This is a genomic window from Patescibacteria group bacterium (assembly GCA_041662965.1).
Lineage (GTDB): Bacteria > Patescibacteriota > Patescibacteriia > Patescibacteriales > GWC2-42-12 > JACPHD01.
In genome coordinates this window covers 1-57,671 of the sequence record JBAZRI010000004.1, presented here as the reverse complement: position 1 = coordinate 57,671, position 57,671 = coordinate 1, and the positions used below count along the sequence as shown (strand labels likewise).

Annotated in this window: 55 protein-coding genes; 46 read left to right on the top strand and 9 right to left on the bottom strand. The window is 40.8% G+C overall.

Annotated features, from left to right (window positions below; genetic code table 11):
* The first annotated feature begins 340 nt into the window (after positions 1-340).
* The 6 genes from WC639_03175 to WC639_03150 all read left to right on the top strand — a co-directional run bounded on the left by WC639_03175 (position 341) and on the right by WC639_03150 (position 2,674).
* Positions 341-760, top strand: a complete 420-nt coding sequence (locus WC639_03175) for a hypothetical protein (GenBank protein MFA6306780.1) — start codon at positions 341-343, stop codon at positions 758-760.
* A 9-nt stretch (positions 761-769) separates the two neighbouring features.
* Positions 770-958 carry a helix-turn-helix transcriptional regulator gene (locus WC639_03170; GenBank protein ID MFA6306779.1) on the top strand — a complete coding sequence of 63 codons (189 nt, stop codon included), beginning with the start codon at positions 770-772 and terminating at the stop codon, positions 956-958.
* 62 nt (positions 959-1,020) lie between these two features.
* Positions 1,021-1,191, top strand: a complete 171-nt coding sequence (locus WC639_03165) for a hypothetical protein (GenBank protein MFA6306778.1) — start codon at positions 1,021-1,023, stop codon at positions 1,189-1,191.
* Between the two features lie 21 nt (positions 1,192-1,212).
* A complete protein-coding gene (locus tag WC639_03160; protein MFA6306777.1) occupies positions 1,213-1,578 on the top strand; it encodes a hypothetical protein in 366 nt (121 codons plus the stop codon).
* A 19-nt stretch (positions 1,579-1,597) separates the two neighbouring features.
* Positions 1,598-2,257: a hypothetical protein gene (locus WC639_03155; GenBank protein MFA6306776.1), complete on the top strand. Its 660-nt coding sequence runs from the start codon at positions 1,598-1,600 to the stop codon at positions 2,255-2,257.
* An 18-nt stretch (positions 2,258-2,275) separates the two neighbouring features.
* Positions 2,276-2,674 carry a cupin domain-containing protein gene (locus tag WC639_03150; GenBank protein MFA6306775.1) on the top strand — a complete coding sequence of 133 codons (399 nt, stop codon included), beginning with the start codon at positions 2,276-2,278 and terminating at the stop codon, positions 2,672-2,674.
* Positions 2,675-2,754: 80 nt separating this feature from the next.
* On the opposite strand, the gene WC639_03145 is transcribed toward WC639_03150, so the two are convergent.
* From WC639_03145 to WC639_03130, 4 genes are all read right to left on the bottom strand, one after another.
* Complete coding sequence (locus tag WC639_03145; GenBank protein MFA6306774.1) at positions 2,755-3,825, bottom strand: C39 family peptidase; 1,071 nt, start codon at positions 3,823-3,825, stop codon at positions 2,755-2,757.
* A gap of 49 nt (positions 3,826-3,874) precedes the next feature.
* Positions 3,875-4,582, bottom strand: coding sequence for a hypothetical protein (locus tag WC639_03140; GenBank protein ID MFA6306773.1), 708 nt, complete (start codon positions 4,580-4,582; stop codon positions 3,875-3,877).
* 4 nt (positions 4,583-4,586) lie between these two features.
* Positions 4,587-6,935, bottom strand: a complete 2,349-nt coding sequence (locus tag WC639_03135; GenBank protein ID MFA6306772.1) for a M64 family metallopeptidase — start codon at positions 6,933-6,935, stop codon at positions 4,587-4,589.
* A gap of 107 nt (positions 6,936-7,042) precedes the next feature.
* Positions 7,043-8,389, bottom strand: a complete 1,347-nt coding sequence (locus WC639_03130) for a MopE-related protein (protein ID MFA6306771.1) — start codon at positions 8,387-8,389, stop codon at positions 7,043-7,045.
* Positions 8,390-8,494: 105 nt separating this feature from the next.
* On the opposite strand from WC639_03130, the gene WC639_03125 reads away from it, so the two are divergent.
* The 5 genes from WC639_03125 (at position 8,495) to WC639_03105 (ending at position 15,995) form a co-directional block, all read left to right on the top strand.
* Positions 8,495-10,429 (top strand): hypothetical protein, encoded by a 1,935-nt coding sequence (locus WC639_03125; protein ID MFA6306770.1) that lies wholly within the window; start codon positions 8,495-8,497, stop codon positions 10,427-10,429.
* Positions 10,430-10,847: 418 nt separating this feature from the next.
* A complete protein-coding gene (locus WC639_03120; GenBank protein MFA6306769.1) occupies positions 10,848-11,843 on the top strand; it encodes a hypothetical protein in 996 nt (331 codons plus the stop codon).
* A gap of 21 nt (positions 11,844-11,864) precedes the next feature.
* Entirely contained in the window at positions 11,865-14,495 is a 2,631-nt protein-coding gene (locus WC639_03115; GenBank protein ID MFA6306768.1) for a CARDB domain-containing protein, read from the top strand.
* A gap of 184 nt (positions 14,496-14,679) precedes the next feature.
* The gene (locus tag WC639_03110; GenBank protein ID MFA6306767.1) at positions 14,680-15,261 is read left to right on the top strand and encodes a hypothetical protein; all 582 of its coding nucleotides are present in this window, start codon (positions 14,680-14,682) and stop codon (positions 15,259-15,261) included.
* A 71-nt stretch (positions 15,262-15,332) separates the two neighbouring features.
* Positions 15,333-15,995 (top strand): hypothetical protein, encoded by a 663-nt coding sequence (locus tag WC639_03105; GenBank protein ID MFA6306766.1) that lies wholly within the window; start codon positions 15,333-15,335, stop codon positions 15,993-15,995.
* Between the two features lie 152 nt (positions 15,996-16,147).
* Here the strand turns inward: WC639_03105 and WC639_03100 are convergent, their stop codons facing one another.
* Positions 16,148-16,507, bottom strand: a complete 360-nt coding sequence (locus tag WC639_03100; GenBank protein MFA6306765.1) for a hypothetical protein — start codon at positions 16,505-16,507, stop codon at positions 16,148-16,150.
* 390 nt (positions 16,508-16,897) lie between these two features.
* Between WC639_03100 and WC639_03095 the strand changes: the two genes are divergently transcribed.
* Together WC639_03095 and WC639_03090 are read left to right on the top strand one after the other, a co-directional pair.
* Complete coding sequence (locus tag WC639_03095) at positions 16,898-17,638, top strand: SGNH/GDSL hydrolase family protein (protein ID MFA6306764.1); 741 nt, start codon at positions 16,898-16,900, stop codon at positions 17,636-17,638.
* A gap of 81 nt (positions 17,639-17,719) precedes the next feature.
* Positions 17,720-18,490 (top strand): PHP domain-containing protein, encoded by a 771-nt coding sequence (locus WC639_03090; GenBank protein MFA6306763.1) that lies wholly within the window; start codon positions 17,720-17,722, stop codon positions 18,488-18,490.
* Between the two features lie 66 nt (positions 18,491-18,556).
* On the opposite strand, the gene pyrH is transcribed toward WC639_03090, so the two are convergent.
* A complete protein-coding gene (pyrH, locus tag WC639_03085) occupies positions 18,557-19,273 on the bottom strand; it encodes a UMP kinase (protein MFA6306762.1) in 717 nt (238 codons plus the stop codon).
* A 110-nt stretch (positions 19,274-19,383) separates the two neighbouring features.
* Here pyrH and WC639_03080 point away from each other — a divergent pair, with 110 nt between their 5' ends.
* The 12 genes from WC639_03080 to WC639_03025 all read left to right on the top strand — a co-directional run bounded on the left by WC639_03080 (position 19,384) and on the right by WC639_03025 (position 32,618).
* Positions 19,384-20,148 carry an NAD(+)/NADH kinase gene (locus WC639_03080; GenBank protein MFA6306761.1) on the top strand — a complete coding sequence of 255 codons (765 nt, stop codon included), beginning with the start codon at positions 19,384-19,386 and terminating at the stop codon, positions 20,146-20,148.
* Positions 20,149-20,323: 175 nt separating this feature from the next.
* On the top strand, positions 20,324-20,998 hold the full coding sequence (locus WC639_03075; GenBank protein ID MFA6306760.1) for a hypothetical protein: 675 nt from the start codon (positions 20,324-20,326) through the stop codon (positions 20,996-20,998).
* 119 nt (positions 20,999-21,117) lie between these two features.
* The gene (gene typA / locus WC639_03070) at positions 21,118-22,911 is read left to right on the top strand and encodes a translational GTPase TypA (GenBank protein MFA6306759.1); all 1,794 of its coding nucleotides are present in this window, start codon (positions 21,118-21,120) and stop codon (positions 22,909-22,911) included.
* Between the two features lie 105 nt (positions 22,912-23,016).
* Positions 23,017-24,282, top strand: a complete 1,266-nt coding sequence (locus WC639_03065) for a divalent metal cation transporter (GenBank protein ID MFA6306758.1) — start codon at positions 23,017-23,019, stop codon at positions 24,280-24,282.
* Between the two features lie 3 nt (positions 24,283-24,285).
* Positions 24,286-25,341, top strand: a complete 1,056-nt coding sequence (locus tag WC639_03060; GenBank protein ID MFA6306757.1) for a hypothetical protein — start codon at positions 24,286-24,288, stop codon at positions 25,339-25,341.
* Positions 25,342-25,389: 48 nt separating this feature from the next.
* On the top strand, positions 25,390-25,617 hold the full coding sequence (locus tag WC639_03055; GenBank protein MFA6306756.1) for a hypothetical protein: 228 nt from the start codon (positions 25,390-25,392) through the stop codon (positions 25,615-25,617).
* Between the two features lie 123 nt (positions 25,618-25,740).
* Positions 25,741-27,393, top strand: coding sequence for a hypothetical protein (locus tag WC639_03050; protein ID MFA6306755.1), 1,653 nt, complete (start codon positions 25,741-25,743; stop codon positions 27,391-27,393).
* A gap of 9 nt (positions 27,394-27,402) precedes the next feature.
* Positions 27,403-28,206 carry a ribosomal RNA small subunit methyltransferase I gene (locus WC639_03045; protein ID MFA6306754.1) on the top strand — a complete coding sequence of 268 codons (804 nt, stop codon included), beginning with the start codon at positions 27,403-27,405 and terminating at the stop codon, positions 28,204-28,206.
* Between the two features lie 39 nt (positions 28,207-28,245).
* The gene (locus WC639_03040) at positions 28,246-29,664 is read left to right on the top strand and encodes a class I tRNA ligase family protein (GenBank protein ID MFA6306753.1); all 1,419 of its coding nucleotides are present in this window, start codon (positions 28,246-28,248) and stop codon (positions 29,662-29,664) included.
* Positions 29,665-29,678: 14 nt separating this feature from the next.
* On the top strand, positions 29,679-30,179 hold the full coding sequence (locus tag WC639_03035; protein MFA6306752.1) for a CvpA family protein: 501 nt from the start codon (positions 29,679-29,681) through the stop codon (positions 30,177-30,179).
* Between the two features lie 21 nt (positions 30,180-30,200).
* Positions 30,201-31,229, top strand: a complete 1,029-nt coding sequence (locus WC639_03030; GenBank protein MFA6306751.1) for a serine hydrolase — start codon at positions 30,201-30,203, stop codon at positions 31,227-31,229.
* A gap of 45 nt (positions 31,230-31,274) precedes the next feature.
* On the top strand, positions 31,275-32,618 hold the full coding sequence (locus WC639_03025; protein ID MFA6306750.1) for a PEP-utilizing enzyme: 1,344 nt from the start codon (positions 31,275-31,277) through the stop codon (positions 32,616-32,618).
* Here WC639_03025 and WC639_03020 read toward each other — a convergent pair.
* A complete protein-coding gene (locus WC639_03020) occupies positions 32,545-32,985 on the bottom strand; it encodes a hypothetical protein (GenBank protein MFA6306749.1) in 441 nt (146 codons plus the stop codon). The genes WC639_03025 and WC639_03020 overlap by 74 nt on opposite strands.
* A 138-nt stretch (positions 32,986-33,123) precedes the next feature.
* Between WC639_03020 and WC639_03015 the strand changes: the two genes are divergently transcribed.
* The 19 genes from WC639_03015 to WC639_02925 all read left to right on the top strand — a co-directional run bounded on the left by WC639_03015 (position 33,124) and on the right by WC639_02925 (position 51,157).
* Positions 33,124-34,557 (top strand): PEP-utilizing enzyme, encoded by a 1,434-nt coding sequence (locus tag WC639_03015; protein ID MFA6306748.1) that lies wholly within the window; start codon positions 33,124-33,126, stop codon positions 34,555-34,557.
* A gap of 8 nt (positions 34,558-34,565) precedes the next feature.
* Complete coding sequence (locus WC639_03010; protein ID MFA6306747.1) at positions 34,566-35,543, top strand: PEP/pyruvate-binding domain-containing protein; 978 nt, start codon at positions 34,566-34,568, stop codon at positions 35,541-35,543.
* A gap of 10 nt (positions 35,544-35,553) precedes the next feature.
* Entirely contained in the window at positions 35,554-36,228 is a 675-nt protein-coding gene (locus WC639_03005; GenBank protein MFA6306746.1) for an MTAP family purine nucleoside phosphorylase, read from the top strand.
* A gap of 111 nt (positions 36,229-36,339) precedes the next feature.
* A complete protein-coding gene (locus WC639_03000; GenBank protein ID MFA6306745.1) occupies positions 36,340-36,972 on the top strand; it encodes an L-threonylcarbamoyladenylate synthase in 633 nt (210 codons plus the stop codon).
* Positions 36,973-37,014: 42 nt separating this feature from the next.
* The gene (locus WC639_02995; protein MFA6306744.1) at positions 37,015-37,854 is read left to right on the top strand and encodes a TatD family hydrolase; all 840 of its coding nucleotides are present in this window, start codon (positions 37,015-37,017) and stop codon (positions 37,852-37,854) included.
* A 296-nt stretch (positions 37,855-38,150) separates the two neighbouring features.
* Positions 38,151-38,450: an AtpZ/AtpI family protein gene (locus tag WC639_02990; protein ID MFA6306743.1), complete on the top strand. Its 300-nt coding sequence runs from the start codon at positions 38,151-38,153 to the stop codon at positions 38,448-38,450.
* Positions 38,451-38,510: 60 nt separating this feature from the next.
* Positions 38,511-39,422: a F0F1 ATP synthase subunit A gene (gene atpB, locus WC639_02985; protein MFA6306742.1), complete on the top strand. Its 912-nt coding sequence runs from the start codon at positions 38,511-38,513 to the stop codon at positions 39,420-39,422.
* Positions 39,423-39,627: 205 nt separating this feature from the next.
* Positions 39,628-39,840, top strand: coding sequence for an ATP synthase F0 subunit C (locus WC639_02980; GenBank protein ID MFA6306741.1), 213 nt, complete (start codon positions 39,628-39,630; stop codon positions 39,838-39,840).
* Positions 39,841-39,919: 79 nt separating this feature from the next.
* Positions 39,920-40,408, top strand: coding sequence for a F0F1 ATP synthase subunit B (gene atpF, locus WC639_02975; GenBank protein ID MFA6306740.1), 489 nt, complete (start codon positions 39,920-39,922; stop codon positions 40,406-40,408).
* A 2-nt stretch (positions 40,409-40,410) separates the two neighbouring features.
* Positions 40,411-40,812, top strand: coding sequence for an ATP synthase F1 subunit delta (atpH, locus tag WC639_02970; GenBank protein MFA6306739.1), 402 nt, complete (start codon positions 40,411-40,413; stop codon positions 40,810-40,812).
* A gap of 96 nt (positions 40,813-40,908) precedes the next feature.
* On the top strand, positions 40,909-42,465 hold the full coding sequence (gene atpA, locus WC639_02965) for a F0F1 ATP synthase subunit alpha (GenBank protein ID MFA6306738.1): 1,557 nt from the start codon (positions 40,909-40,911) through the stop codon (positions 42,463-42,465).
* 1 nt (position 42,466) lies between these two features.
* On the top strand, positions 42,467-43,438 hold the full coding sequence (gene atpG / locus WC639_02960; protein MFA6306737.1) for an ATP synthase F1 subunit gamma: 972 nt from the start codon (positions 42,467-42,469) through the stop codon (positions 43,436-43,438).
* Between the two features lie 27 nt (positions 43,439-43,465).
* Positions 43,466-44,848, top strand: a complete 1,383-nt coding sequence (gene atpD / locus WC639_02955; protein ID MFA6306736.1) for a F0F1 ATP synthase subunit beta — start codon at positions 43,466-43,468, stop codon at positions 44,846-44,848.
* Between the two features lie 97 nt (positions 44,849-44,945).
* The gene (locus WC639_02950; GenBank protein ID MFA6306735.1) at positions 44,946-45,383 is read left to right on the top strand and encodes a F0F1 ATP synthase subunit epsilon; all 438 of its coding nucleotides are present in this window, start codon (positions 44,946-44,948) and stop codon (positions 45,381-45,383) included.
* A 17-nt stretch (positions 45,384-45,400) separates the two neighbouring features.
* Positions 45,401-46,255: a hypothetical protein gene (locus WC639_02945; protein ID MFA6306734.1), complete on the top strand. Its 855-nt coding sequence runs from the start codon at positions 45,401-45,403 to the stop codon at positions 46,253-46,255.
* A 153-nt stretch (positions 46,256-46,408) separates the two neighbouring features.
* Positions 46,409-47,197 carry a hypothetical protein gene (locus WC639_02940; protein MFA6306733.1) on the top strand — a complete coding sequence of 263 codons (789 nt, stop codon included), beginning with the start codon at positions 46,409-46,411 and terminating at the stop codon, positions 47,195-47,197.
* A gap of 386 nt (positions 47,198-47,583) precedes the next feature.
* Complete coding sequence (locus WC639_02935; protein ID MFA6306732.1) at positions 47,584-47,874, top strand: co-chaperone GroES; 291 nt, start codon at positions 47,584-47,586, stop codon at positions 47,872-47,874.
* Positions 47,875-48,034: 160 nt separating this feature from the next.
* Positions 48,035-49,687, top strand: coding sequence for a chaperonin GroEL (gene groL / locus WC639_02930; protein MFA6306731.1), 1,653 nt, complete (start codon positions 48,035-48,037; stop codon positions 49,685-49,687).
* Positions 49,688-50,098: 411 nt separating this feature from the next.
* Positions 50,099-51,157 (top strand): AI-2E family transporter, encoded by a 1,059-nt coding sequence (locus WC639_02925; protein MFA6306730.1) that lies wholly within the window; start codon positions 50,099-50,101, stop codon positions 51,155-51,157.
* A gap of 73 nt (positions 51,158-51,230) precedes the next feature.
* Here the strand turns inward: WC639_02925 and WC639_02920 are convergent, their stop codons facing one another.
* Both WC639_02920 and WC639_02915 read right to left on the bottom strand, forming a co-directional pair.
* A complete protein-coding gene (locus WC639_02920; GenBank protein MFA6306729.1) occupies positions 51,231-52,433 on the bottom strand; it encodes an ABC transporter permease in 1,203 nt (400 codons plus the stop codon).
* Between the two features lie 37 nt (positions 52,434-52,470).
* The gene (locus tag WC639_02915) at positions 52,471-53,871 is read right to left on the bottom strand and encodes an ABC transporter ATP-binding protein (protein MFA6306728.1); all 1,401 of its coding nucleotides are present in this window, start codon (positions 53,869-53,871) and stop codon (positions 52,471-52,473) included.
* A gap of 849 nt (positions 53,872-54,720) precedes the next feature.
* On the opposite strand from WC639_02915, the gene WC639_02910 reads away from it, so the two are divergent.
* Positions 54,721-55,812: a hypothetical protein gene (locus WC639_02910; GenBank protein ID MFA6306727.1), complete on the top strand. Its 1,092-nt coding sequence runs from the start codon at positions 54,721-54,723 to the stop codon at positions 55,810-55,812.
* Between the two features lie 16 nt (positions 55,813-55,828).
* The coding region (locus tag WC639_02905; GenBank protein ID MFA6306726.1) for a hypothetical protein at positions 55,829-57,671 on the top strand (1,843 nt) is incomplete at its 3' end.

The window sequence follows — 57,671 nt, the reverse complement described above, 5'->3', positions numbered from 1 at the left end:
GCCAAATCGCCCCGCCGGAGCGGGGCGGAGCGGGCTTTTGCCCGCGGAAAAACTTGAAATCGCCTAAAGCCGGGCTTTGCCCGCGGGTAAATTTTGCTTTTAAAAGCGGGGGCTGGGGGCGCTTTTAAAAGCTTGATATAAAATAGTTTAAAACCTTTTTTTGAATTCAATTCGAACTTCGGCGTAAAATCGGAGCCTTACATAACAAAAAAATAACGCTAATTTTAGCGTTATTTTTTAGTATTTTGATTGTGTGTAAATTCCCTTGACAATTATGTTAGAATAAGATAACATTAAGTTAGGTATATTTAACATAATATTATAAATAAATAACAATTATATGGAAAATAAAAAAAACGACAAAAAAAGATTTATATTAATAACTGTTCTTTTGGGTCTTTTGATCGTTACTATTTCTGCTTGGGGCATGCTTGGTTATTTAAACACTGGCAAAAAGTCAGGCGTTGGCGTATTAGTTATTCCTCTGATTTTGGTTGTGTTTGGCTTTAAATTAATTAAAAATAAATATCAAAGTCTTAAATATGGCGAGCCGTTAAAAGACGAAAGGTCAAGAAAGCTGGAAACAAAAGCCGGGGCTTATGCTTTTTATATTGGCATTTACTGGTTGCTTGGCTTAAGTATGGCTATTGATTATTTTAACTTAAGCATTCCGGCTAGTTCGGTGCCAAGCATAGGCATCGCCGGTATGGCAATAATTTTTGGATTATCTTATTGGTATTTAAATAAAAGAGGCGAATAACAAAAAAGTATGAAAAATAGAATTAAAGAATTTAGAGCTAAATATAATTTTACTCAGGAGGATTTAGCTAAAAAAGTCGGCGTTAGAAGGGAGACTATTGTTTTTCTTGAAGGAGGAAAGTATAATCCTTCTTTAAACCTGGCTCATGACGTGGCTAAAGTGTTAAAGACAACGATTGATGAATTGTTTATGTTTTAAACTGGATGTTAGAATTTTTTATTAATTTTTGATATAATTAATACATAACAAAAAATCAAACTATGAAAAAATATTACAGAAGAATAATCTATTTTGTTTTGGTAATATTATTCGGCGTGTTTATGTTTGTCTACGGTGAATATGACGATAGCCCCGGTGGGCAATTAATGGGGCTGATAGCGGTTATCATCGGAATTATAGGATTAATAAAGAATAAAAAAACTTTTGATTAAATCGTTTAATGATTAAATAATATGGAAATTACAATTTTTTTGGCAAAATTTTGGGGCAGTCTTTTTATGATTCTTGGCGCGATGTCTGTAGGCGCAAAGTTGTTGGGCAGAATTATAGAGTATACCGAAGATAAAACCATTACTATTTCTACCGGTTATATTACCTTTTTACTGGGGCTGGCTACCGTTGTCGCGCATAATATTTGGGTTGCCGACTGGCGAATTACCATTACTATTTTAGGCTGGACTACGTTATTTAAAGGTATTGAAAAAATTGGGTTTCCCGATCGTGTTAATAAAAAGGCCCAAATGTTCAAAGGCGGACAGATGTTTTGGGGCGGCATAATATTCCTTATTGGCGCTTGGTTCTTTTGGATGAGTTTTTAATAATTAATAAGTTATTAATATGCTGAAAATTTTTAATCGCCAGAGCGAAGAGAAAACCAATACTTTAGCCGTAATAAATTTTGCCCGCTTTTTATTCGCCGGTTTGATAATTTTTGAAATTTTGAATTTTCTCAAAATTTTACAATTTAACACCCAGTTTACCTGGCTGGGATTAGTGATTACGGCTATTTTTTGTTTTGCCCTTTTAGAAATAACGGCCTCCAGGTATAGGCAAAAAAAAGGCCATTACCTCCATTGGTCTGTTTGGATAATAGTAACTATTGCCTTAGGCCTAGACGCGGCCGGGGATTTTTTTCATTTATACGGCAACATAATTTGGTGGGATCAAGCCGTCCATTATTCAGTCAGCGCTATTATTAATTTCACTCTCTTCGCTATCATCAATGCTTTTTGGATTGATAAATTTGAATTTTGCCTGCTGTTTAAGCAAGGCCGGTTAAAACTCGCCTTATTTCTTTCTACAACTTCAACCATCGGCCTAGGAGCGCTTTACGAGGTAGAGGAATATTTAGAAGATATTTTTTTCCATACCAATCGGCTGGGGCCCGGAGCGGATACGGCCAACGATTTAACTATGAATATTTTAGGCGCGCTGACAACCGTGGTCATAGTCTATATTTATTGTTTAATCACCCATAAGAGAAAAATTATCAACTAAATAACTAAATTAAAATTTATGAAAGGATTTAACGCCAACATTGAAAAAGACACTTTGGCCAATAATAATTTTCGCCAGGTGCTTTATACAGGAAAGCACAGCCAGCTGGTTTTAATGTCTTTAAAACCCAAAGAAGAAATCGGCATGGAAGTGCATAAGGATAACGACCAATTTTTTCGCTTTGAGGCAGGGCAGGGCAAATGCGTTATTGACGGCAATGAATATGAAGTCAAAGACGGCTCGGCTATAGTCGTGCCGGCCGGCGCCAACCATAATGTTATTAACGTTTCCGCGAGCGAGGATTTAAAGCTCTACACGATTTATTCTCCGGCGCACCATAAAGACGGCATCGTGCGCGCCACTAAAGCGGAAGCCGAAGCCAACGAAGCTGAATTTGACGGCGCGGTCACGGAATAGTTTTTAAGTTCCCGCGCAAGGTTTAAATAAAAATCACCCCGCTCAAAGGGTGATTTTTTATTTTATGCTATTTTTATAATTTATTTGCTTACCACAATCATATCTTTGCCTATCTGTTTGATGATTTCATGGTAGCCGGTGGGATAATCGCGGATGGCTTCATAAAAAACAGTGGCGTCGTAGCGGTAAAGTTCGCCCAGCCTGGTTCCCGGATCGTTAGTGATGAATTCTTTTATGGCCGGATCATAGCCGCGGACAACCACCATATGCCGGGGCGGTCCGGGCGCTTTATAATTTGGGTTATGCATGATTTGGCCGTTCATGGGCGTAATTACCAGGTTGCCCTTAGCCAATTCTTCAATAATATCATTGACGGTTATGTCTCTGACCAAAACCACCTTGCCATAATTAAAATAGTCTTTAAAAATCCAGTCAACCGCGTCCTGGGCGGAGATATCGCGGTATTCTCCGTATTTTTTCAGAAGCCAGTCCGAAATACCGGTAATTTCTTTTAAAGCCTCGTCTTTAGTTAAGCTTTGCCCGCGCGCCCATTTTACGGCCATTAGAGCCGAGGCCTCTTCACAGCCGTCTTGCTGGCGCTGATCCGCCCAATCGCCGAAAGGCGCCTGCGCGGTAAAAGGCACGTTAGCAAGCAGCACTTTTTTATGGATATCAAAAAAGGCTAGCGGTTCGCCGATTATGCCGATCGGAATATTGGCTAAATCCAAATTGCTCACGCCCCGGCCCAATTCGCGCATAATTTTAAAAGCATCGTCCGGCCGGCCCAAATAATATTTTTTATTATTTTCCGGGTAGATATAATAAGCTTCACCATTCTGTTCCACGTCCAAAAGAATCATACCAGATAATCTCTCCGGAAAAATATCCGTGTTAGCGATAAAATCATGTTTGGCACCAAGCGCCAGCGATTTCATAATTTTAAAAGCATCGGCCGGCCGGCCCAGGTAATAGGCTTTGCCGTTTATCGGATAAACATACCAGGCTTCGCCGTTAGCTTCCACTTGCAAAAGAATATAACCGGTGGCTTCTCCGGCATAATGCGCGCCTTCGACCGCTAAAGACAAGAAAAGCATAGTCAATAAGGCTAAGGTAAAAATAATTTTGCGCGGATATTTTAAATTTGTAAGCATATAATTAGCGGAATCGGTTAGGAAATATGCCGGCAATAATAATGCCGGATTATAAGTTTTCAGTTTTTCTTTTTGTCGCAAGATATATTACTAAGCCGGCAATAATTAAAAATATTACCAAACCGCCGCCGACAAGAAGGATATAAGGCTTTAAGGGAGGTTTTTGCTCCGAGGCCGCCGCGTTTACCGCCGGCTCGGTTTTCGGGCAATCCGGGTCTAAGTCAGCCAAACCTTTATTGCACCAGCCGTCTTTTCCGCCGGCCGGGCAATCAGATGCGCAGACAAGGTAATTTTCTTTTTCACCGCACTTCGCGTCTCCGCAGCCGGGGATTAGATAGCTTACATCTTTTTGATCCAATAAATTTTTATTGGCATCGTAAAGACTAAGCAGTTGAACGTCTGGATAATAGGGCAAAGCAATCGTTTTACTGAATTCATCCGCCATATTGTCGTTTATCGGTTCAGTAATTTCTCCAGGATAAGGCGGTCTTGGCGAAACGCGCGGATCAAGTGATAATTTTCTCATGTCCAGCACTTGCCCTGACGACGAAATCATTTCCAGCCAGTATTGATAAGGCCCTATTTCCAGCTCTTTTTCCGGCTCCGAAACATAGCCCTGGCCGTTCATAACTTCGCCGATTTTCACCTGACCGCGGTTAAATTGGATTTCCACTAAAAAAATTTGCTGTGTTTGTGCGAATGCCGCTGCGGCATAGAACAAGGCGCCGATAAGCAATAAAAATTTAAAGATTTTCATATTTTTATCTGTATGAATTAAATAATTTATTAATCTGATTTATATTTATAACGCCAAAATCCGTTACTGTATGATTTCTCATTATACCGTTGCTGATTGATCGATAATAGGTATTACGGTAATCGCAGCCCGTGTAGCAGCCGGTACCGGACAATAGGGCGCCTTGCGCTGTTTGCGGCGTTCTCCATTTAGTGCAAACCGAACTGGTATCGCAATTAACGCTTAAGTTTACGATAGTGGCTCCTCGATCCGGAACGACGCTATCAACATATTCATCGTCTAATTGTCCAAGGCTATGTCCGAATTCATGAACAACCACGCCTTTGAAGTTTGAGTCATTGGCTGCAACAATCGCGTAGCCGCCTTTATAGGCGTACGATCGGAAATTGCCGTCAACCATGACTATAGTTCTATCGCCCGGGCAAAGGCTGGCGATTGGTGAAATATTAGAAGCGTTGCAGTCCGGCTGGTGAGTGCTCCAGCCGGCGCAGCCTAAATTCATTGGAGAATCCACTCGATGAATATTGATTTTGGAGTTTTGCGCGTTAAACGGTACAATCCCGAATAAATAGCCGTAGGCGGCTTGGACTTTAGCGATAAAATTCGGTATTTCCGAGCTCGTATATTTATCAGCGATAAAAACAATATCCAGTTTATCGGCGCTATTGCCGTTATTAACAATAGTCGTGCAGGTTGGCGTGTCGCTAATATTAAAATTTATAATATTATTATGCGGCAAGGCGTTAACGGTCGCGTTGAGATGATAATTGCCATTAGGGAAAACCAGCTGTAAGTCCGCGCCCCAGATATCATCGTTAGCCGCTCCGTCATTATGAGTACCGTCATTATATAATAATATATACTTAACAGGCGCATTAGCTGAATTATAAATATTCATGCTGGCGCTAGTAATTGGAGCGCCTTTAATCTTGATACTCAACTTACTGCCCCAGACAAAGGTTTGTCCGTTACCGGCCGGAGATAAAACCGTAAGAGTCACCGGGCAATCAGTTGTGTTGTAGTTGCAATTTTCATCAATCGTGTTTCCGCAAATTTCAGTGGCCGCCGGATTGATATTCGGATTGGCGTCATCGCAATCTATCCCCGCGCTTAAGCAGTTAAGGCCGCTGGTTTTTCCATAGCCGTCTTTATCGTCATCAAGGCACAGAGGCTCAACAATTTCTATAGTAACTGATTCACTGGCCGTGGCTCCGGCCGCGTCGGTGGCAACCACGGTTATCAGATGCGTGCCCAAGGAAAGGTCGTTTTTAATAATTCCGCCGCCGATCTCGCGGCCGCTACTCTTACCGCTACGGTCTTTATCGACGCTGCCGTCGATTTTTCCGTCTTTATTCGAGCTCCAAGAAAAAGCATAAGGCGAGGCGCCGCCGTTGACTCCGGCGTTAAAAAATATATTTATGCCCTGTTCGTAAGCTCCGGGAGTTGGCTGATATATTTTTAATACCAGGCCGGAGATTATTTTAATATTTATAGATTTAACAAAGGTTTTCGCGGCGTCGTCGGTTACGGTTAAAGTAATTTTATGATCGCCGAGCGATAAAGTGGAAATTGAAAAATGATCAGAGGCGCTAATCACGCCATCACGATCCGATGCCCAAGCATAATTAGCCGGCGAGATAGCTCCGGCCAGGCTGGAATTAAAATAAATCAAATTACCAAGAGGAAATTCTTCTCCGTTATAAGGAGTATTAATAGCCGCGAATAACGTATTGGCATTATAAACTGTTAGATTCAACGTTTGCTGTTTGGTCGCGCCTAAACTATCGGTAACGGTTAAATTAATAGTATGCGTTCCGGCCGATAAATTACTAGTCGCAAAATTGTTGGTAAGACCGGAATATAAAATTCCATCTTTATTTGATTGCCAAGCATATTTATAAGGGTAGCTTCCGCCGATAGCCGAAGCGGAGAAATTAATATTATCTTTAATAAGAAATTCAGAGGAAATCGGCTGCAGCACGGAAATTATGATATTCGTGCTACAGAGCTGATCGCCGCCCGCGCAGTCTTCGTCAATGCCGTTGCCGCAAATTTCGGCGGCGTTCGGATGGATAGCGGCGTTATTGTTGTTACAGTCAACACCGGATTGGGCACAGCCGGTTGAGCCGATTGCGCCATAACCGTCGTTATCGGCGTCAGCGCAGTTTATTGAATTATGGCAAGTCCCGTTAAGGCATATTTTCCCGGTAGTTGCGCAGTCAATGGTATTACACCATTCATTATCCGAATCCGCGTCGCAATTGCCGCAAGCCTGTATCCGGTTGGGAATTCTTGGATTGCATCTGTCAGCATCAACCCCTATATTACAATAAGAAGCGCTGAATAGTGGCAAAGAAAAAAATGCCAGAAAAAAAAACAATAGAGAAAAAGCCAGTGGTCAATAAATATAAAAATGATTTTTTAGATAAGAAATTAGGCATAATATATTTAAATTATAAGTTATTCAATCTGGCAATTTTCATCGCAGCCATCGCCGCTAGCGGCATTGCCGTCATCGCAAGCTTCCGCTATGCCATCATCGTTTTCAGGAATATTTTGAATAATGCTGTCACCGCAGTAAGTATAGGCACAACCAGCTCCGGGATGTATGCCGGCGTTACTATCATTACAGTCATCGCCGTACATTCCATTGCTGATAAAATTGGTGTTAAGGCACATGCTGGTATTATTATAAATTCTCATTGATCCGTCGCAATAACCATCTCGGTCGTCATCACAGCCTTCATCAATAATATTGCCGTTGCAATTATTGTCAAAAGTATCGCAAGACTCGTTAGCTCCCGGGTAGATAAAATTTTTTGCGTCATCGCAATCAATTGGACCGCAGCCGCCGCCTTCAAGGTTGTAGCTGTCATTATCGGCGTCAGTGCAAGTTACGGCGTTCATTGAAATATTTTCCAAACAACTTCCATCTGCCGGTGCGATCAGCCCGGATTCAGTATTAGCGCAAATGTTGTAGGAAGCGCCAGCCGCGTTCGTGGTATAAATATAGGCATGGCTTCCATCGGGCAAATTTAATTCGTTGTTAAGCGGATCAGGATCAGCAAATTTTTTTTCTTTTTCATCCCAGCAGGTTATCGGGTCATAACCTTCCGCGCCGCAAGCTCCTAATTTATTTATCGGATCAAGCGGCATGTTAAAACTAATTTCGCCGGAAAGGGTTTTCCAGCTCGGCCAAACCGAAATTGTTTTATTAGCCATATAGCTGCCCGCGCTTAAAGCCGGATAATATCCTTTGGCCTGTTTATAATTTTCCAGAGCGGTTTTTATATCTTTTAGATCGGCCAGGCGCTTAGTATCGCGGATCGCTTTTGCTTTAGCGGAAAGACAATAATCGTTTTTTGGGCAATCGGAATTGGTTAAACAATTAGTCGCATTATTTGCTTCACAGAAATTAGCCGCGGCTAAGTTGGTATTAAATTTCCAATGGATTAATATCTGGCCGAAAATATCCACCGTGTCGCCGGCCGCGTCTTGGTTATATGAGATGATATAAATATTGGTGTAAAAATTATCATTAGCTATATTGGCCGCGTTAACGTAAACCGTGCGGCCGTCGCGGACAGCCTCATAGCCGTCTATGACTATAGATTGCGGAGAGCTGGTGAATTTCTGCTCTTTGTACCCGCGTAGCGGTGAATAGTGGTTAGGATTAGGGATAACGCGGATCGCGATAGCGTCCGACGAAGGCGAAGCGACAGCTTGGCCGGCAATTATCGCAAGCATAAAAATTAAAGCGATAAAATATCGCCAGCGGCGTTCGAGAAATGATAAAATAAATGTCATATATTATTATATATTATAACATATTAAACTGTTTTTGTAAGCTTATTGAATAATTGATGATTCTATGGTAAATTTTAAATATAAATATTATTAATAACTAAAAAAATGGAAGAAATAAAACAAACGGCTTCGGCCGACGCTGAAGTTTCGGCGGACAAAAAAATTGCGGCCGGCACAGAAGAAAAAATTGACAAGCCAAAAAGAAAATGTCTTTTAACCAATGCCTTATTCCCGGTAGCCGCTATGCTTATTTTCGCCTTTGTCTATTATTTGAATTTTAATACGATTGCTCGGATTAAGGACTTAACTGATTATAAATTTTTGGAAATTTTTAATAATTATGGCGTTTATGGCGGATTAATACTTGGTTTTTTGTCATTAATTTTTGGTTATATTTTCCTGGGGCTGAAAAAGTTAGTTCACTTAAGCAAGTTTTCCCCGGTCAATCCGATTATACTCGCCCTGATTTACGCGCCGTGGTATTTTTTAGCCGAGGCTTTAGCTAAAGAGCCTAGATATACCGACATCGCCCGCCTGGTTTTGGATTTTTTAGTTGAGCCGATTCGCAATGCCTCATTATTTATGCTCTCGACCGCGGTTGTCTGGCTGGCTGTTATAATTATTGTAATAGTTGTAAAGAAATTTAAGCCTGGAAAAAATACTGTTGAGCTGGCCGGGTTGCTTTTGGCATTGTCGTTTTTAACTACCGGCTGTTTAAGCCAGCTAGAGGATGTTATTTGCATGATTATGCCTGACAGCGACCATTGCTACCAGGCGTCGGCTATGCAGAGCGGGAATCCGGATGATTGCGAACGGATTAAAGGCGAGAAATTCAAAGATGCCGGTTCTAACCCACCCAGAGATAAATGCTATCTTAATATCGCCGAGAATACCGGCGACCTTGAAGTTTGCAAGCGGATCAAGGGCGGCCTAATGAGCTATACGCAAGAAGAATGCTTTTTGGGCATAGCTATTAAATATGAAAATCCGGCCGGCTGTAAAATGCTAACCGGCGCCGCTAAGAGCGACTGCCGCGCGCAATTAGGCGATAAAATTGATTCGGCTGACGTTATCGCCGTGGACAATCAGATTGATGAACTTAAAAAATATTTAAAAGACGGTTCGGACGCTGATTTGGAAAAACAGCTTAAAGGGCTTGAAGACAAAAGAAAAGATATGATTGACGTCTTAACTAAAACCAATAAGGCCGAATATGAAAAACAATCTGATCCGATTAATAAGGATATTCTCGGCGATTATGCGGTCGGGGATCTTGATCGCGAATCAAAGGATAAATTAATCAATCTTAATGAAAATCTAAAAGCTAAGGGCTTTAAGATGACCCAGGAGCAACTTGACGCTTTTAAGGATTATTACAAATTTATCAGCGATCCGAATAACGATATTGAGCAAATGGATGACGCTAAATTGCTTAAAGACCGCTGGAATGAGAAGATGGGTAATGTGGTGGACAAGTTTAAAATCTGGAAATCAGGCCCGAGTGAGGGAGAAGCTAAATTGGATGAACAACTGCGTTTTTATGAGCGCATGCTGGAGCGCCAGCAATCAATCAACGAAGGTTTATCGGAATTCGGCGAGGACGTCAAGCGCAATATGGATATGGTTAATAATGCCATTCAGGGACAGGTTGGAGACGCGGTTAAAGATAAAGTTATTGAAACGATTTTCGGCGAAATAACCGGTAAGACGGTCGGCATAACCACGACGGTCATCGGCGAGGCCTTAGACGTAGTCAAGGGAGAAGCTAAATCCAAGGAATTTCGCGGTTTAGTGCGCGCTTATAATCTCGGCATGCAGGAAGAATTAGGCAAATTCGGCGGAGACACGGACAAGGCGCACGCGGAAGTGGTTAAAAAAATGCAGCAAAACGCCTATGAGTACGAAGACTCAAACACTTTTGCCAAATACGGCAATGTTCTAGAAAATAAAGATTGCGACGGAACCAATCCGCACTGCGTCAATAAAGAAGTATTTTGGAAGGCTATGAAAAAGTCGTATAAGTATCAGCATGGCAATTAGTTAGATCGCGTATTTAAAAGATAATTTTTAATGTTTTAATCAGAAAAACTAAAAGAGGGGGAGCAATGGAAAAAGTGATTTGTTTGGCTTGCAAGGAAGAAGTAAAAGTAAAGTTGGAAAAATATGGCAACGGACATATAGCGATTTGTCCGCTTTGCGGAAAACTTGCCTATAATGGCAAATAAAAAAGGCAGCAGGCAGGCAGAAGCCAACGCGCTTCTGCCTGCCTACTAAAATTTTTTTAGAACAAAAAATCAGTTAAATAGCTGATTTTTTATTTATGATAATAAAAAGAGACGTTGCCGAGTTTAAATGAATAGAACAAAAGTTGGACAAAAACCAGGGTAAATATCGCCTTGCTTTTTTTAACATTTTATGTTAGTTTTAAATAAATAATAAGCTTAATTTTTTTAAAAATATGAAAAAAATTATTTTCTCGCTATTATCAATCGCCTTGCTTTTCGGCTTGGCCGGCTGCGCTAAGAAAAACACCATAACCGTAGCTGACGGCAAGGGCGGTTTTATCCAGGTGGAAGATAAATCAAGCCAAAAAGAAGAAAAAGCTAAGAAAGGCGATATTAGTACTAATATTTGCGAGGAATTTACGGCCGATTTTATTTACTCCATAATTAAAAAGCCGATTGTCAGGGTCGAGCCGTCAAAGCTGGCGACCGTTTATGCCTGCGATTATTTTACTGATTATAAGGACGATTTTTATAAAGACGCCAAATATGATTATGTCGGCGCCGGCGGGCCGAGTATTTCTATTGTCTTGGATAATTTAAGCGTTGCCAAGCAAAAAGAAGGCCGGGAATTTTTAGGCCTAACTCTTGAAACAAGCCAGAGAATAAATATGGAAAATATTGTCAGTTATCGCAAGGACAAAAGCATCTGGTCGATTGATTTAATAATTAATCCTAACCGTTTTGTCTGGGCGAATTATTCGCATAAAGCGATTACTGATGACGAATTGATAACTTTGGCCGCGGCTATGGCCGATAAAATAAATGGCCGCTTAAAAATAAACATTGAGAAAAATCCGATTGATTTAGCAGAGATTAAAAAAGCGGAAATGGGCGAGAGCCAAGAAGCCGTTGCCATTTCATTTCTGGACAAGCTAAGCGGTAAAAAAATTGACGAAGCTTTGCAGATGATGGACGCGAACGAGAATACCAAGCAAGGCTGGGGTGTAAATTTCAATACCATAGAATCTTTGAAAATTAATAAAACGGAAGAAGCGTTTAAAGAAGAATGGACGCCGACCCGCCAGACTTTTAAAGTAGAATTAGAGGTTAAGGTAAAGCCGGAAGGCGAGCGACTGGGCTGGGAAAATGGAAAAAATTTCCGCTGGATAACATTGGAAAAAAATGCCGGCGGCGTTTGGCTGATTCATGAAATAGCCAATAATCCATAAAATAAAATTAACATAAATTTTATGAAAAAATTTTTAATCTTCTCTTTGGCCGTGATGGCGATACTATTGTGCCCAATATTAATCGCTTCGGCCACGGCTGCCGACATCGCGAGCGTTGATTTATCGGTTAGCGCCGCGGATTTAAAAATTACGCCGGCGAGCTACAAAGGCGGAGATAAAATTACGCTTAAAGCCACGGTAGCTAATAGCGGTACGGCTAAGGCGAGTAATGTTAAAATAAAATTTTATTTTAACGGTGCCGAAGTTTACAGCAAAAACATCATTTCTATTTCTAAAAAAGGCAAAAGCGTTGTAAATTATCAATATACTTTGCCGCTCAATCTTTCCGGAGCGGTTATATTTAAGGCAACGGCTGACCCGGATAAGACGATTATTGAAAGCAACGAGAATAATAACACGGCGGAAATGAACGCTAATGTCAGCCGGGCAAAAATTGATTTAACCATAGATTCAGTAAAAACCAGCGTTTCTAAGCCTAAGGCCGGGCAGAAGGTTTCCATACAAGTAAAAGTAAAAAATACCGGCGATACTAAAGCGGTTAACGCCAGGCTTAACGTTTATTTAGGCGATAATACCGGCACGCCGAATTTTACCATTAATATTCCCAGTATCAATAAAAATTCAGTTTCAGCAAAATCTTTTTCCTGGACCGTACCGAATAATATTCCGGGAGCCGACTATCCAATCAGGGCGGCAGCTGATCCGGATAGCACGGTTATTGAAACCAATGAGCTTAACAATGAAAAAATATATCTTTTAAATTTAACCGCGCCGGATTTAATATTAAGTCAGCAAGACATAAATTATAAACCAAGATTCACTTACACGGGTTTAAATACCATGATGAATTTGCGCGTGCGCAATAATAATGTAGCGGTGATACCGAATGTAAAAGTCGGGCTGTTTTACTACTTGCCCAGTAATCCGGATAACTTAATAAAAATTGGCGAGGAAAACGTTGGTCCGATTGCTAAAAATTGGTTTAAAGATTTTTCTTTATTTGGAAAAATTCCCACCACGGTGCCGGTAGGTTCAATCGTCGGTTTAGTCGCCAAACTTGATTATACAAATGTCATACCGGAAACCAATGAAGCTAATAATATATTAAACTATTTAATTTCAATTAGAGAAAAACCGGCGCAACTGTCCTGCCCTTGTTTATTTATTAATGTCAGCGATGAAGACGGCCAGCCTATAAACGGAGCCACGGTAAAATTAAATAACAGCGAGACGAAAACCATAACTAATGGCAGCGTGGTTTTTGAAAATCGTCCGGGCTCGGCCAGCTACGCGCTTAATATAACTTATCCGGGTTACCGCCCGATTAGCCAAACCTTAAATTATAATAAAAACAGTGAAGACACGACTTATTTTAATTATCAGCTGGACAAAAAAGCTTTATTGTCCGGAACTGTAAAAAATACGGCCGGCGCGGTTTTACCTTGGACTAAGGTTAGAATTGAAGGCGCAGGACTAGAAGCTGTAACTGACGCGCAAGGCAAATATGGCTTTTTATTGAACGGCGGAACATACACCTTAAGATTTGCGCGCGAAGGTTATAATAGAATTATAGAATCAAATTATGCTATAGCGCCTTTATCAACTCAGGCTTTGGATAAAACCATGGCTCCGGGCATAACCGCTTATTTTTCCGGACGAGTGACCGACGATGAAGGCAACGGTTTGGCCAGCACGGATATTTATGTAAACGGCACTATGCTCGGCACCACGGCCGCCGACGGACATTTTAATTTAAATATCAATGCCGGCAATAATAAAAAATTTACTTTTAAAAAACCGACTTTTATTAATACTGAATTTACGGAAACTATTTTGGCCGGCAATGAATATAATTATGACTTGGTGATGTATAAACCGTCCACCGCCAATCACGTGGAGCGCGGAGCGAACATTGTTTCTTGGCACCAGCACGAAGGCACGCCGGCCAATTCATTTTTCATCCCGGAATATAATGTTGATATCTGGTGGGGGATGGGCAATGTAAAAATGGGTATGGATTTTAATAAATCAGACAGCCAGACGAAAATCAGCAAACTGGTGATAAACACAAGAGGCGATGCCTGGGAATGCAATAAAGTTGAAGGCGATGGCGCGATTGAAACTTCGGCGATTGATATTCCGATCACCATCGCGGCCGGCAGCTGTTCCACTAAAAAAACACAGATAGACGTTTATAAAGTCGCCATAGAATCCGGCGGTCAGGAAATTTGGAGCGATGAGGGCTTCTGGAGCTCGGCTCAAGATCCTTTAAATTCCAAGTCAAAAGTATTTACCTTTAATAATGTTCCGGTAAGTTGGGACAGTAATTTTAAAGTAAAAATGTGGGTCAGAGTGCAGAAAAAAGGCGTGATCGGAACAGATGGCGACGGTTCAGGCGCGTTGTCCGGCTATCATATGGATAAGAAGCTTATCACTTGGTATCCGCAAAAACCGCCCACCACAAAAATCAGTACCAGCTGGAGGCAGATTGGCGGCTATTTTCTCGGCATTTTAGACAATCCGGTTAATGCCATTACCGGCTTTACCGATATGTTCACGGTTGATAAATTCGAGCAATACACCATGGAAGACGTTTTGCCGCAAAATTTTCCCGGCTATATTACGTATTAGCTGTCTAGGTAAAATGGATTGTGTTAGTTATGACAGTAAAGGCTGGGTTATATTTAGTAAATTTTCTACTGCGGAACTCGCCCCGCTACTGCGGGGCTCAAACAGTCCTCGCACGAAAATTTTCTAAATATAACCCAGCCTAGATAATTATTAGCTGGCACAATTTATAAATAACTATAAAATTATGAAAAAAATTGTTATTTTATTATTATTTTTCGCTTTAGTGCTTTCCGGCTGCGGGCAAAAGAAAGTTGTGTCTAAATTGGAAGAAATGGACAAACAAGGAGCAGTTAAACAAAAAGAAGCTAAAACAGAGGAGACAAAAGCTGGCGGCCTTGCCGATGTCTGCAATTATTTTCCCAAAGAATTGATAGAAAGCGCGATCGGCAAACCGATCGTTAAAGTTGAAGTGCCGATTACCGGCAGCGAGAATTGTTTTTATTACACTTTTTATAGCGATGATTATGACCATACGCCATACGGCGACAAGCCGGGAGGAACTCCGGTCGTAGCGGTTTATGATACCGAAGACTTTGCCAAAGATAAAGCCTATAACGAGACGCACGGCAGTAAATATGGCACCGACCCGTCAATCGGCATGGATAATTACGTCGTGCGTAATAATACTAACGAGGTCTGGCAAGTGGTTTTAATTTTAGGTGGCGACAAATATATCCGGATGCATTATGTCCATGATGCCGTTACAGGCGATGAGCTGGTAAAAATCGGCGCTAAGTTCGCCGAGAAGATTCAGGCCGGCAAATAAGCCTAGTTTTTAAAGATTATAATTAATTAAGGATTAGCTAATTTAACAAATTAGCCTCCAAATAAAAATCTATGAAAAAAGTTTTAGTTATTCTGACTATGGCCATGTTGGTTTTGCCTTTCGCGGCTATGCCGACTAAAGCCGAGGACACGGCCGAGGCGGTTACTATTTCCGCGCAGGAAGAAAAAATTTCCACGCCGGCGGAGATCAAAAATTTCACTAAAATCAGAAAAATGGGCGAAGCGCTTTATGGCTATCGCATGATTAAAACGATGATAGCCAAGCTGGAAGAAAAAATCCCCAACCTGGCGGAAATCAAAAATTTCACTAAAATCAGAAAAATGGGCAATTCTCTTTATGGCTATAAAAAAATGAATGATGTTATTTCCTCTACTGAAATTTCCGCCGAGGCGATCGCTTGCGTTCAGGCAGCTTTAATAAAAAAAGATAACGCGGTTATCAGCGCTCTAGACGCCTATACCGCGGCCATAAAAACGGCCATGGAAACCAGAAAAAACGCCTATGTGGCGGCTTTAGCCATAAGCGACAAACAAGAGAGAACCAAGGCCATGGTTAATGCTTTTACGGCTTATAGAAAGGCTAAAAATGAAGCTAAAGATAAATATAAAGAAAGCGTAAAAACTGTTTTTGATGCTTATAAGACTGATTTAAAAAGCTGCAAAGTGGAAATGGGACAAGACTTGAATACCTCGGAAGCCGACAGTGATTTATAAAAGATACTAAAAAAACAGGGCTGTAAAAGCCCTGTTTTTTTGTTGTTCAGATTAGCAAGCTTAATTTTTAGGGGTGGAAAATAAAAAAAGGGAAGTGCTAGGTTGAAATTAGCGCTTCCCGGGTGAACGGCGATTAGTTAGGTTGATTTATGTTATGGCCCATAAGGGTGTGCGGATTGAGTGGCGCGCACCTTATGAAGTGATATGCCGAGCTTAAGAAGATCTTTAGGGTCGTGTTTCTCAAGCAACAGCCCCACGCGGTTGTCCTTTGATACTTCAAAATGTTTCCGGCAGCTGATTTCCAACCGGGCAACTTTGTCTTCGAGCAACTTTTTGCCGGAATTGTCTACAAGGACGATTTCGTCTCCGACCTGGAAGGTGCCGGACGAGACATTACCGATAATAACGGCGCAATTGGCGCCATCGCATCGGCAACGATTCCGGGAAATGTTATGTACCGCCTTAACATCAAGCCGTGCGCCCTGCCCATTTTTTAGAGCAAATTTTACCATGCAATAACCTCCCTTTTTTGTTTATTTGTTTGTTTGATGGTACGATAGCCCATTATTTTTATTAAAACTTTACTTTAAAGCTAACAAATTGTCAAGGCAGTATTTGCGCCATTGCCACGGTTAGTTAGGTTGTTTTTTTATTCAACAAACCTTTATCTCCCCAGCTTGATTTTTGGGGATGGAAAATGGTAAAATATAACAGTATAATTAGTAAAAAAATAAAAAAACGGAGCAATAAGTAAAGACGTTATATTTGGGTATGATTGGGGTAATTCAGAAGAATGGAAAATAATTATTGAAGATTGGAAGAAGTAATAAGAGAATGAGATTGCTTCGTCGGCTGAGTACGGCCTCCTCGCAATGACAGAGAGAGGATTGGAAAAAATAATTATGAAAAAATTATTTATTATAATATTTTTACTTTTAGCCATTAGCTTATATTTATATTTGGCCAATGCTTACGCTTATTATATGTTCAGGCGCGTCGGTTTAAAAGCTCCGACGGTTCAAAACTCTTATGTCTTCAACGGCGCGGCCGCGGGGGATAATTTAACTTACGCCGCGATTGGCGACAGCTTAACCTCGGGCATGGGTTTAAATAAATATGAAGAAGCTTTTCCTTATTTATTAGCCGAGGATTTATCGGAGAAGGGCAGAGTAACTTTGCAAAATTTTTCTTATCCCGGCTACCGCACGGACGATTTAATAAAAAATTTATTGGAACCGGCCATAGCGGCCAGGCCGCAGATTATTACTTTATTGATCGGCACTAATGACGTCCATGGTTTTTACGGCCGGGAAAAATTTACTGCCAATTATAAATATATTTTAGGGCGTTTAACCAAAGAAACTACAGCTGAAATTTACACTATTAGCCTGCCGTATATCGGCGCTAACGCTTTTTTACCGCCCTATAACAGTTATTTTGACCGGCAAACGTCAGACTTCAATAACATTATTAAAGAGTTGGCCGAGGCTTACGGGGCTAAATATATAGATATTGCCGAGCCGACTAAGGCGGCGTTTTCTGAAAAAAACATTTATTATGCCGCGGATGCTTTTCATCCATCGGCCGCTGGCCAGGCGCTTTGGGAAAAAATAATTTTTGACAATATCGGTTCAGGGCGCTAGCCAAACCATAAAATTTGTTTTAAGTGTTAATTTTAGATATAATAAGATAGCAAGTAGTTTAATTATTATTTTAATTACAGCATGCAGTTAAAGGCGAGTTTGCATATTCACACCAGCGAAGACAAAAAAGACGGTCACATAATAAACTATAACGTTTATAATTTGATTGACGAGGCGAAAAAAAGCGGCTTTAATGTTTTAGGCTTTACGCCCCATAATAAATTTGTTTTCAAAGAAGAATTTGCTGAATATGCCAAAAAGAAAGGTCTACTTTTAATTCCGGGCGTTGAACGCGGCCTGGGCCGTTTTTTAAACAAGCACGTAATTATTTTAAATTGCGATAAGACCATAGAAAAAGTCAGAACTTTTAAACAGCTTCATAAATATAAAGGCGAGCATCCGGAAATATTTATTTTAGCTCCGCATCCGACTTATAACCGCTTTATCTCCGTCGGCGCCAGAAAATTAAAAAAATATATTGATTTATTCGATGCTATAGAATATTCGGCCGCTTATTCAAAAAAAATGAATTTTCACAATCAGAGAGCCGTCGCTATCGCCGGGCGCTTTAAAAAACCGATTATCTCCACGGCCGACGTGCATGTGCTTAAAAAACTTGATACGGATTTTGCCATAATTGAAGCGGTAGATTTAACCGCCGAGAGCGTGCTCCAGGCCATAAAATACGGCAAATTTAAAAATGTTACGGCGCCGAAGAATTTTTTCGCTTTAATGGGATATTATATAAATTTTTCAGTAAAATATATTGTTAAATATATCACCGTAAAAATTCTTGGCTTAAAAATAAGAAAATTGGAATTGGAAGCTGTGGCCGCGGAAGAGCGGATTTGATTAATAGAGTTTAAAAAGACGCTTTAAAAGCGTCTTTTTTTTGTGCTTATTTTGTGTTAAAAAATTTTAGCAAATAGTCGTGCCGATCTTTTCTCCCATAACCGATTTTTTAAAGTTGCCTTTTTGGTTAAGCTTAAAAACGATAATATGGATATTATTGGCGCGGCACAAAGAGATGGCGGATTTATCCATGATTTTTATTTTATCATTTTGAAAAGCATGATCAAGGGTTAAAGTAGTGAATTTTTTAGCATTAACATTTTTCAGCGGGTCGTCATCGTAAACCCCGTCGACCTTAGTCGCTTTAAAAATCGCCTCGCAGCCAAGTTCAAGGCCGCGCATGGCCGCGGTCGTGTCGGTTGTGATAAAAGGCAGGCCGGTGCCGCCGCCCAGAATAACTACCCGACCTTTTTCCAAATGCCTTAAGGCTTTCCGGCGGATGAAAGTTTCCGCGATTTGCTTCATTTCTATGGCGGTTTGCAATCTAGTGGTTATTTTAAGCCTTTCTAAAGCGTCCTGCAGGGCCATGGCGTTAAAAATCGTGGCTAGCATGCCCATGTAATCGGCGGTTACTCTGTCCATGCCGCGCTTAGAGCCGGCCACGCCGCGGAAAATATTGCCGCCGCCGACCACGATGGCGATTTGCGTTCCGGTTTTATGAGCCGACTCTATTTCTTTGGCCAGATAAGAAACATATTCCGGATCAATGCCGTATTCTCTTTCGCCTTTCATGGCTTCGCCGGAAATTTTTAAAAGAATTCTTTTATATTTGGGTTTTTTCATAATTGATGGTAGATAGTTTTATTAGTTATTTGTCTATTTTTATGGTATCTTAATATTATGTTTAAGGCAAATGTATTGATAAATTAATAAGAAAATTTGAAGATATAACAATGAAACATGTATATTTATTAACAAATCAAGATAAGCGAAACCGAGATATAAACAGGTGGTTTAAGGAAAAAGGCCTAAGCGGCTCGCTAAAGCTTGCCGTTAATCCGGCGCGAGCCGATTGGTTCGTGGTGGCGGGCGGCGACGGCGCTTTGCTTCGCGCCATCAGCCTGTTTAGAAAATATAACAAGCCGTTTTTCGGCATTAACCGCGGCACCAGCGGATTTTTATTAAATCAAATTGCTTCGGCCGAAGAATTGGCTAAAGTTTTTTTAAATTTTTCCGCTTGTAAATTAATTAAGCTTAATATGCTTAAAGGCGAGTTTACCGCGGCCGGCGCGAAGCAGGCGAAGAATTTTTATGCTTTTAATGATTTTTACATTAAAGCTTCGCGCGGCAATGACCGTATCGTCGGAGCTATTAAAGGGACTAAAAATTTTCCCAAACATGAATTTGACGGCGACGGCGTTATTATTTCCACGCCTCAGGGCAGTACGGCCTATAATTACGCGGCCGGCGGAGCCATAATATCTTTAGGCGCCAATCAGCTGGCCATAAAATCAATTTGCACCAAGAAATCTTTGCGCGCGGTTGTTCCGGATCAGGGGATAACCGTAGAAATAGGCAGAGGCCGGGCCACGGCTTACGCCGACCACAGCAAGATTTTAACTAATGTTAAAAAGGTTAAAGTTAAGCCAAGCCGCGAGGCGGTTAGGCTGGCCTTTAAACCGGGTTATGATTTTGAATCTAAGCGCTGGCATGTTTAAATTGCGTAATTAAAATTATATTTGTTATAAAACAGTTTTGGCTCCGCGAATAACAGCAAATTTTCTACTGCGGAACTCGCCCGCCCGCTGGCGGGCTCAAACAGTCCTCGCACGAAAATTTGCCATTATTCGCGGAGCCAACTAATATAAACTGTATAACTTATATATTTATATTATGAGAAAAGAACTTTTGGAAAAAATTAAAAAAGTAGAGCAGTCTATTATCGCGAGTAAAGAAATCGGCGTTAATAAGCTGGAACGATTAAACGATGAAGTCAGGCGGGCTTTTACGAGCGCCATTGAATCAGCCGCCGGCGGAAGGAATTTAATGAAAGAAATTGAATTAAGGCGTGAAAAGCTTAGAAGTTGGCGGGTGGGAATTTTTAAAACGATTTGGCCGGTTAATTTTAAATATCTTTTTAGCATGCCCTTTATTTACGGCATGTTTTTCCCGGTGGTGCTTTTTAGCATCTGCCTAGAAATTTATCACCAAGTTTGCTTCAGAATTTACGGCATTCCTTTGGTAAATAAAAAAGAATTTTTTATTTACGACCGCCAACTTTTGCCTTATCTTAACTGGCTGGAAAAATTTAATTGCCTTTATTGCAGTTATGTCAATAATGTATTCCGCTACGCGGTGGAAATCGGCGGCCGGACGGAAAGATTCTGGTGCCCGATAAAATACGCCAGGCGGATAGAGCACACTCATTCCCAGTATCATAAATTCGCCGGCTATCTTGAAGCGGAAAATTTTCGGACCAGATGGAAAAGCCTTAGGGATTTTTCCGATATTATTGAGAAAGACAAAATGCCTAATGATGATCAAGGGAAAAATCAATCGATAAAATAAAATTTTCCCCTACACCTAAAATTTAGGCGTGGGGATAAAGCTTGACTATTTTTAAAAGATATTGTATATTAAGCAATAAAGTTGCCTGGCTTCTAGGGCGCTTTTTATTATCCTCAAATATGACAGAGATTAGAAATATCGCCATTATCGCCCATGTAGACCATGGGAAAACCACTCTAACCGACAGGTTAATGCAGCAAACCGGCATGACCGAGTCGGGCGTCAGCATGGACTCAAACGCTTTAGAGCTTGAACGCGGCATCACGATTTATTCAAAAAATACTTCAGTGATGTATAAGGGTGCTAAAATAAATATCGTTGATACGCCCGGGCACGCTGATTTCGGTTCGGAAGTGGAGCGGGTTTTGCGTTCCATTGATAGCGTGCTTTTAGTCGTGGACGCGCAGGAAGGGCCCATGCCGCAAACCAAATTTGTTTTAAAAAAATCTTTGGAACTCGGACTTAAACCCATCGTGGTGATAAACAAAATTGATAAGCCGGCGGCCAGAGTTGAATGGACTTTGGAAAAAATTTATGAATTATTTTTGGATTTGGGCGCGAATGATGAACAGCTGGATTTCGCCGTGGTCTACGCTATCGCCAAGCAAGGCATAGCTAAAAAGAATATGGCGGACCAAAGCGACAATTTAAATCCGCTCTTAGACGCTATTTTAGAAAAAGTTAAGCCGGCTTCATCGGCCGCCGGAGCTGAATTGCCCTTAAGAATCCAGCCGTTTAATTTAGCTTATGATAATTTTATCGGCCGGCTGGCTATCGGCCGGATTTATGAAGGCGCGGTTAAGCAGGCGGATAATGTAATAATTAAAAAGCCCAGTGGAGAAACCAGGACCGGGAAAATCACTAAATTATTTACTTTCGCAGGCATTTCCAGAAAAGAAGTAAAAGTTGCCGAGGCCGGAGATATCGTTATGATTGCCGGATTGCCTGATATTGATATCGGCGAAACCATTTGCGCGGATGCCGCCCAAGAGGCTTTACCGGCGATCTCGGTTGATCAGCCGACTATTTCCTTAAATTTTTTAGTTAATAATTCTCCGTTTGCCGGCCGCGAAGGCAAATATGTTACCAGCCGGCAGATAAAAGAAAGATTAGAGAAAGAACTTGAAGTAAACGTGGGTTTAAAAATTGATTTTTCATCCGGAGACTATTATAAAGTTTACGGCCGGGGAGAATTGCATATTGCTATCCTCTTGGAAAATATGCGCCGCGAAGGCTTTGAAATGCAGGTTTCCCAGCCCACGGTAATTATCAAGGAAGAAGCCGGCATTAAGCTTGAGCCGTTTGAAGAAGTCACTATTGACGTGCCGCAGGAATCTTCAGGCGTAGTTATTGAAAAGATGGCAAAACGCAAAGGCTTAATGAAAGAAATGAATCCGGAGCATGCCGGCGTCAGAATGGTTTTTGAAATACCGGTCAGAGGACTTTTAGGCTATCGCAATGAGTTTGTGGTAGATACTAGAGGCGAGGGCATAATTTGCACGCATGTGGCCGGTTTTAAGCCGCATGTCGGTGAAATTTTCAAAAGTGAATTAGGCTCAATGGTCTCCATGGTGTCGGGCAAAGCTTTGGCGTTTTCTTTATGGAATCTTCAGGAGCGAGGCACTTTATATATCGGCGCTAATATTGAAGTTTATGAAGGCATGGTTATCGGCAACGTAGCCAAAGGCAATGATCTTGAAGTTAATCCGATTAAAGGCAAACAGTTAACCAATATGCGCGCTTCAGGCGCGGATGAGGCCATTAAACTGACGCCGCCTTACGAAATTACTTTAGAGCGAGGACTGGGCATTATGAAAGAAGATGAATATCTGGAAGTTACTCCTAAAAATATCCGGCTGCGCAAGATGTATTTAACTAAAAATGATCGGACAAAGGCTCTTAGGGTGAAATAAAATAATTAAGATAAATCAAGACGTCGGACGTCTCGCTGGACATCCGACGTCTTTTTTTAAATATTAAAATATAGTATAATTAGTTACATGATATTAATTAAAAAAATGAAAAAATTTCTTAAGATAATCGGCCCGGGCGTGATTACGGGCGCGGCTGACGATGATCCATCCGGTATCGCGACTTACACTCAAGCCGGCGCCAGATTCGGCTATAATCAGCTTTGGACCATGATATTTATATTGCCGCTCATGACCGCGGTTCAGGAAGCTTGCGCGCGCATCGGCGCAGTCACGGGCAAAGGTTTAGCCGCGGTTATAAAAAAATATTACAGCAAAAAAGTTTTGTCTTCGGCCGTAATTTTAATTTTAGTCGCCAACACTATAAATATCGGCGCCGATATCGGCGCCATGGCCGAAGCCACGCGCCTTGTTATTCCTTTGAATTTCAGTATTTTAACTTTATTTTTTACGGCCCTGATTTTAATTTTAGAGATTTTTTTATCGTATAAAGTTTATGCCAAATTTTTAAAATGGTGCGCCTTATCTTTGATCGCTTATCCCCTTACAGTTTTTTTAGTTAATCACCCTTGGCGGGAGTTAATCAAGGCCACTTTTATACCGCATATTGAATTTAGTTTTGGTTTTTTATTTATCATCGTCGGAGTTTTAGGCACGACGATTTCTCCTTATATGTTCTTTTGGCAGGCTTCGGAAGAAGTAGAAGAGGAAAAAAGCCATCATCTGTTTAATCACGGCCGGCCGAAATTAAGCGAAAGATTCATGCGTAATCTAAGGCTGGATAATTTTTTAGGCATGCTGTTTTCGCAAATCGCGGCCTGGTGCATTATTGTGGTGGCCGGCACCGTGCTGCATAATAACGGCATTACTGATGTCGCAACCGCGGCTGACGCGGCTCGGGCGCTAGAGCCTTTAGTTAATACTTTTCCTAACGCCGGTTTATGGGCTAAAGTCATTTTCGCTTTCGGCATAGTCGGTCTTGGCCTTTTATCTATACCGGTACTTTCGGCTTCGGCCTCTTACGCGGTCTCGGAAGCTTTTAACTGGAACGAAGGTTTGAATTTAAAATTTAAAAAGGCGCATGGTTTTTACGGCGTTATTACCGCGGCGACGGTTATCGGCTTAATGATTAATTATATCGGCATTAATCCGATTAAAGCTTTGATTTTTACCGCCGTAATTAACGGGGTGGTTTCCGTGCCGTTGTTATTTTTAATTAATAAAATCGCCAGCGACGGGAAAATAATGGGCGAACATAAAAGCGGCCGGCTGTCGCGGTTTTTTCTTTGGCTGACTTTTATCATTATGCTTTTTTCCAGCCTGGCTATGTTTGTAACTTTAAGCCGGGGCTAATTTATGAATGTATTTTTTAAAGCAAAAACCAAGCGCAATTATTATTTTTCCTATATTAAGGGTTGGGCGATTATTTCTATCATGCTGATACATCTCTTAGACTGGTCAGGCCTGATTTTGTCAAAAAACATTTTTTATTTTAAAGAACTGCTTTATCCGAGCGTTCTATTTTTTATCGCCACGGCCGGCGGATTGACTTTTTTGGCCTACGGCAAATACGAGATGCTTAAGGCCTCAAAAAAATTATTCAGGCGCGGCGGCGAACTGATCGCTGTTTATTTTTTATATAATATTATAAAATTGTATATTTATAATTTTTCCGCGGAGCCATTTTATAATCAGTTTATTGCCGCGGGGAAAATGGATTTAAGCGATATTTTGTTATTGCAGGCTTTTACCGCGCCGATTTCCATAATTTTAACCATCGGAATTTTTTTAATGGTTTCGCCGTTATTTTTATATTTGTCCAAAATTAAATATCCTAAATTGGGGATTGGCGTCCTCTCGGCCGCTGTTATTTATTTTGGTTATTTTTTTCCGCTGCCGTCGAGCCTTATAACGAATTTTCTTTATGCCAAAAATAATATTATGTTTCCTTTAATTCTTTGGCTGACGCCGTTTTTAATCTGTTTTTATTTAAGCATGCTGGGCTTTGAGAAGTATAAGGGTAGATTATTATTGATTTTTTCCGCCTTAGCTATGATTTCTGGCATATTGCAATTTAACGATTTCGGTTCGGTTAGTTTTTCCGGCCAGATGTACCCTTTAAAATTGTTTTATGTTTTTTCCAGCTTTGCTCTTATGTATTTATTAATTTATATTTTTTATTTTTTGGAGAGGCTTAGGCGGCCGGCGGTCAATTATTTTTTAGCTTTAATCAGGCTGTTAGGCGATTCTACGCTGGCAATCTATATTTACCATTGGATCGTAATTGACATTACTTTATGGGTTTTTTATCCGCGCATTAATTTAATTCTATTGACCGTGCCGACTTTTTTACTGGTTTATATTTTTTTAAAAAGGCAGAAATTGCTTGAGTATTTTAAAAGTTATGGATAGATGCTATAATACAGCTATTAGTATTTTAGTATATAATTTATAAAATTTATGCAAAATTTATTCAAAAAAATCAAGACGGCGGCCGACAGTGCGATTATTCATTTTTTCGCGTCCGGCTTAATTTTAGTTATGGCCGCGATTTTAATCGTTTGGACGGATTTTTTTCTAAAGCTGGTGGTAGGGCTTTTAGCCATAATCGTCGCTTATATGTTTTTTTATCTGGCCTATAAGGCCTGGTGGCTTAAAAAAGAAATTGAAAAATATTTTAAATTTTAGCCAGCCGGTTAAATAGCTAATCATCAAGGCGGGGTAATTTTCCCGCCTTGTTTTTTTAGCTGATAAATGTTATTATATAAATATTAAATTAATAACAGCAGAATTGAATTTTAGATAAATAATATGCCCTTAAATCCAACTATTTCCAAGAAAGAAGATGTAATTTTTACTCCCAACGAAAGCGCAAAAAAATTATTTCAGGTAATCTACCGAGAAAAAAATAAGCCGGAAGAAGATAATGATACGCCAAAAATAAAAGTTTCCGAGCTGATTTCCCGGCTAGCTTTTTATTATGAAAAAATCCGCAATTCGGTTGATTATAAAGAGGAATATTTATTAAGGAAAAATTCCATTTTAAGAAATTTAAAAAGGCAGGTTGTCTTAGAAGGTTCTTTAAAAACTATTAACGCCGAAGAGATTGCTAAAAATTTATTGCTGGAATTAATCAGGGCCGGTTATCTGCCGAATAATAAACTGCCGGAGACCAAAATTGGCGAAACAGCCGCAGTCATAAAAAAATATTTAAGCTTAAGGTCTTTAGGCTTGCCTGAAATTAAAGATGAAAAAGTCAGGAATAAAATCGGTAAATGGATTTTTACTTTGGCGGCGGCGGAAATTGAAGAGACGTTAAACGTTAATCCGGTGATGCAAACCGCTATCGGCAATATCTACGAATTATTGTCCGAGCATATCGCTTTGCCTGACGGCTCGATTTATAAGCCGGATCGAGAGATTCAAATATATCTTAGCATCAACCGGATTTTCATGAAATTTGACGACGACATGCTGGAATTTTTGCTGCTTAAATATTATAACGCCAACTGGACTAAGGCGGGAGATCAAGAAATAAAATTTTTAGCCAGTCGCCTGGAAGCTATGAAATCGGAAATTGACGCGCAAATGAATCATCCGCTAATCGCTCAATTAAATAAAATTATTAATCGCTACGCGGTTTATTTCACGATTTTAAATGATGTTGTTTCGGATGACCCGGTAGGGGTTTATGAAAGCTTTAAGGCCGATCCTAAGGCTTTCCCCCGCTTAGTTAAAAAGTTTACGCAAAAAAGGTATCACGAAGCCAAGGTAAAACTGCGCCGCGCCGCGGTCAGGAGTATTATCTATATATTTTTAACCAAAATGGTCTTGGCTTTTATACTTGAAGTGCCGGTTACTTTATGGATGGGTGAGATTTTAAATTATAATTCTTTGGCCATCAACATAATTTTTCCGCCTTTGTTATTATTTTTAATAGTGTTATGCACTAGGACGCCGTCGGAAGCCAATACCCAAAAAATTATTCAGGGCGTTGAAGAAATCGTCTTTATGGAAAAAGAGCGTAAAGAACCGATAGTTTTAAGGCAGTTATCAAAGCGCGGCCAAGGCGTTAGCACCACTTTTACCGTAATTTATGCCGTTACTTTTTTCATAACTTTCGGGCTGGTAATTTATTTTTTGGATAAAATTCATTTTACTTTTGTCAGCATCATAATTTTCCTTTTCTTTTTAACCTTAGTAAGCTTTTTTAGCTTAAGAATCAGGAAAGTGGCGCGCGAAATGTATATTGTTGAAAGTCGGGAAAATATTTTTTCCTTTATCACGGATTTTTTCTATGTGCCGATTATTGAAGTCGGCAAATGGCTTAATGAAAAGTTTTCCCGCATAAACTTTTTTGTTTTCGTTTTGGATTTTATTATTGAAGCGCCGTTTAAGATTTTTGTTGATATCGCCGAAGATTGGACTAAATATGTGAAAGAGAGGAAAGAAGAAATTATGTAGTGATTATTTATGGCAACTTTATATATCGTTGGCACGCCGATCGGCAATTTAGAAGATATAAGTTTAAGAGCGCTTCGCATTTTAGGCGAAGTTGATTTTATTTTATGCGAAGATACGCGCGTTACCAGGAAATTGCTGGCGCATTATAAAATTAATACGCCAACCATTTCTTATCATCAGCATTCCAGCGAAAATAAGGTGGAAGAGGTGATTAATTTATTATCCAGCGAAAAAAATTTAGCGCTAGTTTCCGACGCCGGCACACCGGGAATTTCCGACCCGGGCGGAAGATTAATCCAACGAGTTATTGAAGAATTCGGTATAGCAACAAACGAAGATGCTGTTCACCCCGTTAAATCCGGCTCTGCCGGAATTCCGCCGGAGGCGGAATTATTTAACGGGGTAAAAATAGAATCCGTGCCCGGCCCTTCGGCCGTAACCGCTTCGCTGTCAATTTCCGGCATGCCAACCGATAAATTTATTTTTATGGGTTTTCCGCCCCATAAAAAGGGCCGGCAGACTTTTATCCGGCGCATTTTAAAAAGCGATTATCCGGCGGTAGTTTATGAATCAAAGCATCGGATAGTGCATTTTCTTGAAGAATTGAAAAAAGCGGCCGAAGAAAATACGGAAATGAATAAAAAGGGCGAATTGGAAAATAAGCCGATAAATTTAACTTCAGTCGTAGTCTGCCGCGAACTTTCAAAAATGCACGAAACGGTTTATCGCGGAGAGATTAATCGGATTATTGAAAAAATAAAAGCCAGTACTAATGACCAAAAAGGGGAGTTTGTGGTGATAGTGGGAAAATAGGCATTAGAGATTAGAGTAAATTTATAAATTAGTGTCTGTATGAAAAAATTTTATATTACAACTCCTGTTTATTACGTTAATGATGTGCCGCATATCGGCCATACTTATACGACGGTGGCGGCTGATGTTTTGGCGCGCTATCATCGCGCGCTTGGCGAAGAAACTTTCTTTTTGACCGGCACGGATGAGCATGGAGCAAAAATTGAAACCAAGGCTAAAGAAATGAAGTTAGAGCCGAAGCAATACGCGGACCAAATCGCGGCCGCCTTTAAGCAGGCCTGGCAAGAATTAAATATTTCCCATGATAATTTTTTGCGCACTACTGACGCGGCGCACATGGCGGCCGCGCAAAAAGCTTTGCAGTTTATGTATGAAAAGGGCGATATTTATTTGGGAAAGTATGAAGGCTTGTATTGCCGCGGCTGCGAACAATATAAAAATGAGCGCGATTTAGTTAATGGCGAATGCCCGGACCATAAAACCGCTCCGGAAAAAATAAGCGAAGAATGTTATAATTTTAAACTTTCAAAATATCAGGACGAATTGCTAAAGCTGATAAAAAAAGATAAATTTAAAATACTGCCGGCCGGCCGCAAAAATGAAATTATCAGTTTTTACGAGAAGGAGGGACTTCAGGATATATCATTTTCCCGCAAAAACGTTAATTGGGGCATACCCATCCCTTGGGATAAATCACATACGGTTTACGTTTGGGCCGATGCTTTTTTAAATTATTTAACTGGTTTGGGCTGGAACGGCGAGGCCGGGCAGCTGCCGAAATTTTGGCCGGCGTCGGTGCAGCTTATGAGCAAAGATATTCTGCGCGTGCATTCAACCATTTGGCCGGCCATGTTATTGTCTCTGAATTTGCCTTTACCGGAAATTATCTTTGTCCACGGCCATTTTCAGGTTAACGGGCAGAAAATGAGCAAATCTTTAGGTAACGCCATCGCGCCCCGGGATTTAATAAAAAAATACGGAGTTGACGCCGCCCGCTATTTAATAATGAGCGCTACCGCCTTCGGACATGACGGCGATATCGGCTGGGAAAAATTTGACGACAAATATAATGCCGATTTGGCTAATGGCCTAGGTAATTTAACGGCGCGAGTCGCGAATTTATTAGAAATAAACAAGCTGGAATTAAAATTGAAAATCGGCAATGATAAAAAATTAATCAAAGCTTATCAGACGGAGATGCAAGATTTTAAATTTGACGAAGCGCTGAAAGTTTTATGGGAAAAGCTAAGAAACGGCGACACGGTTTTAAGCGATAAAAAACCGTGGAAATTAAAAGATCAAAAAGAAATCAAAAACATTTTAGAGCCGATTGCCCAGGATATATTAAACGTGGCTGGCTTATTAAAACCGTTTATGCCGGCTATATCAGAAAAAATTATCAAGCAATTCAGCGCTAAAGAGATTAAAAAAGGCGAGCCGTTGTTCCCAAGAATATAAATAAAATAAACAATATGCTAATTTTTGACATCGTTCTTCTGATTATTTTAGCCGGTTTTGTTTTTTACGGCTTGTTTTTCGGCTTAATCAGAACTGTTGGCTCATTATTCGCCATGGTCGGCGGCCTATGGCTAACCCTTATTTTTTATTTAGATGTTTTCGGCTGGGTAAAAAATTTATTTTTCGGCCATGAATTATCCGGTAAAATTATTACTTTTTTTATTTTATTCACTTTAATCAACCGGCTGATCGGTTTTATTTTTGTGCTTCTGGACCGAACTTTTGACCTAATTTCCATTATCCCTTTTTTAAAAACTATTAATCGGCTGGCCGGCGCAGCCTTAGGTTTTATTGAAGGCGGACTGGTTTTAGGCTTGGCTTTATTATTTATTTCTCAAACAGGCTTTAGCGGTTGGCTGGACGGTTCAAAAATGGCGCCGTTTTTAGTCAGCTACACTAAAGTCATCATGCCGCTTTTACCCGGGCTCTTAGATAGGATTAAGGGGGTAATTTAGGGTTTATGGAGCAAAATTTATATGAATAAAATTTTTAATCAAGGTAAAATTTCCAGCAGCGTCCTTTGGCTGATAATTTTTATTTTGGGAATTTTGGCCGGGCGGTCGCTAGGGATTATTTTTGAGAAAAGCGCTTTAAGCCAAAATGAAGTTAATTCCGATAACGTTCATCCCGTCAGACAGAGCGGTTATAAATTTATAAATCCGCTGTTGGAATGCGAGATTGAAATGAGTGATAAAACCAATCTGTTTTCTTTTAAAAATCATATTTTGGATTTTATTGAAGAGAAAGTTGATAAAAAAGAAATTGTAAGCGTGTCGGTTTATCTCCGTGATTTAAACAATGGCCCCTGGTCCGGGATCAACGAAAAGGAAAATTTTTATCCAGCCAGCTTGCTTAAAGTGCCGATTTTAATGGCTTATTTTAAGGAAGCGGAAAAGAATCCGCAACTATTGGAAGAAAAAATTGTTTTTAACGAACACACGGAAGGCGACGATTTGATTCAAAATTTTAATCCAGCGGAAAAAGTGGTTTTTGGCCAGAGCTATTCAGTGAGCGATTTATTAAGAAGGATGATTGTTTTTTCCGATAATAAAGCTTTGGATTTATTATTTTTAAAAATTGACAGCGCGGCTTTAGATCGCTGCTACCAAGACTTAGGCCTTTCGCTTCCTAATATCAGGACGGCTGATGATTTTATGTCAGTTAAAGAATACGCTTCTTTTTTTAGGATACTTTACAATGCTTCTTATTTAAGCAGGGATTATTCGGAAAAAGCCTTGGAGATTCTTTCCGCGAGCGATTTTAAAGATGGAATAGTCGCCGGGGTTGATAAGGACGTAAAAGTGGCGCATAAATTCGGCGAGAGGAAAATTTTGATTGGCGGACAGGAGTTTAATCAGCTGCATGATTGCGGGATTGTTTATAATCAGGCTTCCCCGTATTTGCTTTGCATTATGACTCGCGGGTCAAATTTTGAAAAAATGGTTGAGGCGATAAAAAATATTTCCCGAATAGTTTTTGAGGATATGAAAAATAAACAAAATTAAACGTTGCAGCGGATTGATAAATGGTTAAAATAATTAAATAAAAAAATGAAGAAAAGCGATATTTTTAAGATAAAAAAAGAAAAATACGTGAAAACCGTGAAGCGGGATTACCCGCCTTTTTATTCGTCTTTAATGATTGGCTCCAGCGCCGATGAAAAAATTTATCAAGACGTCATAAAAACGCCATATTCAAGAAGAGATATCGTTTGCTTGGATTATATTTGGTATTATTATAAGGCCGACGAGATAATTGGCAAAAAAATAATAGTAAAAGAATGGAATAGTAAAAAAGCGGTCGCAAGAATAAAAAAGGTATTTTCGGTAAAAGAAAAAAAACTTTTGGCTTCCGTTAATAAAGACACAAACACATTTTTTGAAGAATTTCGCAATTACATGCCGTCAATGAATTTAATTTATTTCGGTGAAATTTTTTACGATCTGGCTAAAAATATTTTAATAAAAAAAGTCGGTAAAAATAATGCGGCTGAACTTTTAAATTTAATAAGACTTCCTTTAAAAGATAATTTTTATAAAAAAGAAGAGCTCAATTTATTAACCGCCAAAAATTTAAAGAAACACGTTAAAAAATACGAGTGGATCTATTCAAGATACGGAGACGAACGAGCCTACAGCCTGGCGGAAGCCAGAGAAAAATTAAAAAATATAAATAAAGCTAAATTTTTAAAAGAATATAAAAAAAACAAGAAAAAGCTAAAAACCGCTTTGGCCGAAGCTAAAAAAATAATCGGGAAAGATAAGTCGCACATTATAGATATTATGCAGTACATAATTTTTTACCGTACCCAGCGGACTGATATTATGAATATAGCCTCTTATTTTTACATCCCAAAATTAAAAGCTGAGGCTAGACGAAGAGGGTTGACTTACAAAGAACTTCTTTTTTGCACCAAAGATGAGTTTCTTTTAGGTAAGATTCCACCAAAAGCGGAAATAAAAAAAAGAATGAAGAGCCATGTTGTGGTAGAAATAAACGGAGTTGGCGTATGCTACACCGGGAAGATTTATAATTTTTTGAAAAAAGTATTTCAAGAAGACGGCCAGCAGATTAAAGAGTTTAAAGGTTTTATTGCTTCTAGAGGTTATATAAAGGGGAGAGTTAAAATAGTATCAAGTCGAGAAGATTTTAAAAAAGTTAGGACAGGGGATATTTTGGTCTCACCCATGACCACTCCGGAAATGCTGCCGTTAATGCATAAGGCCGCGGGTTTTATTACCGACGAAGGCGGCATCACCAGCCATGCGGCCATTGTATCTCGCGAGATGAATAAGCCCTGCATAATCGGGACAAAAATTGCTACCAGTGTTTTGCATGATGGCGATTTGGTGGAGGTGGATGCGAATAAGGGTATAGTAAAAAAGTTGAAATAGTATTTTGACAATGTAAAAACCGGGTCACAGAATAAGCTTTTGGCTCATCTATGATCCCGGTTTTTGAAAAGAGCGTGGTGTGAGCCTGCATCGGCAGCTTCGTACCGTCGGTGAGAATCACCATGTACACGTCGCCTACCTTTTCCATGGATTCTCCGTCCCCGAAAACCGACGAGTAGCGGTTCGGAGTGAGCCCAAGAGCTTTAGCCACGTCACCGTGACGACGACCAGTTCCGCAGGCCACGTTCGCGAGGTTGTCCGGGAGAAGAGGACGAAGAGCCTTGATCTGCTCAAAACCTTTTTCCGTCATACTCGGGTTTGCACCCGAGAACTTGTCACCGTGTGTTACAATAATAATCTGTTTCATTTCCTACCTCCTCATTATATTGTGAAAGATGATGGCTCATCTGAACCATGCCATAAACAATTTCATGACTTATTAATATAGCATAAATTAGTAAATTTGTCAATGTTTGTGGATAATTTAATCTAATATTAGATAAATATGTCTGAAGAAAAATATTTAATTTTAAGAGACCGAGAGCTCATGCTGACACCAAACATTTGGAATGCAGAAGTCCAGACATCACCAAAATTAAAACAAATTTACGGGAAATATTTAAGATATACCTGGATTATTTTTCAAGCAGGCAGGGCAAGATCAATTTATTTGAAAAATGAATGGGAAAGAATGGGCAAGTATATCGCCGGCAGGATGATGAAAGGAAAAACATACTTTAAAAATTTGGAATATCAGGTGGCGGCGCGCAGAAAAAGAATTAAAAATTTGATAAATGAAATAAAATCAGTTAATTTTTCAAAAATTAGTTTGGATAATCTGATAAAGCAGGCCTTAAAAATCAAAAAAGTATGGACGGATTTTGAATTAGCTAATGTTTACGCTTGGCATCTGGGAGGCGATTATTATTTAGAATTATTGGGAAAGAAATTAAAAATTAGCCCAGAAGATTTGCCCGCCTTAACGATGCCCAAAGAAAAAACCCAGGTTTTGAAATTTGAAATTGATTATTTAAAAAATTTAAAAGCATTAAAAAATAAAAAATTAAAGGCCGCGGCCGCGGCCGAAAGATTAGCGGATGATTACGGCTGGCTGCCGTATAATTACGACGGACCGGTATATTGGGATAAAAAATATTTTCTTAAAAAACTGCTGAAAGAAAAAATGTCTTTGGTAAAAATCGAGAATCAGTTAAAACGGATTAATAAAAAAGATTTGGCGGAAAAAAATAACAGATTTAAATTATTAAAAAAATATGATTTTACGCCATCCGAGCTTAAACTAATTGAGGCGGCGAGAACCTTTGGCGTCTGGATTGACGAAAGAAAAAAATACGATTACCGGCTTAATTATATTTATGGTTTGATTCTTTTGGAATTAGGCGGAAGGTATAAGCTGGATTATAAGCATTTAAAATATTTATTCATTGATGAGCTGCCGTTGGCTAAAGACCGCGAGTTGGTTTTTAAATTGGCAGAAGAGAGAATAAAAAAGCAATTTATCGTAAAATACGATTCAGGTAAACGCCGGTTAATGAAATTAAAAGAAACAAAAATTTTTCTTAAAGATTTAAGCAAGCGATTTAAACCGGCCGAAATCAAGGGCCAAGTTGCCTGTCGCGGCAATAAAAAAATTTATCGCGGAGTCGTTAAAGTGCTGGTGTCGGGGAAAGAAGCCGGAAAGGTAAAAAACCGAGACTTTCTGGCGACTGCCATGACCACGCCCGATTATATTCAGGCCATGAAAAAAGCCATTGGCTTTATAACGGATGAAGGAGGAGTAACCTGCCATGCGGCCATTATTTCCCGCGAGATGAATAAACCCTGTATAATTGGTACCAAAATCGCTACTAAAATTTTGCATGACGGCGATTTAGTGGAAGTTGATGCGGATAAGGGGATTGTAAAGATAATAAAATAATAAATAACATGTTTACCAAAATTTTTAAACAACTTTCTTATAAAGACGCGGGCGAGGCTGGAGGTAAGGGAGCTAACTTAGGGGAGATGACAAAAACCAAAATGCCTGTTCCGCCCGGGTTTGTGGTTTTAGCCGCGGCTTTCGATCGGTTTTTAGAAGAAACCGACTTAGGCGTTGACGTAGCGGCGATTTTAAAGAAAGTAAATTATAAAGATATAAATTCGGTAGATAAGGCGTCAAATGTTATCCGCGGTTTAATCCATGATCAGGCTATGCCGGACGACATAAAAAAAGAAATTTTAGCGGAATATTATAAATTAAGAGGAAAACCTCACCCCCGCCCTCTCCTTAGCAAAGAGAGGGAGTTCTTCGTGGCCGTGCGCTCGTCGGCTACGGCCGAAGATTCGTCCGTGGCTTCCTGGGCCGGAGAATTAGAAACTTATTTAGATACAACCAAAAAAGATTTAATAGAAAATGTTAAAAAATGTTGGTCATCGCTTTTTACGCCGCGAGCGATTTTTTATCGTCATGAAAAAAAATTATTAAAAACCAAAGTTAGCGTAGCCGTGGTTATCCAACATATGATAGAGTCGGAAATTTCCGGCATCGCTTTTACCGTGCACCCGGTGACCAAAGATAAAAATCAGATGATTATTGAAGCCGGCTGGGGGCTAGGCGAAGCCATAGTGTCAGGCCAAATAACACCGGACGCCTATGTTATTGACAAACAAAATTTATCAATAATGGATATAAATATTGCTAAGCAGAAAATAATGATAATTAGAAAAACCGGCGGTGGAATTAAGCGCGCGGTTGTGCCAAAAGCTAAACAGGAAAAACAAAAACTAAATGGCAAACAGATTATTGAATTAACTAAAATTTGTGCTAATATAGAGAAGCATTATAAAAAGCCGCAAGATATAGAATGGGCTTTTGCTCGCGGTAAATTTTATATTACTCAATCCAGGCCGATAACGACGCTATAAATATTAATTTATGAAACAAAAAACTTGCTTAATCGGCGGCAGCGGCTTAATGTCGTCGGATTTATTTAACGATTTTAAGCCGGTAAAAATAAAAAATAAATACGGGCGGGCGGTTATTTACCGCCGCGAAGAAGTTTTTTTTATTCAGCGGCATCAGGGGAATTTACCGCCGCAGCGGATTAATTTCAAAGCATACTTTAAGGCTTTGGCCGATTACGGCGTTAAAAAAATTATTTCTTTCAACTCGGCCGGCAGTTTGAAAAAAAGCGTAAAAGCGCCCGGATTTTTAATACCCCATGACTTTATCAGTTTAAACGGCAATCAGACTTTTTTTAACGATAAAATCGTCCACACCACGCCGGTTTTTTCTCAAGAATTAAGAGAGTTGTTAATAAAAATTTGCGGACAGATAAATTTGCCTATTTATAAAAAAGGAGTGTATTTACAGGCGGCCGGGCCGAGGTTTGAAACCGCGGCTGAAATAAAAATGTTTTCTAAATTCGCCGACGTGGTCGGCATGACCTTAGCTTCAGAGGTTATTTTAGCCGCGGAAATCGGCTTGCCAATCGCCGCCGTTAGTTCAATTGATAATTACGCGAACGGCGTTTCCGGGCATCTAGATTATAAAACCGGCGCGCTGAACAATTTAAAAACAGTTGAAAGTATAGTGAAAAAATTATTATAAAATTATAAGGAAATGCCGCGCCCGCTAACGCCTAAGCGTAGCGATGGCGGGCGGGGATTCCCGCCTGCCTACCGGATAGGCAGGCCTACGCGGGAATGACAAGTATATAACATGCAAAGTATAAAAATAGATGTAAATAAAATTGTTCAGGAGGAGATAAGCTTGATTGCGGATTATTTAAAGCGCGGGCAAGTATTAGCGTATCCGACCGATACGATTTATGGGCTAGGTTGCGACGCGCTAAACGCCGAAGCCATAAAAAGAATAAATAAAATTAAGGGCGAGAAAAGAGCTAAGCCATTGCTTATTTTAATTAGCGATTTTGAGATGCTAAAAAAATATTGCTTTGTGAATTTAGAGCAGATGGAATATTTAAAGGATATTTGGGAAAGACCTCACCCTAGCTTCTCCTTAGCAAGGAGAGGAGTTTTAGGGCCGGTTACCGTAATTTTAAAAAGACGGCCGAATTTACCGGTTGAATTAACCGGCGGCTTAAACAGCATCGGCGTCAGATTGCCAGATAATGATTTTTTGATTAAAATAATCAATGGGGTCGGCCTGCCGATTGTCTCTACCAGTCTAAATAAAAAAGGAGAAAAGCCGCTGACCAATGTAAAAAATCTAGATAAGCATTTTAAATATTTCCCGGATTTAGTAATTGACGCCGGAGAATGCAAAAGAACCAAGCCGTCAAGGCTAGTAGATATTAGGGATATTAAAAATATAAAAGTTTTGAGAAAATAATAAAATCCCCCCTAACCCCCTTTGTTAAAGGGGGTAATAAATATGTTAATCGATACCCACGCGCATATAAATTTTAACGCCTTTAAAGACGACGCCGACGAGGTGATACGCCGCTCTTTAGCTAATGATACTTTTATGATTTTAGTCGGCGCGGAAACAAAAACTTCCAAGCGCGCTTTAGAGTACGCCAATAAATACGAGAAGGGTGTTTATGCCGCGGTCGGATTGCACCCTATGCATACGCACGAGCAGGAAGCCCGAGGAGATGATTATGATTTTACTACGCGCGAGGAAGAATTCAGCTATGACGTTTATGAAAAATTAGCGCAGTTTAAAAAAGTGGTGGCCGTAGGCGAAATCGGTTTGGATTATTATCATGTTGACGTAAAATCCGATCTGGCCGCGGTTAAGCAGAAGCAAAAAGAAGTTTTTTTGCGCCAGCTTGAATTAGCCGATAATTTAAAATTGCCGGTTATCATCCACTGCCGCCAGGCGCATGATGATATGCTGGAAATTTTAAAAACTTTTAAAAAGGACCATAAAGCCAGCCTGCCTAAAGATAAGGCTTGGGGCGTAATGCATTGTTTCTCCGGCGACGAAGAATTGGCTTGGCAATATTTTAGCTTAGGCTTAAATATTTCTTTTACCGGGCTGATAACTTTTTCCGCCAAATGGGATGATTTAATCCGGCGCATACCTAATGATAAATTTATGGTTGAAACCGACTGCCCTTTTATGACGCCGGAGCCGTTTCGCGGCCAGCGCAATGAGCCATTGTTAGTTAAAAAAGTGGCGGAAAGAATCGCGGAGATTAAGAATTTAAGCTTTGAAAGAATAGCTGAAATTAGCACAAATAACGCTAGAAAAATTTTTAATATTTAGCCTATAGCCAGATTTTTAACCGGGTTGGCCTCGTTAAATAAATTCGCGAACGAATTTTCGCAAAAGCGGATTTCGCGGGGTTGACTATTTTTCAATTTTGCTGTATAAAATAAGTGGGCAACTGTTTATAAATAGAAAAAATTCAAGGACGGCATCGCCCTTGAATATTTTCTAGAATTTTTAAAAACTTTTTCAAAAAAAGTTTTTAATATTTTCAAAAAATATAATGTATCAAGTTAAAATTTAATAGCGAGCCAAGCTCTTCGGCCATTAAATTTTAACTTGATAAAGCAAATATGGCGGAGGAGACAAATCCGGAAAAGCCAGCCGGGAGAAAATTAAGCCAAGCGGCCTGGTGGCAGCCGGCGGTAATGATAGTTTCCAGATTATCGGTTTGGATAGCCGCGCCGATAATTATCGCCCTGTATCTTGGCAAATGGCTTGATAAGAAATATGACAGCGCGCCCAAACTGCTATTACTTTGCATCGGCATCGCTTTTATCGCCTCAATGGCCGGTTTGATAAAAAATACCATCGCCGAGTATAAAAAAATCAGCGAGTTAGGTAAAAGCGGAGAGTCGGATAAAAATAAATAATTAAATAAATTTATCTAAAATTTTGGATATAAAAACCCAATTTTTTTGTTTTATTATCTTATGATATTGCCGCCAGCGGCCGCTGAAACTGAAATTCAGGCAACGCCTTCCGAGATTTACCCCGTTAAATCCGGCGAAGCCGGAGCTCACAGCAGCGAACAATTTAACGAGATAAAGACGGAGAGCACTTTATTCTCCGAGCAGATTTTTAAATTCCATAATTTCCCCATAACCAATTCTCTGCTTAATACTTGGCTGGTAGTTTTATTGGTGGTTATTTTCGGCTTATTTTTAAGATCAAGAATCAAGCTTGTGCCCAAAGGCGTTCAGAACGCGGTGGAGGCGGTTATAGAAATGCTTTTAGACATATTTGATTCGGTAACCGGTTCGCGGCCGAAGACTTTAAAATATTTTCCTTTTGTCTTAAGTTTTTTCGTTTTTATTTTATTGAATAATTGGCTCGGTCTTTTGCCCGGTGTCGGTTCAATCGGGCAAGTAGCGGCCGAACATGGCGAAAAAGTTTTTATTCCTTTTTTCCGCGGCGGCACGGCTGATTTAAATACCACTTTAGCCCTAGCCATTATCGGCGTGGTTTTCAGCCATATTTTTTCCGTAATCGCTTTAGGCTTTTGGAAATATATAAATAAATTCATAAATATCAAAGCCCTGCTGGAAATACCCAAGAAAGTCATTAAGGATCCGGCGATTATTTTCGTCAACCCGATTAAAGTATTCGTCGGCTTGATAGAAATCGTCGGCGAAGCGGCCAAAGTCGCCAGCCTGTCCTTTCGTCTTTTCGGCAATATTTTCGCCGGCGAAGTATTGCTCGCCTCCATGTCGGCCTTATTGGCTTTCGGTTTGCCCATTCCCTTTATGTTTTTAGAAATAATCGTCGGCTTAGTCCAAGCTTTTATTTTCGCGGTTTTGATTTTAGCATATTTATCTATGAACACGGTAGAAGAGGAGCATTAGACAATATTAGAGTATAGGCTGCGACATTTGATAGTTGGCCTGAATTTAAAAAATTTTCTACTGCGGAACTCGCTTCGCTGCCGCGAAGCTCAAACAGTCCTCGCACGAAAATTTTACAAATTCAGGCCAACTAATAGTTAAATTATAAATAATTTAAAAGTAATATCGTTACGTTTAAGGCGTTGCGAGTTACGAGAATAAATCTATGGACACAGTAATGTTAGCTAAGGCTTTAGCCATCGGCATCGGTTCAATCGCGCCGGCTTTAAGCATCGGCATGATCGGAGCCAAGGCCATGGAAGCCATCGGCCGCAACCCGGAAGCAGCCGGTAAGATTTTAGTCCCCATGCTTTTGGCCGCCGCTTTCGCTGAAGCGGTTGCCATTTATGCCCTGGTCATTGCCTTTAGCATTAAGTAATTTTAGTGGTTTTACGGACTGCTCCGGCTAAATTAATCGGGGCAGTGGTGAAATTATTAATTGTATAAACATAATATATATGGAAAATTTGATAGAAACATTCCACATTGACGTTAAATTGATAATCGCGCAGATGGTTAATTTTGCCATTGTGTTCGCGGTTTTGTATTGGTTTGCTTTTAAGCCCATAGCCCGCGTTATGGCCGAGAGAACGGCTAAAATTGAAAAAGGGCTTTTAGACGCGAAAAAAGTTGAAGAAAAATTAAGCGAGACGCAGGCGGAATTCAATAAAGCCATGGTTCTAGCCAAGCAGCAAGCCAATATTATTTTAGAGAAAGCCGCGGTTGACGCCGACGCGCGTAAACAGGAGATGATCGCGCGCGCCAAAGAAGAAATCGGGGCGATTATCAACCAGGAAAAACAGAAAATGCAGACAGAAAAAGAAATTACTTTAAAAGAAATAAAGAAAGAAGCGGCGGATTTGGTTATTGCGGCGGTGGAGAAGATTTTAGGCGAAAAAATTGATGAAAAAAAAGATAGGGAAATGATTAAAAAAATGATAAGGTAAATATGAGAATAAAGCCGAAACAATTAGCTTTAAGCTTATACGAATCAGTGGACGGAAAATCGCCCAGCCAGGTTAAGGCGGTTATTGCCAAATTCATTGAACTTTTAGCCGAGAAAAATATGCTGGCTAAAGAGGATAAGATTATAGCCCAGTTTATAAAAATTTGGAATGAAAAACGCGGCATCATAGAAGCCGAAGCCGCGGGCGCCAATAAGCTGGACAAAGCGAATATTAAATTATTAGAAAATTATATCATTAAACTTTCCGGCGCCAAGGAAGTTTTAATAAGCGAAAAAATTGATAAGAATATTTTAGGCGGAGTGATAGTGAGATATGGCGATAAGATAATTGACGGGAGCCTGAAAACGCAGTTAGAGGAATTAAAAAGTAAATTAGTTAAATAATTTTCAATTTTCAATTTTCAATTTTCAAACAATTTTTAATGAATTAATTTTCAATTGTTTAGAAATTAGAAATTAAAATTAGAAATTCTAAATATTATGAGTTCTACCAAAGATTTTATCGTTGAGCAGCTTAAAGAGCAGATTTCCGGCTTTAAGGCCGGGATTAAGCATGAAACCGTCGGCCGGGTGATTGAAATCGGCGACGGCATAGCTCGCGTTGAAGGCATTTCCGAAGCCATGATGTCGGAGATGTTGGAATTTTCCCCCTCCGCTAAAGCTACGGGGGACAAAAAAACAGCCAGCGGCTCTGTCTACGGCATGGCCCTGAATTTGGAAGAAGACCGCGTGGGCGCGATTATTTTGGGCGATTATCTCGGCATTAAAGAAGGCGATGAAGTTAAATGCTTAAATAAAATTTTAGAGGTGCCGGTTGGCAATGGCATAATCGGCCGCGTAGTTAATCCTTTAGGCGCGCCGCTGGACGGCAAAGGCGAGATTCAAGCGGATAAATTTTATCCGGTGGAAAAAATCGCTCCGGGCGTAATTACCCGCGAATCGGTCAGACAGCCGGTGCAAACCGGCATTAAAGCCATTGACGCGATTATTCCGATCGGCCGCGGCCAAAGGGAGTTGATTATCGGCGACCGCCAGATCGGCAAGAGCGCTATCGCCATTGACGCCATCATCAACCAAAAAGGCCAGAATATGAAATGTATTTATGTGGCCATTGGACAGAAAGAATCTAAAGTGGCGGGCATTGTGGCTAAGCTTGAGCAAGCCGGCGCGCTAGCTTATACTACCGTGGTTTTAGCCGGCGCCAGCGACCCGGCGTCACTTTTGTATATCGCGCCTTACGCCGGCTGCGCCATGGCCGAATACTTTTTAGATAAAGGCGAGGATGTTTTAATAGTTTATGATGATTTATCAAAGCACGCGGTGGCTTATCGGGAAATTTCTCTGCTACTGCGCCGTCCGCCAGGAAGAGAAGCTTATCCGGGCGACGTTTTTTATCTGCATTCTCGGCTTTTAGAGCGCGCCTGCAAGCTAAATCAAGAATACGGCGGCGGCTCAATCACGGCTTTGCCGATTATTGAAACTCAATCCGGCGATATGTCGGCTTATATTCCGACCAACGTTATTTCCATAACCGACGGCCAAATTTATTTAATGCCCGAGCTGTTTTATCAAGGCAGCCGTCCGGCTATTGACGCCGGCCTATCGGTTTCCCGCGTCGGTTCAAGCGCCCAGATTAAAGCCATGAAGAAAGTAGCCGGAAAAATGAAATTAGAAGCCGCCCAGTTTAGAGAATTAGCCGCTTTCGCCCAATTCGGTTCGGAGCTGGATAAAGATACTAAGGCGAAGCTGGAACGCGGCAAAAGGCTGCAGGAAATATTCAAGCAAGACCAGTATTCGCCGGTCTCTGTAGCCAACCAGATTTTAATTTTTTTCGCCCTGATTAACGGCTTAACCGATGACGTGCCGGTAGAAAAAATTTCCGACTTTGAGGCCGGCTTGTATAAATACGCGGCCAGCTCTGGGGCAAAGATTTTAAAAGATATTTCTGAAAAGAAAGACTTAGATGAAAAATTAGAAGCGGAGATGAAGAGCTTAATTATGGATTATAAAAATAATTTGGATTATTTGATAAAATAATATGCCATCAGGCCGAGATATAAAAAACAGAATAAAATCCATCGGCAATACCAAAAAAATCACCAAGGCCATGGAAATGGTGGCGGCGTCAAAAATGCGCAAAGCCATTGAAGCCGTGCTGCGTACCAGGACTTACGCTAATTTAAGCTGGCTGACGGTTTTGAATTTGTCCCGGTCGGCAAACAGCAATAATCAGCCGCTGCACCAGCTTTTAACTCCAAGGAAAGAAATCAAGAAAGTCGGCATTATTTTAATTACTTCCAACCGCGGGCTGTGCGGTGGTTTTAACGCGGCGATTATCAATAAAGTGCACGAGTCAATTAAAAAATATCAAACCATGGGCGAGCAGACGATAATAGAAGCGGAATTTATTTTAGTCGGTAAAAAGGGCGCGGCCATCAGCCGCCACGGCCAAACGATTACGGCTGATTTCCCCAAGCTTGATTTAGCCAGCGAGGTCAACGAAATCGTGCCGGTAGCCAATTTAGTTATCGGCGAATATTTAAGCGGCCAGTATGATAAAGTTATGGTGGCTTATACGGATTTTGTCAGCTCGTCAAAGCAAATTCCCAGAGTTAAGCAAATTTTGCCCATAGAAATTGATAAAATTGACGATGCTTTGGGCATAGTTGGCGAAGACACCAGGCTTGGCTTGGATAAAGAATTCGTAGAACAGAAGGAAAAGAAATATTTGCAAAGCGGACAATTTAATTATGAATATGTTTTTGAACCCAGCCCGGAAGAAGTTTTGGACCAGATGCTGCCCCGTTTGATTGAAATCCAGCTTTATCAGGCGCTCTTAGAGTCTAACGCCTCCGAACATTCGGCGCGCATGGCGGCCATGCATCAGGCCACGGACGCGGCCGGGGACATGGTGAATGAATTGACCTTATCATACAATAAAGCCAGACAAGCCAGCATTACGGCGGAAATAGCGGAAATTAGCGCGGGAGCGAATGCTTTAGCGGAATAAATAATTTATAATTCAAACTTAAATAATATGAGTGAAAAAATAATTAAGCAAGGAACGGTCAAGCAAGTCATCGGCGCGGTCGTGGACGTGCAGTTTTCAGGCGGCCTGCCGGAAATTTATACGGCTTTGGAAATCAATAACCATGGCCAAAAATTAGTTTTAGAAACCCAGCAGCACTTAGGCGGCAATACGGTCAGGGCTATCGCCATGGGCACAACCGACGGGCTAAAACGCGGCGATTTAGTCGTGAATACCGGAGATAATATTTCCGTACCGGTCGGCGAGGAAACTTTGGGCCGGATTTTTAATGTTTTAGGCCAGACGGTTGACGGCGGCGAAAACGTGAAAACCGCCAAAAGATATCCGATCCACCGCGGCGCGCCGGAATTCGTGTCGCAATCTACTAAAACCGAAATTTTAGAAACCGGCATTAAAGTCATTGATTTAATCTGCCCGATTTTAAAAGGCGGCAAGGTCGGCTTGTTCGGCGGCGCCGGAGTCGGCAAAACCGTGGTAATCCAAGAGCTTATAAATAATATCGCTAAAGCGCATGGCGGAGTTTCGGTTTTCGCCGGCGTTGGCGAAAGGACGCGCGAAGGCAATGATCTTTACAAGGAAATGAAAGACGCTAAAGTATTGGACAAATTAGCCATGGTTTTCGGGCAGATGAATGAACCGCCGGGAGCCCGCGCCCGCGTAGCTTTATCCGGTTTAGCTATCGCCGAATATTTCCGCGATGAAAAAAATAAAGATGTTTTATTTTTTATTGATAATATTTTTAGATTTACCCAGGCCGGCTCGGAAGTTTCAGCTTTGCTCGGTCGCATGCCGAGCGCCGTGGGCTATCAGCCGACTCTAGCCACCGAAATGGGCGAGCTACAGGAGCGCATAACTTCAACCGATAAAGGTTCAATCACTTCCATCCAGGCCGTCTACGTGCCGGCTGATGATTTAACCGATCCGGCGCCGGCCACGACTTTCGGCCACCTTGATTCCACGGTCGTTTTATCCCGCGGCTTATCCGAATTAGGCATTTATCCGGCCGTGGATCCTTTAGATTCTTCATCGGTTATTCTAGATCCGAAGATTGTCGGCCAAGGCCATTATGATATTGCCCGAGGCGTGCAGAAAGTATTGCAAAGATACAAAGATCTGCAGGATATTATCGCTATTTTAGGCATGGAAGAATTATCGGCTGAAGATAAAATTACCGTGGCGCGCGCCAGAAAAATACAAAGATTTTTATCCCAGCCGTTCGCCGTGGCGGAAACTTTTACCGGGCATCCGGGGAAATATGTTAAGCTGGCCGAGACTATCCGCGGTTTTAAAGAGATTCTCGCCGGCGAACATGACTCTAAGAGCGAAGGCGATTTTTATATGAAAGGCGGGATTGAAGAAGTGGGGAAATAGCATTTGCTGTCATTCCGGCCTCCGAGCCGCCCCGCAAAATGCGGGGTGGATTGCGGGTCGGAGCCCGCAATGACAATAAGTTTATGACAATAAATATATGGACAATAAATTCATAAAATTTGAAATCGTCACTCCGGAGCGCGTGGTTTTGCGCGAAGAAATAACGCAAATTACCGTACCGACCAAAGTCGGGGAGATTACGGTTTTGCCTAACCATATTCCGCTGGTATCAAGCCTTCAGCCGGGAGTGGTTCATGTTAAAAAGAAAAATGGCGAAGAAGAAATTATGTCGATTTCCGGAGGGTTTTTAGAAGTTTTAAAAGACAAGGTGGTGATTTTAGCCGATACGGCCGAGCGCGCCGAAGAGATTGATCTGGGTCGGGTTGAAGAAGCTCGCAAAAGGGCCGTCGAGCTTAAAGAAAAAGCGCGCCGCGGCGAAAACGTTGATTTCGTTGAAGTCAACGCCGCCATAGAGCGAGAATTAGCCAGAACCAAGGCGATTAAAAGATGGCGGAAAATTAAAAATATTGAATAAAAATAAATTATAATAAAATGGGACAAAATAATATAATAGAAGGGGGAGAAACAATTATGAATAACGAGCAAACCAAAAGCCACGCCGAAGAGGCACAAAACCTTTGGGAAGAATCAGAAAAATTGGAATTTATTAGGGGGTTAAAGGCCGGGAAGAGCGTGGCGGAAATAATGAGCCAGCTTGATACGGCTGAAGCTTTTGCCGAAAAATCCGAGGTGGCAGGTTGTAGTGACGGTAGAATCTGCGACGAGGATGAACATCGCCTGGGCACAGCCGGGAATGGTATTCTTCTTTTTTTTGATTCCATGTTCGACAAGAGTAAAGATCAAACTAAACTGGAAAAGTTTATTCTCGCCAATAAGGGCAAGATAAAAAAAGTAAAGAGCCATGATCACTGCGGCGCCGCGAAAATAAAGTTTGATTTGATGCAGGCGGCTGGCGAAAAGCTGCCTGAAGGCGTTAATACTTCGGACGAGCTGGGCATCTACTACAGCCAAGAGCTAGCCAGAAGGCTAGGGGCGGAGTATGAGCATACCAAAATGCTTAACACTATGCATAACGAACGGGCGATTTACCTTGACGGTACGGGCAAGTTTAATCCGTCGGCTTTGCCGGAATTGCCGGCCGGCTTTATGTGCAGCGGTCCGGATCTTGGTTTTAATCCAAAAGATCAGGAAGTTGAGCTGGTTACACTGGCCAAAATTCCTTTAGGCGACCATGGTTTTGGCGAAAGGTTTGATAAAGACAATCCTTTCTATATCGTGGTTTCGGCTAATAATCAAAAGCAGCTTGATGAGTTAAAAGAAATCGCCGAGCGAGCGGCTAGCCAATTTAACGGCAAGATTAAAGTTGATGGCTTCATAGTTGAATAAATAGTTGAATAATTTTGTTTCACCTTAATTCCGCGGGCGTAAGTTCGCGGATTTTTTATTGACAAATTCCGATAGTTTTGTATAATATATTATTCAGATAAAGGAAAGCTTTTTTAAAAATAAATTAAAATTCAAAAATGGAAGGAGATGGTCATGAAAAGAATTCTGGCGGTTTTGGCGGTTGTGTTTTTGTCTATTGTTTTTGTTATTTTGCCGGCGGAAGCGAAGGAGGAGGTGTCGTTAGAAAACGGCACGCTTATCATTACCGAAATAAAAGAAATAAAAAGAATTCCCAACGTGCCTAAAGGACTCTCACCGGAAGACGCAGACAGACTTGTAAAAGGTAGCTTCGGCGATAAAATCGTGGTTAAAGGAAAAAAAGAAAAAACAACATTTATTTTTAGCTTTCCTGTCCAAGTAAAAAGGGAATACTCGGACAGTGCGATAAGCTACGGACCGGCAACTGGATGGAGCAGTTCAAAAATTCCTCGAACCGAAATAAAATCTGATTTTATTTTAAGCAATGTCCTTTTAATGTCTGCGATTTTTATTTTAACAGTAAGCATAATTAATCGCTTGTCAATAGGAATGAAAATTCGTAATCTTTTTTTATTTTACGGCTGCTTACTTGCTATAGTTATAATAGAGACGGCCATTGCTGCTATTGACTCGTTTCTTACTAGTATAGGTATAGTGGCGGTTATTGGCGTGTTTCTTGGCTGGTTAGCTGGCACGATTGAAAACAAGATGCCGAGCAGGCTACTGATGGGGTCAACAGGCGTGTTGGTAGGTTTATCTGCAAACGTGTTTCTATCCGAAAGATACGAAGCGCCAGTAATTTATTTTGTATTCTTAGCTGCTGCTTGCTTGGTATCTCTGGTGATAGCTTATGCCGGCAGTTTTATAAAAAAAAGACTTCAATCTCAGACGTCGCCAAAATAGACGAAAAGGCGTCGTTGAAAACAAAACGCAAAGGGCGGAGAAAATTTTATTCTCCAGCCCTTTTTATTTTTTAAATTAGCTGGTTAAAGTAAAAACGTTTTTATGGCTTACCTCCGGATTCTCGCCTGCGCGGGAATGACAGGTAATTTTTTATTAAAAATTAGCTGAAAATTTAAATACTTGACAACAGTTGATTGAGCGGTTAAAATACAATAATAGATTAGCACTCTAGCTAGGCAAGTGCTAAATTCAATTAAAAATTACGAATTATCAATTGCGAATTTTTAATAAATAATAATTAATAAACTCTAGCGCGCATACTCCTGGATTCCCGCCTGCGCGGGAATGACAAAAAGAGCAGTTATGCGCTATGAGTTATAAGATTTATGAAGCTAAAACCTTTGCATGACCATATTGTGGTCAAGCCGATCAGTGAAAACGAAATTACCAAGTCCGGCATTGTCTTGCCCGACACCATAGATAAAGAAAAGCCGGAAAAAGGCGAAGTCGTGGCCGTGGGCGATGGCAAGTTATTGGATAACGGCCAAAGAGCGCCGATGAGCGTTAAGGTCGGGGATAAAGTTATGTTTAAAAAATATTCTCCGGATGAAATAAAAGTTGACGGCGTGGAATATCTAATCATCAGTGAGGGGGATATATTGGGAATACTAGAATAATTAATAATTAAACTTTTTGTTGCGAGTAATTGTCTTTTTCTGTCATTCCGGCCTACGAGCCGGAATCCAGGCTTAGACGATGCGAACAAGTTTCTGGATTGCGGGTCAAGCCCGCAATGACAAAGAGGTTATGCTCCTCGCAATGATAAATAAAAACAATATGGCAAAACAAATTATTTACGATGAAAAAGCCAGAGGCGCTTTAAAAAGGGGCGTTGACCAATTAGCCAACGCGGTTAAAGTTACGCTCGGGCCGAAAGGGCGAAACGTCGTCATAGAAAAAAGCTATGGCTCTCCGACCATTACTAAAGACGGCGTGACCGTGGCCAAAGAGATTGAACTTGAAGACAAGTTTGAAAATATCGGCGCCGCGCTGGTAAAAGAAGTTGCCTCTAAAACCAACGATGTGGCCGGCGACGGCACGACTACGGCGACGATTTTAGCCCAAGCCATGATTACTGAAGGTTTAAAAATGGTGTCTAGCGGCATCAGCCCAATTGAACTTAGAATTGGCATTGAAGATAAGGTAGCCGAAGTTGTAGCCAATTTAAAGAAAATGAGCAAAACCATTAAGACTAAAGAAGAAATCGCTCAAGTAGCTTCAATTTCAGCTAATGATTCCGAGATCGGCAATATTATCGCCGAAGCCATGGAAGCGGTAGGCAAAGACGGCGTGATTACGGTTGAAGAAGGCCAGTCTTTCGGCGTAGTTAAGGAAGTGGTTGAAGGCATGCAGTTTGACAAGGGCTATGTTTCGCCTTACATGATTACCAATACCGAATCAATGAAAGCCGAATTTAATGAGCCGCATATTTTAATTACTGATAAAAAAATCGCTTCCATCCAGGAAATTTTACCGCTCTTAGAAAAAATGGCGCAAGCCGGCAAAAAAGATTTGGTGATTATCGCCGATGAAATTGAGGGCGAGGCTTTGGCCACTTTCGTGGTTAATAAATTGCGCGGCACCTTTAACGTTTTAGGCATTAAAGCGCCGGGTTTCGGCGATCGCCGCAAAGCCCTGCTAGAAGATATCGCCATTTTAACCGGCGGTAAGTTTATTACCGAAGAAGTTGGTTTGAAATTAGAAAAAGCGGAAATCGCTGATTTAGGCAGCGCGCGAAAAGTCGTGGCCTCTAAAGAAGACACGGTTATAGTTCTAGGCAAAGGCTCGGCCGAGGCGATTAAAAATCGCGTAGCGCAAATCAGAAAAGAGTTAGAAGTGACTGATTCGGATTATGATAAAGAAAAATTGCAAGAACGGCTGGCTAAACTTTCCGGCGGCGTAGCGGTTATAAAAGTTGGCGCGGCCACGGAAACCGAAATGAAAGAAAAGAAAGACCGGATTGAAGACGCTTTAAACGCGACTCGCGCGGCTATAGCCGAAGGCGTAGTGGCCGGAGGCGGTTTAGCTTTAGCGCAAGCCGGCAATGCTTTTAACGAGTTAACCGATAAAAAAGAAGATACGCCCGGCGCGCGCTTAGTGGACACGGCAATTCTAGAACCGATTAAGCAAATCGCGGCTAACGCGGGCAAAGACGGCTCGCTAGTCTTATATAATATTATTAAAGAATATAAAGCCGGCAACAAGAATTTAGGCTATAATGCTATGGCGGATAAATTTGAAGATATGTTCGCGGCCGGCATTGTTGACCCGACTAAAGTCGTGCGCTCGGCTTTAGAGCACGCGGCTAGCGCGGCGGTTATGTTTTTAACCACCGAAGCGGTTATCGCCGAAAAACCGGAAAGCAAAGAATGCGGCCATACCGGCGGCGGCATGCCCGGCGGCATGGATCCGTCAATGATGGGGATGTAGTCACCAGCCAAGGCCTCGGACTATAAATAAAAATAAAATTTATAATATTTAAATAGGACAGTTTAATAAACTGCCCTATTTTTATTATTGAAATTCATTTAATCTTTCCGCTCCGCTCGGGCCGCTTTTTTATTGTCATTTAAAATATTTTTGTATGCTTTTTCTTAAATTTTACATTCGTGGCGCTTCGCTAGGACTTACTTTTTATGACTAAAAAGTAAGCAAAAAGTCTCGGGGGTTTCCGATTGGCTATCTCGTTGATTAATCTTATCTCTGTAAGCCTTGGCGCCAACTCCAACCCCCGAACCCCCAAGTGATTTTTAATTGTATTTTAAGAAGAGCTTAAATAATTTAGTTTGCTCTAATTTCAGCGATGATTTATAATGTAAGCATAAAACTAGTTTGACCAATATGGAATTAAACAAACAGCCAATCAGCATAAATATAACCAGCGGAACAATAATTAAAACTATCGCTATTTTTGTTTTGCTGTACTTTTTATATTTAATCAGCGATATTTTAGTAATCTTTTTTGTTTCTTTGGTATTTTCCAGCGCCCTTGACCCTTGGGTTGATAAGCTTAAGAAAAAGAAAATTCCCCGTTCAGTCAGCGTTCTGCTTTTATATTTTATATTTTTTTCCGTTTTAGGCACGGCTTTATATTTAATCATTCCGCCGATTATCAGCGAAATTAACGGCCTGGCGAATAATTTTCCCGATTATATTGAATCTCTATCTTCAAAGTTCAGTTTATTAAAAGATTATTCTCTAAAATATGGCTTGTTGGATAGCACCAAGAGTTCTTTTGATATTATTACCGGCTATTTGCAAAACACGGCTTCCGGAGTGGTTTTAACTTTGTTTAATATTTTTGGCGGAATTTTTTCTTTTGTTTTGATTTTGGTCCTAACTTTTTATATGGTGGTTGAGGAAAGCGCCATGAAAAAATTAGTTTGGTCCGTCGCTCCGGAAAAACATCAAACTTATATCATGCATTTAATTAATCGCATACAGATAAAAATGGGTCATTGGCTAAGAGGCCAATTAATCGTCTCTTTGTCTTTGGCGGCTATGTCTTATATCGGCCTGGAAATATTAGGCATTAATTACGCTTTAGTTTTAGCGCTGTTAGTCGGATTTTTTTCTTTCATACCTTACGTCGGAGCGATTTTAGGAGCTTTGCCGGCCGTATTTATCGCTTATACCCAGTCGCCCTTGCTCGCGGCTTTAGCCATCGTGTTATTTTATATCGTCCACTTGATTGAAGGTAATTTTCTCCAGCCGAAAATTATGCAAAAAGTTGTCGGCATAAATCCGATTGTCAGTATTTTAGCCATTTTGGCCGGGTTTAAATTAGCCGGCCTGATCGGCGCCGTGCTTTCCATACCCGTAACTACGGCCTTGTCGGTTTTTATTAAAGATATTTTTGACAGTAAAGAAGAGAGAAGGGAAGTGATGGAAGAGATTTAAATAATTTTATTATTTTTAAATAAAAAAATACGGGCAAACGCCCGTAAGTCAACCCTCATAAAATGCGGGTTTTTTATTTATAGCGGAGCGCTTCCAAAGGATTTAATTTCGCGGCGCGGCGTGAAGGATAAACGCCGGTTAGCAGGCCGATTACAGTGGAGAAAATAATAATAAAACCGATAAACCAAGTCGGGCAGTAAAATAAATTAAGCGGCTGGCCGCCAAAGGTTTTAGCTAGAATATTAAGGCTGAAATTAGCGATTTTACCGCTAGAATAGCCGACAATAATTCCGCCCAGGCCGCCTAAAAATCCCATCAAGACCGATTCAATTAAAAATAAAAACAGGATATCGTTAGCCGAAGCGCCGATTGAACGCAAGATGCCTATTTCGTTTATCCTTTCAAGCAAGGTCACAGTCATAGTATTAAACATGCCGATAGCGGAAACAACTAAGGCCACTAAGCCGAATAAAGCTAAAATTATTTGGATGACGCGGAAAATATTTTTAGCCTGTTCAATTGTGTCTGATAAAGACGAGACTAAAAAGCCCAAATTAATTATTTTGTTTCTTACCGGTGATAAATATGATTCCTGGCTGACCTTTACTTTAAGCTGGGAATAATTATCAATATCTAAATCAGCCAGGCTAGCGGCGGGAATATAAATATAGCTGGAATTTTCATTTGCCACTACGCCAGCGATAGTGTATTTATCGGCCCGGGCGATGGTTTTTGTTTCTTCAATTCCGTCTTTAAAGCCGTTAGAAATAAATAAAGTAAGCGTTATCTGCTTACCGATTGCTTCCTCCGGGGCTAAGTTAAAAAGTCTGGCCCCGGCCGTGGATATTACCGCGCTGTATTTATCATTATCATTGAACAATTTACCGGAGGACGCGCTAATGCCTCCGAGCCGAAAAAATGAAGGTTCAACGGCGTTAACTAAAGTATCTCCGGTCAGATCGCCTAAACTCATCTGGGCGGTTGAGCTTATCAGCGGGCTTATTTCGGCCACTTCCTTAATCTCGGAAATTTTTTTAATGCTGGTTTGGTTTAAAGACGCGGAATCATAATCGCTGCCGGCGCTAACATCTATGCTTAAGAGAGCGTCGGCCGTAGTTATTTTATTTAAGACCATATTTTGCAAACCGTAGCCCAAAGACACTAAAAATAAAACCGTGCCAATACCGACGCTAACGCCGAGAATTGTTAAAAATGTCCGCATGGGGCGGGCAGTAAAGGCTCTGGTTGATAATAGAATCAGATCGGGCAGCCTCATAGTCGTTTAGACGCTTATAAATTCAGCGATCGTTTTATTATTTAAATTTGCCTAAAATTAATAATTCCATTCTTTTAGACATTTTTTTGGAAATTCTGCGGTCAAAGCCGGCGCCGCCTTTATCAATCGGAGCATCAAGCTGTTTTTGGAAACCGATTTGATCAATGCTATCGTTTAGCCGGTCTCCAATAGCCTTATCAAAATTCCTTAAAACTTCAAGCGAGGTTATGTCAATTTTAAAAATATTCATAAGATACTGCCTAATTCGCACGATTTCGGCGCTGGAATCAACGAGATTATGTTTTTTATTTTTCGCTTCCTCGTCCTGCAGAAATTTAATTTCTTTAATAATTTCTTTTATGCCGTCAGTAAGCTTGGCCGCGGTTCTTTTATCAAGGCCTAGACCGCCTTTTTCCGTATCAGCATCAAGAAAATTAAGCACTTCATCATTATCATTAACGCCGCGCATAATCAAGCCTTCCACTTTTTTGGATATTTTTTCCAATTCGTCTGATGATGAACCGAGCATTGATTCCAAAACTATCTGTTTGGCTTTAAAAGGTATAAGCAAATTGCCGGCTTGGGCCGAAGACAGGCTGGAATAAGCCCTAAGTAATAGCGACAAGCTTCTGGAAATCTCCGGTTGCGCGGCTTCTTCAATTTCAACCAGTTTTTTAATCGTCCGGTCAATGACTTTATTGGTTTTCCTATCTATAATCATGCCATCTTTCAAATAAAAAACGCGATGGGCGAAACGCAGATAGTCCGGGTTATGGGTAACTAAAATTATGGTTTTTTTTAAGCGTTCATTTAAGTCTGACAGCAACATCATAACTTCGTTGGCGGAATTTGAATCAAGGTTGCCGAGCGGTTCGTCGGCCAATAAAATATCAGGTTCGTTCATTAAAGAGCGGCAGATGGCCACTCTTTGCTGCTGGCCGCCGGATAATTCCGTGGGCAGCTTATTGGCTTGCTCTTTAACGCCAAAATGTTCGAGCAATTCCATGGCTTTTTTCTTTCGGTCTTTATGCGCAACGCCGACAAATATTCGGGGCAGAATAACATTATTTAAAACATTAAGCGAGCCGATTAAATAGTAAGCCTGAAAAATCATGCCGATTTTTTTACGATGGTATTCTTCAATTTCCCAATGCTCCATTTTGGCGATGTTTTGCCCGTTGACTAAAATATTTCCCAGGATGTTAGTTTCCAATCCGGCGATTGAATAAAGCAAGGTTGATTTGCCGCAGCCCGACGGTCCGAAAAAAATAATAAATTCTCCGGAATAAATTTCCAGGCTGATATTTTTTAAAGCGTAGAATTCATTAGCCTTGCCCATAAAATAAATTACGTTTAAATCTTCAATGGTGATTATGGGCTGGTTTTTTTTATCCGGCTCGGCTCCGGCGGTTTGTTGGGTTATAATATTATTTTCCATGGCTATATTATAACATAAAAAAATATAAATAAAAAACGCGTCTGGATTTTAAGGGGTGAGTTTTTATATGGCGCGGTTTTTTAAAAAAGTCCGATCGCCGCGCCGGTTGAGGCGCTTAACGGCATGATCATAAAAATTAAATTTTTTTGGCCAAGTTTAAAATTTTTGCTTTAAAAATTTTTCATATTTTTTTGATCTTCGCCTAAGGCGCTTAACAATAAAATATAATTTATTTTTTCTATCCGATAAGAGAATTTATGTTGATAATTTTTTGACTTGCTATTATGATTGGGCTTAATATTTTTTATGATAAATTTTATTTCAAGATGGATTTTTTAGTTTAAAATTTATTTTTTGGCGCGCCCGCGCCTGCGCTTTTATATTTATCGTTTGGCGGCTGATTGTGGATAACTTGAGATAAAAATAATTTTAATCCCGCTTTTATAATACGCGCAATCGTTGTTTTTTAGCGGAAAAAATTTTAATAAAATACAGGGGGTAAAAGAGATATTATTTTAATAAAAAAATGAAACAATTTTTAGGCCTATGTTTTTAACTTAATATAAGCAAAAAATAAATTTGTTATCAGCTAAAGTCTTTAAGCGCCGTAGGTTAAATTAACCGGATATTTATGGCAAAAAGGTGGCATAATTTATAAGGCGCGCGGAGGTTTTATAGCCATTAAAAGCTACTGTAAAATTATGTTTAATTATGGTATAATAAATGATAATAACTTGATAATATCTTGATAATATAATATTAAATTTAAAACTAAAATAAGCACAAATCAATAATAAGTAATTTTTAGCAAAAATAAGTTAATAATATACCTCTAAATTATCTCTCCCCATGCGAGATAAATCCCTTAGCGAAAACGAATTAATGCCTTTGCGCCGGCTGGCTGAAATAAGCTCTTACAGCCCGGCCTACATCTCTCTTTTGGTGCAAAGAAAAAAGCTTAAAGCCAAGCGCGTTGGCCGTAATTTTTTAACTACCAAAAAGTGGTTTAATGAGTACTTGGAAAAACACGCTCAAGAAGAAAAAAGATTGTCTAGCCATGAGGTAGTTTCTCAATCTCAAATATCCGATCAAATCACGGCTCAAGCGCCGGTTCAAGAATTAGCCAGCATATTATCCGAAGCGCCGGTTCAAGCGCCGACGGAAGAATTAACTTCGCCCGCAACCGCTTACAAGCAGGTTGAAATTCTTTTGCCCGCCTTAGCCGGCCTAGCGGATAAAGAAAAAAATTTAGCCGAAGTTTTTAATAAAAAAATCATAGTTACCGCCGCTACGGTTTGTTTCGCCGTAGCGGTTTTATTTATCGTCGGTTTATGGCAGAGCAAATTAATGAGCGGCGTTATTAATCTTGAACCTTTAGGGCGCGTAGCCGGCATAACGGAAACGGCAACTTCTTCTTCGCCCTTGCCCAGGCTTTTGGCTTTAACCGATACGGCGATAGCCTCGGCCGCGGAAGCGGACAGGACGACAACTTTCGCCAGCGAAAATTTTTCAGCCGGGCAGGTTAGCCTGGGAGGAGAAATGATTTTTCTTCCCGACGAAAATTTTTCTACGCCGCTAGCCGTTTTGGAAGTAAAAAGCGAAAGCGTAACCGATCTTAACGGCGAAGTAAATAAATTTTTTATCGCCTGGCGCACCAACCGGCTGGCTGACTTTGAAATTTTATATTTCCGCGCCGGCGAGGATGAATCACGGGCGCGTAAAATTAAAAGCAATGATTTTTCTTTAAGCCAAAGCGTGGTGCTAAGCGGATTAGATAAGGCCACGGTTTATAATTTTATTATTAAAGCCCACGACCGTTTTGGCAACGAAGCGGTTTCCAACCGCTTTGCCGCTTATTCAGGCTCCAAGCCCATATCCATCTTTGAGCTCATTATCAATACTTTAGAAGATTCGTTCCAATGGGCTTTAAGAAAAGAATGAAAATAAATAATATCCGATGATAGAAGCAAGAAATAAAAAATTATTAAAAATTATTCTAGCGATTATTTTATTGCTGGGCTTGGTTTTTATATATTTTTATTTTTTCCGGTCGGCGCAACAGGCGGTTATAGCGCCTCCGGCAAAAGTTACGCCCGCGCCGTCGCCGATAACTATTGAACCGGCCGCGCCCGAAGAGGCAACCAGCTCTTTAAATTTAGCAGAGCCGGAAGAACCAATCCCCTTAACGCCGGTAGCGTTAAAGGGAGACGCGGCCATCGGCAACAAAGAGATAAGCCTCTCCGCCTATATTGAAAACAGCCAAGGCAGGCAGATTGAAAACGGCATTTATGCTTTTCGCTTCGCCATTTATAGCGTTGACCGTAAAATTAAAGACGATTTTCCATCCGACTCGGATAAGGCCAAGCGCGTTTGGGAAGAAACAAAAAACTTAACCGCCGTCAACGGCATAATTTCAACTTATCTTGGTTCGGCGAATCCTTTTCCCGATAATTTTGATTTTCAAAATAATGATTATTATTTAGGCATCAGGGTTAACCGCGACTCGGAAATGGTTCCAAGAAAAAAAATAACTTCAGTCTTTCACGCCATTGATTCATATTTTGTCCAAGGGAAAACTATCGGCGATAAAGAAGGGGATTTAATGCTTTTAGGTCCCGGTGGCAAAATTGAATCTAAATATTTAAACTTATCCCTAGGCGGAATACCTGTTGCCGCTTCAAGCAGTTTAGACATCAGTAATTTAAACGGAGTGCTTAAAGTTTCCAACGGCGCTCTTTCCACCAACGTGACTACCTCGGATATTCCCGAGGGAGATAATCTTTATTGGACGCAAGCCCGTTTTGACGAAGCGGCTAAAGGCATAAAAAGCACGACTGTCTTTTTGGGAGGCGGCGGCAGCGGCACCAGCATCACATCAACTTCAGACTTACCCGAGGGCAGCAATCTTTATTGGACTGATGCCAGATTTGACGCCAAATTCAATACCGGCATCGCGACGGTTTCCGCTATCGGCCCGGGCTCGGCGCTTTATATAGACGCTAGCGGCAATATCGGCATCGGCACGACTACTCCGGCCTATAAATTAGAAGTTAACGGTTCGGCGAAAGTAAGCTCTCTTAACATCAACGGAGTTTACAGCCTGCCCACGGCTACCGGAACGGCGGCGGAATTTTTAAGAGGGGACGGAACTTGGGCAACTCCGGCCAGCTCCAGCTATACGGCTACAGGTACGCTCTTGCAATTAGTCGGAACTGAATTTTCTCTTAAAGAGGGTACGCTGACTGATGGTAAATTATGCTCTTACTCAAGCGCTTCCGGCTTAATCTGCACTTCTGACGCGGCCGGAACCGGTTCGGTTACTTCGGTTGATATGTCTGTGCCAACCGGTTTAGCTATTTCCGGAAATCCCATAACTATTTCCGGCACCTTAGCTCTAAGCTATGCCTTAGGCTATGAAGGCCTACTAACCGCTTCTTCCACCGAATGGAACACTTTTTACAATACGCCAAGTAACCGCATCGCGGCCGGCAGTCTTCTGTCCTGGGACGGCAACACGCTAAACTCATCCCTGGTCCAACTCGGCCAGATCGGCGATGTTTCCACTTCCACTTTAGCCTACGGCCATGTGCTGGTTTGGGACGGTTCAGCCTGGCAGGATACAGCCACTTCCTCATTAGGCATTAGCACCACCGGACTGGTCGGCACTTTAGGCCCTGACCAAGGCGGAACCGGCCAAGACTCATCAGGCTGGAACGGCCCGGTCAGTGTGGCTAACGGCGTCTGGCAAGCCACCACCAGTATCGGCGTGATGTACGGGGGCACGGGTTCCACCACTCTGA

Bases quoted from the DNA above. Each gene is read 5' to 3' on its own strand.
- WC639_03130 (MFA6306771.1), bottom strand. From the start codon at position 8,389: ATGACATTTATTTTATCATTTCTCGAACGCCGCTGGCGATATTTTATC.
- WC639_02920 (MFA6306729.1), bottom strand. From the start codon at position 52,433: ATGAGGCTGCCCGATCTGATTCTATTATCAACCAGAGCCTTTACTGCC.
- WC639_02995 (MFA6306744.1), top strand. From the start codon at position 37,015: ATGTTAATCGATACCCACGCGCATATAAATTTTAACGCCTTTAAAGAC.
- pyrH (MFA6306762.1), bottom strand. From the start codon at position 19,273: ATGAAAAAACCCAAATATAAAAGAATTCTTTTAAAAATTTCCGGCGAA.
- WC639_03155 (MFA6306776.1), top strand. From the start codon at position 1,598: ATGCTGAAAATTTTTAATCGCCAGAGCGAAGAGAAAACCAATACTTTA.
- WC639_02980 (MFA6306741.1), top strand. From the start codon at position 39,628: ATGGACACAGTAATGTTAGCTAAGGCTTTAGCCATCGGCATCGGTTCA.
- atpF (MFA6306740.1), top strand. From the start codon at position 39,920: ATGGAAAATTTGATAGAAACATTCCACATTGACGTTAAATTGATAATC.
- WC639_03120 (MFA6306769.1), top strand. From the start codon at position 10,848: ATGAAAAAAATTATTTTCTCGCTATTATCAATCGCCTTGCTTTTCGGC.
- WC639_03050 (MFA6306755.1), top strand. From the start codon at position 25,741: ATGCCCTTAAATCCAACTATTTCCAAGAAAGAAGATGTAATTTTTACT.
- WC639_03035 (MFA6306752.1), top strand. From the start codon at position 29,679: ATGCTAATTTTTGACATCGTTCTTCTGATTATTTTAGCCGGTTTTGTT.
- WC639_03160 (MFA6306777.1), top strand. From the start codon at position 1,213: ATGGAAATTACAATTTTTTTGGCAAAATTTTGGGGCAGTCTTTTTATG.
- WC639_03055 (MFA6306756.1), top strand. From the start codon at position 25,390: ATGCAAAATTTATTCAAAAAAATCAAGACGGCGGCCGACAGTGCGATT.
- WC639_03005 (MFA6306746.1), top strand. From the start codon at position 35,554: ATGAAACAAAAAACTTGCTTAATCGGCGGCAGCGGCTTAATGTCGTCG.
- WC639_03030 (MFA6306751.1), top strand. From the start codon at position 30,201: ATGAATAAAATTTTTAATCAAGGTAAAATTTCCAGCAGCGTCCTTTGG.
- WC639_03020 (MFA6306749.1), bottom strand. From the start codon at position 32,985: ATGAAACAGATTATTATTGTAACACACGGTGACAAGTTCTCGGGTGCA.
- WC639_03140 (MFA6306773.1), bottom strand. From the start codon at position 4,582: ATGAAAATCTTTAAATTTTTATTGCTTATCGGCGCCTTGTTCTATGCC.
- WC639_03045 (MFA6306754.1), top strand. From the start codon at position 27,403: ATGGCAACTTTATATATCGTTGGCACGCCGATCGGCAATTTAGAAGAT.
- atpD (MFA6306736.1), top strand. From the start codon at position 43,466: ATGAGTGAAAAAATAATTAAGCAAGGAACGGTCAAGCAAGTCATCGGC.
- groL (MFA6306731.1), top strand. From the start codon at position 48,035: ATGGCAAAACAAATTATTTACGATGAAAAAGCCAGAGGCGCTTTAAAA.
- WC639_02990 (MFA6306743.1), top strand. From the start codon at position 38,151: ATGGCGGAGGAGACAAATCCGGAAAAGCCAGCCGGGAGAAAATTAAGC.
- WC639_03110 (MFA6306767.1), top strand. From the start codon at position 14,680: ATGAAAAAAATTGTTATTTTATTATTATTTTTCGCTTTAGTGCTTTCC.
- WC639_03145 (MFA6306774.1), bottom strand. From the start codon at position 3,825: ATGCTTACAAATTTAAAATATCCGCGCAAAATTATTTTTACCTTAGCC.
- WC639_02910 (MFA6306727.1), top strand. From the start codon at position 54,721: ATGCGAGATAAATCCCTTAGCGAAAACGAATTAATGCCTTTGCGCCGG.
- WC639_03175 (MFA6306780.1), top strand. From the start codon at position 341: ATGGAAAATAAAAAAAACGACAAAAAAAGATTTATATTAATAACTGTT.
- WC639_02915 (MFA6306728.1), bottom strand. From the start codon at position 53,871: ATGGAAAATAATATTATAACCCAACAAACCGCCGGAGCCGAGCCGGAT.
- WC639_03015 (MFA6306748.1), top strand. From the start codon at position 33,124: ATGTCTGAAGAAAAATATTTAATTTTAAGAGACCGAGAGCTCATGCTG.
- WC639_02940 (MFA6306733.1), top strand. From the start codon at position 46,409: ATGAAAAGAATTCTGGCGGTTTTGGCGGTTGTGTTTTTGTCTATTGTT.
- atpH (MFA6306739.1), top strand. From the start codon at position 40,411: ATGAGAATAAAGCCGAAACAATTAGCTTTAAGCTTATACGAATCAGTG.
- atpA (MFA6306738.1), top strand. From the start codon at position 40,909: ATGAGTTCTACCAAAGATTTTATCGTTGAGCAGCTTAAAGAGCAGATT.
- WC639_03025 (MFA6306750.1), top strand. From the start codon at position 31,275: ATGAAGAAAAGCGATATTTTTAAGATAAAAAAAGAAAAATACGTGAAA.
- WC639_03060 (MFA6306757.1), top strand. From the start codon at position 24,286: ATGAATGTATTTTTTAAAGCAAAAACCAAGCGCAATTATTATTTTTCC.
- WC639_03040 (MFA6306753.1), top strand. From the start codon at position 28,246: ATGAAAAAATTTTATATTACAACTCCTGTTTATTACGTTAATGATGTG.
- WC639_03165 (MFA6306778.1), top strand. From the start codon at position 1,021: ATGAAAAAATATTACAGAAGAATAATCTATTTTGTTTTGGTAATATTA.
- WC639_02950 (MFA6306735.1), top strand. From the start codon at position 44,946: ATGGACAATAAATTCATAAAATTTGAAATCGTCACTCCGGAGCGCGTG.
- WC639_03105 (MFA6306766.1), top strand. From the start codon at position 15,333: ATGAAAAAAGTTTTAGTTATTCTGACTATGGCCATGTTGGTTTTGCCT.
- typA (MFA6306759.1), top strand. From the start codon at position 21,118: ATGACAGAGATTAGAAATATCGCCATTATCGCCCATGTAGACCATGGG.
- WC639_03000 (MFA6306745.1), top strand. From the start codon at position 36,340: ATGCAAAGTATAAAAATAGATGTAAATAAAATTGTTCAGGAGGAGATA.
- WC639_03090 (MFA6306763.1), top strand. From the start codon at position 17,720: ATGCAGTTAAAGGCGAGTTTGCATATTCACACCAGCGAAGACAAAAAA.
- atpB (MFA6306742.1), top strand. From the start codon at position 38,511: ATGATATTGCCGCCAGCGGCCGCTGAAACTGAAATTCAGGCAACGCCT.
- WC639_03095 (MFA6306764.1), top strand. From the start codon at position 16,898: ATGAAAAAATTATTTATTATAATATTTTTACTTTTAGCCATTAGCTTA.
- WC639_03125 (MFA6306770.1), top strand. From the start codon at position 8,495: ATGGAAGAAATAAAACAAACGGCTTCGGCCGACGCTGAAGTTTCGGCG.
- WC639_03115 (MFA6306768.1), top strand. From the start codon at position 11,865: ATGAAAAAATTTTTAATCTTCTCTTTGGCCGTGATGGCGATACTATTG.
- WC639_02925 (MFA6306730.1), top strand. From the start codon at position 50,099: ATGGAATTAAACAAACAGCCAATCAGCATAAATATAACCAGCGGAACA.
- WC639_03170 (MFA6306779.1), top strand. From the start codon at position 770: ATGAAAAATAGAATTAAAGAATTTAGAGCTAAATATAATTTTACTCAG.
- WC639_03065 (MFA6306758.1), top strand. From the start codon at position 23,017: ATGAAAAAATTTCTTAAGATAATCGGCCCGGGCGTGATTACGGGCGCG.
- atpG (MFA6306737.1), top strand. From the start codon at position 42,467: ATGCCATCAGGCCGAGATATAAAAAACAGAATAAAATCCATCGGCAAT.
- WC639_02945 (MFA6306734.1), top strand. From the start codon at position 45,401: ATGGGACAAAATAATATAATAGAAGGGGGAGAAACAATTATGAATAAC.
- WC639_03010 (MFA6306747.1), top strand. From the start codon at position 34,566: ATGTTTACCAAAATTTTTAAACAACTTTCTTATAAAGACGCGGGCGAG.
- WC639_03100 (MFA6306765.1), bottom strand. From the start codon at position 16,507: ATGGTAAAATTTGCTCTAAAAAATGGGCAGGGCGCACGGCTTGATGTT.
- WC639_02935 (MFA6306732.1), top strand. From the start codon at position 47,584: ATGAAGCTAAAACCTTTGCATGACCATATTGTGGTCAAGCCGATCAGT.
- WC639_03080 (MFA6306761.1), top strand. From the start codon at position 19,384: ATGAAACATGTATATTTATTAACAAATCAAGATAAGCGAAACCGAGAT.
- WC639_03075 (MFA6306760.1), top strand. From the start codon at position 20,324: ATGAGAAAAGAACTTTTGGAAAAAATTAAAAAAGTAGAGCAGTCTATT.
- WC639_03150 (MFA6306775.1), top strand. From the start codon at position 2,276: ATGAAAGGATTTAACGCCAACATTGAAAAAGACACTTTGGCCAATAAT.